Genomic DNA, 49312 nt, shown 5'->3' with positions numbered 1-49312 from the left:
GCACTGGCACCCCATCCCCTGGGGTGCCAGTGCCCTCCGGCCCGCCCTTCCATATCCTGACAGAGGATCACTTTATATTCATAGAAAGTGGGAGGGTAGAGTCGTATGTTAGAAGCTGCCACTTTTTTCATCTTTTATCCATTTTGTGAATGCAGCATCTTAGATTTTTTCTGAGCAAACAGGTGAGAGGGAGATTGTGTGGGGCTGGCCGCTGGAGGGATGGCTGTGTTCCGAGGACGATTCCGCAGGAGTGATTAGAGAGTCTTGGGCAAAACCGGGATTCCCGCAGGAGATTTTTTCGGCAGTCCAGGCCGAAAAAAAGTGAGAATGGACAGAGAATGCATCTAAAGCATTCTCTGCCCATACGAACGGTGCTCCGGAGGGAATGCCGGTTTTGTCTTAGACTCTCTTCGCGACGGAGGTGTCCCCGGAACACAGCCATCCCTCCAGCGGCCAGCCCCACACAATCTCCCTCTCATCGTCCGTCTGCGACAATCTCGGTTTTAACAGTCAAACCTCAAATCACAAAACAATATCCTCTAACTTCCTCTTCGGCACATAATGCACATCATTATCATCCCTATAATACTTTGTATTCCCATCGGTCACCTCGGTAATGATGACTGTCTCGTCAGGTTTGCCAAGGGCAACTACGAGCATGGGAATGAGGGATTCAGGGAGGCTGAGGGCGGCGGAAAGTTTTTCGGGGCTGAAGTTGCCGATCATGCATCCGCCCAGGCCTTTTTCAGCTGCGGCAAGAAGTATTGTCTGCGCAGTGATTCCCACATCTTTCTGGAACAGGGTCAGAGATTCGTGAATCTGAGTATCCTGACAGATGACAAGGTAAGCGGCCGGCTCTTTGCCGGGATGGGGGAGTTTGAGATGAGGGAGTGCGGCCGCCCATTTTACAAGGGGATGGATCCGGGCTACGGTGTCTTCCTGGTATGCCAGATAATATTTCAGGGGCTGAATGTTTACACTGGCCGGGGTGTATCGGGCGCAGTCCACCAGATCCAGCAGTTCTTCCTCTGTTATTTTCCTGGAGGGATCGTACCCGCGGTAGCTTCGGTTTTGCTTCACTAAATCTTTGAACATAAAATAGCCTCCTTCTTTTTATTTTCAGCATAAGACAAAGTTAAATATTTGTCAATGAACATAGAAAAATTGGAAATTTAACAGGAGAATAATCCGTCCGGATTGCACAAATACTATCTATGTGAGGTGATAGTATGATAGACAATGAAGAACTCCCCATCGGCTTTACCATGGAACTGGCCATGCATTCAGACGCTCTTGTGCGATTCTCAAATATGAATAAGGAAGAGCAGGAAAATATTATAGACGGGGCAAAACAGATAAAAAGCAGAAATGAAATGAGACATTACGTGGAGAATATATTTTAAATCTCCCAAACAGCCAATGAGAGAACAAAAAAGGTTCTTCCATTGGCTGTTTTTTATTGCATATAAGAAAGTTCTCCGGGAAGAGGAGCGCAGAGGCGGGATATTTATTTAACAAAAAAGAGAAAAAAGCTATAAAATGTGAAAAAATAATCAATAATGGAAAGCTATAAAAATATAGACAAAAATATTCTGTTAAATTCATTAAAATCTAATAAAATCACGAAAAATATCAAAATAAAATTGACAGGTTCAAGGACTGATGATATAGTGAAGGCAAATCAAAACTGGTTGGACCAGTAAACCAATTATACCAGTTAAAAGAAAGGAGGAGTATGGGGTTGGCAGTTAAGGTGGAGAAGGAAAGGTGCAAGGGATGCCAGTACTGTATCAAGGCATGTCCCAAGGATGCAGTTTCCCTGTCCGGCGAAAGAAACAGCCAGGGGATCGAGTACATAAGTGTAGACCTGGATAAATGTGTCGGATGCGGAACCTGCTATACGGTTTGCCCGGATTTGGTATTTACTATCAGTTAACGGAGGAGGTTAAAAGTATTGGGAAAGGTATTGATGAAAGGAAATGAGGCTCTGGCAGAGGCTGCCGTAAGAGCCGGATGCAGATTATACTGCGGGTATCCGATAACACCCCAGACAGAGTTAATGGAATATCTGTCGGGGCGCCTGCCGGAAGTTGGGGGACAGTTTGTGCAGGCAGAATCAGAGGTTTCGGCGATCTCTATGCTGTATGGGGCGGCAAGTACCGGCTATCGCGTGATTACGGCTTCATCGGGACCGGGATTCAGTCTGAAGCAGGAAGGGATTTCCTATATGGCATCCCAGAACCTGCCCGGAGTGATAGTGGATGTATGTCGTTATGGAAGCGGCCTGGGTCTTATCTGCCCGGGACAGGGAGATTATTTTCAGGCCACCAAAGGGGGCGGCCACGGAGATTACCGTCTGCCTGTGTACGCACCACATACGCTTCAGGAATGTGTGGATCTGGTGACACTGGCATTTGAAAAGGCGGAAGAGTATTTAACTCCGGTAATTCTTCTTACAGACGGAGCCCTGGGACAGATGATGGAAGGCGTGGAACTGCCTGAAATGCAGCCGGTGGATCCGGATAAGCCCTGGGCACTGAAAGGGAAAGGAGAGGGGGAGTACCGGTTCCTGATTACAGATGCCTACGGCGGGCCGGCCTATGACGAGGGACTGCGAAAAAAATACAAGCAGATAGAAGACAGAGAACAGAGATGGGAAGCCATAGAGACTGGGGATGCAGACATCATACTGGTTGCCTACGGAACATCAGCCAGAATCTGTAAGCGTGCGGTTAAAATGGGAAGGGCACAGGGGATCCGTCTGGGCCTGATCCGGCCGGTGACTCTGTGGCCGTTCCCTTTCCAGGCATTCAGGCAGGTGAGAGATACCGCACAGGCATTCCTTTCTGTGGAGATGAGCGCCATTGGCCAGATGGTAGAAGATGTGGCCCTTGCCGTGAAGGGCAAAGCACCGGTACATGTCTATACGGCCGGAATGGTTCCGCCGAAAGAACAGAGGATCCTGACCATGGCCAGGGAGATTCTGGATGGAAAATTAGAGGAGGTGTTCTGATGGGAAAGGAATATAAAGGGCCGGATTGCATCAAGGGATCATCCGGATACTGTGCAGGCTGCGGGCACGGCATTATCAACCGTCTCATCGGCGAGGTACTGGAAGAGATGGGACTGGAAAAAAAGACAATTATATCTCTGGCAGTAGGGTGCTCCTGCATCATGGGAGATTACGTAGAGGTAGATAAGATTCAGGCTCCCCACGGGAGGGCGCCGGCCACCGCAACAGGGATCAAGAGGATGCGGCCGGATAACCTGGTTCTGACGTACCAGGGGGACGGAGATATCGCTTCCATCGGCTGTGCGGAAATCATCCATGCAGCTGCCCGGAATGAGAAGATTACAACTATATTTGTCAATAACGGCGTATACGGAATGACAGGGGGCCAGATGGCGCCTACTACCCTTCCCAATCAGGTGACGGCCACCTCACCCAGAGGAAGAGATACCAGTCTTACTGGAATGCCTGTAAAACTGTCGGAGATGATTGCCGTGCTGCCGGTTGCCTATGTGGCCAGAGGCTCTGTACATAATCCGGCATCCATCAAAAAGACAAAAAGCTATATCAAAAAGGCAATCCAGGCACAGGTAGACAAAGAAGGCTTCTCTATGGTGGAGGTTCTGGCTCCCTGTCCCACCAACTGGCATCTGAGTCCTCTGGCATCCATGGAAAGAATCGAACAGGAAGTAATCCCCTACTACACACCGGGGGAACTGGTCAAAAAGGAGGGAGTCTGATATGCATGAGATTTTATTTGCCGGTTTTGGGGGACAGGGCGTTCTCGCAGCCGGAGTCATATTGGCCAATGCGGCGCTGCGGGCGGACCTGTACACGACCTGGCTGCCGGCCTACGGAGGAACCATGCGGGGAGGCACAGCCAACTGCTCGGTAAAGATAGCAGAGGAGGAGATCGCCAGTCCCTATATTGATGAACCGGATATTCTGGTGGTTTTTAACGAGCCGTCCCTGAAGAAATTTGAGTCCCAGGTGAAGCCGGGGGGATCTATCTTTGTAAACAGCTCTCTGATTCACAGGGAGGTGGAGCGGGACGACGTAACTGTGGTAAAGGCACCTGTCACTGAGCTGGCCGCCGCACTGGGAAATGCCAGGGCCGCCAATGTCTTTATGACGGGGGTACTTTTATCTCAGATTCCTCTGGTATCTGCTGAGGCCGCCTGCCTGTCCCTGGAAGAATACTTTAAGCCTAAGGGAGAAAAGATGATCGACTTTAATAAAAAGGCACTTCTGGAAGGATATAGACAGAAGGAGAAAGTGGAGGTGGACGTATGAATCTGAAAAGTCTTCTCCGCCCTGGTTCTGTAGCAGTTATCGGCGCCAGTGAAAAACTGGGGTTTGGGAGAGATGCCTCAGAGAATCTTATGAAGGGGGATCTGGGAGATCAGATCTATCTGGTAAATCCCAAAAGAGAGGAGATTCTGGGTAGGAAGTGCTACAAAAGCATTGCAGAAATTGGAAAGCCGGTGGAACTGGCGGTGATCTGTACGCCTATGTCAACAGTCAATGGGCTTTTGAGAGAGGCGGCTGCCTGCGGAACGAAGGCAGCGGTGGTCTATGCCAGCGGCTACAGTGAGGCAGGAGAAGAAGGAAAGGCGGCGCAAAAGGAACTGGCAGAGGTGGCGAAGGCCTGTGATCTGGCAGTGTGCGGACCGAACTGCGGAGGCTTTATCAATAACCGGGACGGAGTATTTGCCTTCGGGCTTTTAATGCCGGAGAGGCGAAAGGCGGGAAATATCGGGCTGGTTTCCCAGAGCGGACAGGTATGTTCTCTTCTGGCAAGTGTTCCGTATCTGAACTTTTCCTATGCCATATCCAGCGGCAACAATGCAGTGGCAGGGGTGGAGGATTATCTGGAATTTCTGGTGGAGGATGATGCTACAAAGGTAATCGCCGTATACCTGGAGGGAGTCAGACAACCGGAGCGGTTTGTGAGAATCCTGGGGGATGCGGCCAGGAAGAGGAAACCCATTATTGCCTTAAAAGTAGGCGCTTCGGAGAAGGCAAGGCAGACAACCACTGCCCACACAGGAAGCCTGGCCGGCTCCGACGGTACATTCAATGCACTCTTCAAAAAGTATGGGGTCATCCGTGTGGATGACATGGAGGATTTGGTAAATACCTGCCTGGTGTTTAGCACACTGGAAAAGCCTCTGAAGAACAAGAATCTGGCTATCATGAATGTCTCCGGAGGGGAGGCCGCCATATCAGCAGATGTGTCACAGCTGCAGGGGGCAAGCCTTGCCAATCTGTCGGAGGATACCCTGAGACAGATTAAGGAAATGCTTCCCGGGTACGCCACACCCAACAACCCTTTGGATATGACGGCAACCCTTGTATTTGAGATTAATAAATACAAATCCGCGGTGAAACTCATGATGGAAGATGAGAATGTAGGGGTAATAGCCATGGGACATAATCCTCCGGAAAAGATACCCGAGAGAGACCGGGAGGTTGACTTTGGCTTTGCAGCGGCTCTGGCAGAAATTAACCGGGAGACAGAAAAGCCCATTGTGATTCTGCCGGGTATGTCCAGAAAAAGAGATCCGGAATTGAGAGAGTTTTACGGAGAACATCATATTCCTATTCTGGACAGCCCGAAGTACGGTCTCAGCGCTCTGCGCCGTTATGGAGAATTCTGTATGTATTCCCCGGATGACCGGACGCTTATACCGGCGGTACCTCCACAGAACAGAGACACAAAGAGCTGTATTCTCTCAGAGCATGAAAGTAAACTTCTCCTTAAAGACAGCGGGATTCCGGTTCCGGATGAGATTGTTGTGACAGCTGCCGGCGAAATCCCCCGGGCGGCAGAAAAACTGGGATATCCTCTGGTAATGAAAATTGATTCTCCGGATATTCCTCATAAAACCGATATGGGAGGAGTAAAACTGGGAATCACAGATGAGAAAGAAGCCATTGCCGCTTTTGAAGAAATTATGACAAATGCACGGATCCATAAACCCCAGGCACGAATCCGGGGAGTGCTCATGCAGCAGATGCTTCCCAAAGGAACGGAGATGATCCTGGGAATTAACCGGGATCCTCAATTCGGGCCAATGGTGCTGGCCGGTCTGGGAGGAATCTATACAGAGGTATTTCAGGATGCTGCTCTCTATCCCGCGCCTTTGAATAGGAAGGAGGCAATGGAGATGATACAGTCGCTGAAATCCTATGCCATTCTGAAGGGGTACCGTGGGAGCCGTCCGCTGGATACAGAGGCACTGGCAGATATGATTGTAAAATTGGGGGACTTGGCCGTGGAACACTGCGGCGATCTGAAGGAGTTGGATATGAATCCGGTATTTCTCTATGAAAAGGGCGTGTATGCCGCGGACGCATTAATTGTGAAAGGGTAAAAAACAATTTGGGAGGTTTTGTATTATGAGAGATCCATATGTAGTAATTGAATGGTCTGACAGAAAAAGCGAGGCAAAGGGCTGGCTGGTGATTGACAGCATTCGGGATGAGTTCGCTGCCGGGGGGCTGCGGATGAATGTAACTGTAAACCGGGAAGAAGTGGAGCGCCTGGCACAGGTAATGTCTTACAAATATGTGGCAGCGGAAGCGGAGATTGGCGGTGCAAAGGGCGGTATCATCTACGATTATCACAAAGAGGATGCTCTGGAAGTTATGGAACGTTATCTGGAGGCAATGAAACCCTACCTGGAGAACGGCATTACCGTGGGAGCGGATCTGGGAACCAGGGCAGAGGATGTAAGAAGGATAAAGCAGAAACTGGGAATTCAGGAGAAGGAACCAAAAACTATCCGGGAGAATCCGGACTTGGCAGCCAGATCCCAGGAAGTCATTCCACAGATATTGAATGAGACCGTTGAGGGACTGGATATGGACCGGTTCGTAACCGGATACGGAGTGGCAGTGGCAGCTGACGAAGGATGGAAGCTGACCTGCGGGACTCCGGGTGCCACTGTGGCCATTCAGGGATTTGGAAGCGTGGGAGGAAGCGCTGCCCTGTGGCTGGAAAAGCTGGGATATAAAGTGGTTGCCATAGCAGATATTAAAGGGATGTACTACAATGAAGAGGGGCTGGACATCCGGGATTTGCTGGATGCCAGAAACAAACTGGGAGAAGTGGATTTGGATAAAATGAAGAGCCGATGCCAGGTGAGAGACCGTGATGCATGGCTGGATCTGGACGTGGATATACTTATTCCGGCCGCAGTGGAGGATGTGATCACCAGGGAGGCAGCTGAGACGCTGAAGGCAGGTCTGATTGTGGAGGGCGCCAATATTCCCACTACCCCGGAGGCAGATGAAGTAATCAAACAGAGGGGGATTCATCTGGTTCCTGACTTTATTGCCAACCTGGGTTCTGTGTGCTTCTTTAATTCCATAGAGAGCCGCAAATGTGAGCCTACCCCTCAGGGTGTTATGGACCGGCTGGAGGATGTGATAAGAAGAGATGTGCAGAAGACCTTCGCCTATGCGTCAGAGCATAAGATATATGCCAGAGACGCGGCATGGATTCTTTTTAAGCCGGAAATGTAAATGGAGAAAGCCCCTGATGCTGAAAGGAGTTAAATAGATGGAGAATAAAGGGAAAAAGATGAGTCCTCTGGACGTTACGTTAATGGCGGTAGGAGCCATTATCGGTGCTGGTGTGTTCAGTATGACCGGCGTAGCCGTTGGCGCGGCAGGGCCGGGGGTGCCTATAGCGTTTTTGATTGCAGGAGCTGCGGCTATGATGGTGTGTCTTCCCTTCATGGTTATCTCTTCTGCTATCCCGGTGAGAGGAGGGCAGTATCTATATGTGGCCCGTTTCCTCTCCCCGGTTCTGGGATTCCTGCTGGTCTGGAATCTGGTCTTTGAAATATTTTATGTGAGTGTGCTGGGAATTTCCGCGGGACAGTATCTGCCTAACATCATACCAGGTCTTTCCCCGCGGCTGGCAGGGACCATCGTAGTAATAGGGATTGTGACAGCCTGTTTGTTTAACATCCGTACCTCGGCTAAGATACAAAACTTTATGGTGATTCTGGTGCTCATTGCCCTGGGACTGTTTATTGTCCTGGGAATCCCCCACATCAAACATATCTCACTGCCGAAAATGGTTGCCGGCTCCAGTTTTTCAGGAATTATCCTGGCAGTCAGCTACGTGAGAAGTTCAGCGTACGGGGCCGTAGGAGTGGTGGATCTTGCCGGGGAAGTTGAACATCCCCAGAAGACAGTGCCAAGCGCCATTGCCACGTCTACCATAGGCGTTTCGGTTCTGTATGCAGTAGTTGCCTTTATCGCGGTAGGCGTAGTGCCCTGGGAGGAGATGATCCAACAACCTCTGTCTTACGCGGCTAAAAGTTATATGCCTGTGTGGATCTTCAGCTTCTTTGTGATCGGAGGCGCACTGTTTGCTATCCTGACAACACTACTTTCTATGATTATGTCCTACAGCCGTGCTATCTGGGCGGCGGCAGATGACGGCCTTTTTCCAAAATGGCTTCAGTCAACCAACCGTTTCGGAATTCCCTATAAAATCATCCTGATTATGGGAGCCATCGGCCTTCTGCCGGTTGTGCTGGATCTGCCCCTGGACTATGTGTTTGCCGTGATGAACGCTCCGGGCATGATGCTGGGCCTTCTTGCCACCGTGCCGGTGCTGATTGCCCCGAGAAAATTAGAGGGCAAGTTTGAACACGCATGGTTCAGGATGCCGAAATGGATCATCTGGACTCTGGTGCTGGGAAATATCGCGCTGACCCTTGTGCTCAGCTTCAGTCTGTTTACTACGTTGGATCTGAAAACGATTCTGGGGATTCTCCTGTTCTACGGAGGAGGGATTGTATACTTTTTCCTCAGGGTAAGCTTGCTGAAAAAGAGAGGGGTGGATCTTATAACTCAGATGAAAACCTATGATCCTTCCTGGCTGAAGGAGAACTAAGGGACTGCCGTTTCCGGATCTGTTTTAAGCCGGGAACGGCAGTATTGCCGTATCTGTTCCTGCCCAAAATAAATTGGAAGCTGTGCAAATGGGAGCCTGTTATGCTATAATAAAAACATTAATGTAAAATTTATTTTGAACGTTAGGGAGAAGGTATCATGAAACAACAGCATACGGCAGTCAAACCAGTGCATAAAGAATTGCTGCACGCGAAAATTGCAGATGCAATAATGGAATATATAAAAGTGAACCAGCTTTCGGAAGGTGATAAACTGCCATCCGAGCGTATTTTGGCGGAGCAGTTTGTCACCAGCCGGAATTCCGTGAGAGAGGCCCTCCGGGTGCTGGAGCGGGACAATATTATTGAAGTGCGGCCCGGGAGCGGCGCCTTTGTACGGGCCCATGAGGAGTCAGTCTCCTTTTATTTGAAGCTGTGGAAGGTAAATTATATTGAAATCCTGGAGATTTTGGAGATTCTGGAAGGGAATATGGTCAAAAAAATCTGCGGAAAACTCTCCCGGGAACAGATTCGTCCTCTGGAGGAATACCTGCAGCAGATGGAGCAAAACGCGGAGAAAACAGGTACATTTCTCCATGAAACGGATATATTATTCCACCAAACCATGAGAAGCTATTCCAAGAATCAGACGCTGATTCAGCTGATTGATGAACTGATTCAGTCGCTGCACTCCTATTGGAAGAACCTGAAAGGGGAGGATGCCCAATGGATCTCCACCCTGCCGTACCACCGGAAGCTGGTGGAGGCTATCAGGGACGGAGAACTGAGAGAGGCACAGGGTGCTTTGAAAAAAATCTGTGACATTGACAAGGATATTACGGAATATCTGCAGGAATCTAATGGAAAATAGCACAATGGAGGGGCTTTCTCTACAGCCGCTCCTTTTTTGCGTCTTCAGACAGGAACGGCATTTCTGAATATATCCTTAAGATTCCCCGGTCCCATTGACATCTCTCTTGTCCCCGTGCTATATTTCAAGTGTACTAATTAGAATAGTACACTTGATACACTTACTTGAAAAGAAAGAAGGAGCCTCTATGATAGTGATTGATTACCAGAATCGAAAACCAATCTACGAACAGATTGTAGAGCGGTTTGAGCTGTTGATTGTAAGGGGAATCCTGGAGCCGGATACGCAGATACCTTCGGTGCGTTCTCTGGCCATGGAATTGTCAATCAACCCGAATACCATTCAGAAGGCCTATGCTGTCCTGGAGCAGGAGGGGTTTATTTACGCTGTGAAAGGAAAGGGGAATTTTGTTTCCGGAGATAAGAAGCTGCTGATCGAACGGAGAAAGACGACGTTTTTCCTGGATTTGCGCAATCTTCTAAGAGAAGGGATGGACATGGGAGTGTCCAGAGACGAGTGCGTAAATGAGGTGGAGCATATATACGAGGAGGGGATATTGTGATACGGGCAGAAGGAATTCGGAAAACATTCGGCTGCAGAAAAGCCATTAATAATATTACGGTAACCATTCAGGAGGGAAATATTTTTGGACTGGTGGGCACCAACGGGGCGGGCAAAAGCACCTTCCTGCGCATCCTCAGCGGTGTACTAAAACCAGAGGCTGGTACCGTCACCATTGATGAACTGCCGGTATTTGAAAATGAGAAGGCCAAGGCAAAGATTTGCTTTCTGTCAGATACTGCCTACTTTTTTCCGGGGGCAACACCCAAATCCATGGCACATTATTACGGGATTGTCTATCCGGAATTTGATAAGAAAAGATTTGATGAACTGCTGAACAAATTCGGCATGGAGCAGGAAGCCAAGATCAATACCTTTTCCAAAGGGATGAAAAAGCAGGTTTCGGTGCTTCTGGGGATATGCACCAATACCCAGTACCTTTTCTGTGATGAGACCTTTGACGGGTTAGACCCGGTGATGCGTCAGGCGGTAAAGAGCATCTTTGCGTCTGAGATCCTGAACCGGAACTTTACCCCTGTGATTGCCTCCCACAATCTGAGAGAGCTGGAAGACATCTGTGACCACGTGGGACTGCTGCACCAGGGAGGAATTCTTTTGTCCAGGGATCTGGAGGATATGAAATTCCATATCCAGAAGATTCAGTGTGTTATCCAGAACCCGGTTCTGGAGGAGGAACTTCTGCGGGAACTGGATGTGATGCAGCATGAAAAGAGAGGGTCTCTTTTGACCATCATCGCCAGGGGAACCAAGGAGGAGATTATGGAGAGAGTAGATAGTAAGTATCCGGTGTTCGGAGAAGTGCTTCCTCTTTCTCTGGAGGAGATTTTTATCAGTGAAACGGAGGTAGCGGGATATGACATCAAAAATCTCATTTGCTAAATTATTAAGAGAAGATATGAAGCGCAGAAGCTGGCTGCTGGCTCTGTGTACCGTAGCGTTCTTTCTGCTGGGACCGGTGATCTGTCTGATGAATCTGGAAAGCCAGTTCAGAAGAGTGCGGCTGGATATGGGACAATACACGCTGAAAGATGTGAAAGAGTGGTTTCTGGGATTTGTGGGATTTAACAATGGACTCTTGATGGCTGCTGTCTGCATCTGCGCTGTGCTGTGCGCTGTTACCGGATATCAGTATCTTCATTCCAGAACGAAAGTGGATTTGTTTCACAGCATACCGGTAAAGAGGGAAAAGTTTTTCCTGGTACAGTACGTCTCAGGCATCCTGTTCTTCCTGATTCCGTATGTTCTCTGCATGGTGCTGTGTCTCCTTATCGGGGCCTTTCAGGGGGTGGTAACTGCCAGACATGTGCTGTACTGTACCGGAAGCATAGGACTGGGTATCCTGTATTTCCTCATGATTTACCATGTGGCCATACTGGCTATGATGCTCACCGGCAAGCTGCTGGTGGGGATTCTGGGGACTGCCGTATTCTGCGGGGCAGGTACGGCTCTAAGTATGCTGCAGACCAGGCTCTTCCAAAGCTTTTACGATACTTACTTTACCACGGTCAGTGAAACGGGTACGGCCATACGGTCAGCCCTGTCTCCCATAGAAGGATATTTCTATGCCGCGGGCCGCCTGGGAACTAAGGGAAAGTTTCCGGGAGTATTTTTATTGGCAGCGCTGATGATTGCCATTCTTTTGCTGGCGCTGGATCTCTGGCTGTATAAAAGAAGGGCTTCAGAGGCGGCAGAGTCTGCTATGGCATTCTCCAAGACAGAAGGGATTGTCAAGGTATGTATGATTGTGCCCGCCTCCCTCTGGGCAGGGCTTTTGATGGGCAGCTTCAACACCTATGACAGCAGTGTGAACATAGGGTGGTTTATCTTCGGGGTCCTGGTTTCCCTGATCCTCCTGCACACCATCGTGGAATTCATCTACCATATGGATTTCAGGGAGATCCTGAGAAAAAAATGGTCTCTGCTGGCAGCGGCAGTGCTGGCCTTTGGGTGTTCCGCAGTATTTTTCTTTGACCTTACAGGCTATGACAGCTACCTTCCCAGGGAGGACAAGATTGACGGAATGTCCGTCTATACCAGCAATTTCAACGGACGCTTCAGCTATCCCTATGATTCAGAGCTCAGCTACAATACGGGCAGTGAACAGAGAATACTGGATCAGGTTAAGGTAAAGGACTTCCAGATGATATATGATCTGGCACAGGAAGGGGTAAAGAATAAAAATCTGAGAAAAGAAGTATACGCCATGGAGGAGTCCCGCATTGCCGTGTCACGGGCAAAGCTGGGAGAAACAAGCAGCGAGGAACAGTACGATAATGTGTTTATTAAATATCACCTGAAAAGCGGCAGGGATGTTTACCGCAGGTATTTTGTAAAATATGAAAGCTCTGAGAAGTGTATAGAGCAGCTGTGCAATAATAAGGAGTATAAGGAAAGTCTCTTTCCGATTAATTATGTGAAGGAAGAAAATGTAACCAAGTGTACGCTGGCGGACCGGTACCAGAGAGAGACCATACTGAAGCTGACGGATGAAGAGAAGGCCAGACTGATCCGTACATTCCGGGAGGAACAAAACAATGCTTCCTACGAGACAATGACCCAGGGACCAATTGCAGGAGTATTGTCTATGGAGGTAAAGGAGGATGAGTACAGTACCTCCATGTACCAGTACAGCATCAGCCCGGGATACACGGATACCATAGCCCTTTTGCGGGAGTTCGGAAATGAAATGGACGAACAGTGGAAGCCTGAATATGCAGAGAGCATTCAGATTACCAATTACTATGAGTCTGGAACCAATACCCCGCCCACGGCCTCTTTCACAGAGAAAGAGGACATCGCAGAGATTCTGGGTGCATTGACCTGGGGAGGGGAATATGGTCCGGTGAAAGAGGGCACAGATTATTCTGTAGAAGTGGATGTAACCTGGAGTATTGACGGGGCCAGATCAAACGGAGTCTACTACTTTACAGAAGGAAAGATACCTGAGTGCGTGATCCGGGCATTTGAATAGCTTGGCTTTATTCTTCAAATTCAATATCCGGGAGGAGTTCAAAGTAAAAGTCCTGATATTCTTTGGCCAGCTCCCGGATAATCAATGACTGCAGGGCCTGGAATCTCCGTATGGAGACCAGGTCTTTTTCAAATGTGATATACACGCTGATCCAGAGCTTTCTTCCGGTGCGGACAATATCATAATAGAGCTGATGATAGCCGTGCTGTTCCAGAATGGGAGTGACGATCTGCTTCACAGACTCAACCGTTTCTTCCTCCGGCGCCAGCAAAAAGAGGTCTCTAAGACCGGTGATAATGGCCCGGATGGGAGTGGGCAGCATAAAAACTGACAGTACGATAGCAATCACCTGATCCAGATAGGGGGTAAAGGCCACAAACCAGTCAGCGGTCAGAAATGCAGGGAGAAAAAAGGCCAGGGACATTCCCAGGGATGCGCAGGCATCGATTTTCCACTCCTGGATTTCCATGTCTACCAGCCGTGAAGAGAGAGAACGGTTTCTTTTGTTGAGCAGGACGATTATGATTACGCTCAGTACTGTGGCAAACAGCTCAAAATAAGCGATTTGCCCGAATGCCACATGACGTCCTCCGTGAAGAGCGATCTCCACATTGTTCATAATGAGCCCGATGGTTACTGCCACCATCATAAAGCCCTTAATGACCACAAAAAGGGACTCAAGCTGAAGATATCCAAAGGGATGCTTTTCGTTGGAAGGACGGTAGAGCAGCGGGATCAGGCTGATGGAAATGAGGATCATAAAAAGCTCTACCCCGTCATACACCGCATCCAGCAATACCGCCTGGGAGCGGGTCACAAAGGCCATTATGACTTCCAGAGCCACAAAAAGAATCCCTCCGGTGAGGGAGATGTTCATCGCCCGTTTTTCTGTTTTTATTTGTCGTTTCGGAGCATGCATACTTTCACCTCTATTTTTTCCTTAAAATAATTATACAGGCTGGCAATTTTTACAGCAACCTTGTTTCTGCAAAAAAACAGATTGTACTATTGTACTAATACTAAAATATTAAAAATCTTGACAAATACATGCACTGTATTTACAATTATAAGTGACAACCTGAATAGCTTATGAAATATAAAAGGGGAATCCCTTTTATGGGAACAGGAGGAGAAAGTGATGAACAAAAAAGCGAAGGGCAAGGGACTGCTGCAGGTGCCAGGGATTATTCTGATTATCTTAGGGGCATTTACGCTGGTGAGCGGCGTAATATCTGTCTTTACGGCAAGGATGGCCGCATCGGACGGAGGAGCTCTGATTGAGAGTATGAATGCCATAGCCAAATCCCAGGGAATCAATTATACCTATACGGCACAGGGACTGATGGTTGCGGCCATTATGGCACTGGCCATCGGAGCCATATTCTTAGCAGGCGGTATCATCGGCGTGGCAAATTGCAACAAACCCCACAAAGCCCAGATATGCTTTATCACGGGAATTATCATGATTGTGGTAGTTCTTGCACAGGCTATTTATCAGGCCATGAACGGCAGCTTCGGAATTCTGGGTACTATTATAAACCTGATTCTGCCCGTCTTGTACCTGATAGGGGCAAATAAAAATAAGCAGATGCTGGAACTTTTGGAGACGACTTCTGCCGGCATCTCAGAGGAAGTACAGGAGTAAAAATATGAAGTTACCTGCATATGAGCACAAAGCGCAGTATTATGAGACGGATCAGATGGGGATCATTCACCACTCCAACTATATCCGGTGGTTTGAGGAAGCCAGGGTATCTTTGATGGAGCAGATGGGAGTAGGATATGACCGCATGGAGGCTGAGGGAATCATGAGCCCTGTGCTTGCGGTTACTTGTGAATACAAATCTATGACCAGATTCGGTGAAACCGTGGATATTCATACGGAGATTACAAAGTACGACGGAATCCGTCTGGAGCTCTCTTATGAAATTATGGATCATACCACCTGTGAGCTTCGGTGCAGAGCGAGCAGCAGACACTGTTTCATGGAAAAAGATGGAGGAAACCTGGTGTCTCTGAAAAAAAGCAGGCCAAAATTCCATACATTATTTATGAAGGCAATTGCAGAAGCAGAATAATGCCCCGGGGGTTACAGACCCCGGGGTGTTTTTTTGCCGTCAGACGGACGGCGGCAGCAAAGCAAATATATGCTATCTACTTGACAAGCTCCCGCCAGGTAGAGTAGAATTTATCATAGCAAAATAGTAGGAAAAGAATCCCGGCCGTACAAGTAAAAACAGCCGGGGGAGGTAAGAAATGAAGATATCAGCGAAAGGAAGATATGCTCTGCGTCTGATGATTGATCTGGCAGAGCATAACAGCGGAGAGTATATTCCTCTGAAGGAGATCTCCAGGCGTCAGGAGATTTCCGTCAAATATCTGGAGCAGATTGTTGTAATCCTTGGCAAGGCCGGTTATCTGCGAAGCACCAGAGGGCCTCAGGGGGGATATATGCTGGCAAAGGATCCCGGACAATATACGGCGGGAGATATCCTTCGGCTTATCGAGGGAAAACTGGCACCAGTTGCCTGTCTGGAAGATGAGACAAACCAATGCCTCAGACAGGAAACGTGTGCAACTCTTAAATTCTGGGAGGGTCTGTACCGGGTAATCAACGAGTACGTGGATTCTGTGACGCTGCAGGAACTGGCAGAGGAGCATAGGAAGTCGGGGGCATTGGATTTTATAATATAATAGAGTACGGAGTGTAAGCAAAGTGAAATTGTATCTTGATTTTGACAAAAAAAAGGAATTATGCAGTTTGGGAAAAGCGCTGTCCTCAGAGGTGAGGATAGAGATCCTGAAACTGCTGGAACAGCAGTCTCTCAATGTAAATGAGATTGCTGAAAAGCTGGAGATTCCCGCATCCTCCGCGGCGATGAACGTAAGAGTTCTGGAGGAAGCCGGGTTGATTCGCACAGAGCTTAGACCGGGGGTAAGAGGCTCCATGAAAATCTGCAGTAAGCAGTGCGGAGAAGTGAAGATCCTGCTGAAGGAGACCGGTACGGACGCACAGGTAGAGGTGATTAGCATGCCTGTGGGCAATTATGTGGACTACGAAGTATCCCCCACCTGCGGGATGGTAAATGACACGGACTATATTGACGGGGAGGATGAGCCCAGGTGCTTTTATAATCCTCTGCGCACCACAGCCCAGCTGATTTGGTTCGGGGCAGGATACGTAGAGTACCGTTTTTCCAACGCGGGAGTGCAGAAAAAGGAACTGAAGATGGCGGAGCTGTCAGTGGAGCTGTGTTCAGAGACGGCAGATTATGATCTGGACTGTCCTTCGGACATTACCCTATGGCTGAACGGCATTGATGCGGGAACTTATAACTGTCCCAGTGACTTTGGAGGGAGAAGGGGAAAGCTGAATCCGGATTGGTGGGAGGACAAAAATACTCAGTTTGGTGTTCTGAAAACCTGGAGGATCGATGAGACGGGAACCTATCTGGACGATGTAAAGGTCAGTGACTGCAGCATTGAAGAGTACAGGATGACAGAGACTCCTTATATCTCTGTGAGGATAGGTATAAAAAAAGAGGCAGAGCATATCGGAGGGGTTAATATTTTCGGCAGCCATTACGGAGATCACCCCCAGGATATCCTTTTAAAACTGCACTACTAAACACAGGAAATTTCGTTATTTTCACGGCACGGTTTTGCTTTACTTTTCAATCTCATATGGTATAATTGGGTTGAAAAGAACAAGAAAAGTGTTTTAAAACAATATAATTATTCTGTAATAAGAGAAAGGAATGGGACTATGCAGGAAAAACTGATGGAGAAATTCAAGGAGCTATACCAGGACGGAGGGGACATCCGCACCTATTTTTCACCGGGGAGAGTAAATCTTATCGGGGAACATACGGATTATAACGGAGGTCATGTATTTCCCTGCGCTCTTACCATTGGAACCTACGGGATTGCCAGAATGCGTGAAGACAGGAAGCTGCGCTTCTACTCTATGAACTTTGAAGCTCTGGGCGTTGTGGAAAGCAGCCTGGAGGATCTGGTGTATCAGGAAGAGGCAAACTGGACCAACTTTCCCAAGGGGGTGATCTGGGCTTTCCGGGAACACGGGTATGAGGTTCCAAAGGGTATGGATCTCCTTCTTTTCGGCAATATTCCCAACGGTTCCGGCCTTTCTTCCTCCGCGTCTGTGGAGGTTCTCACGGGTGTGATTTTAAAAGATATGTTTGGGTTTGAGGATGTGAGTATGGTTGACATTGCCCTGTACGGACAGTATGGAGAGAATAAATTCAATGGGATGAACTGCGGGATTATGGATCAGTTTGCCATCGCTATGGGCAAGAAGGATCACGCTATCTTTCTGGATACCAGCACACTGAACTACGAGTATGCCCCAATCAGGCTGGAGGATGCCAAGATTGTGATTGCGGCCAGCAATAAAAAGAGAAGGCTTACAGATTCCAAATACAATGAGCGCCGAAGCGAATGCGAAACTGCCCTGGCCCAGATTCAGGAGGTGGCAGATATCCAGTCTCTGGGAGAACTGGATGAGGTTCAGTTCGAAAAAGTAAAAGGCGCAGTCTTTGATCCTGTGAAGGCAAAGAGAGCAAAGCATGCGGTCTGTGAAAATCAGAGGACGGTGAGGGCTGTGGAAGCCTTAAAGTCCAATGATCTGGAGACCTTCGGGGAGCTGATGAATGAGTCCCATATATCCCTGAGGGATGATTATGAGGTTACCGGTCCGGAGCTGGATACATTGGTGGAAGCAGCCTGGCAGCAGCCCGGAGTTATCGGATCCCGCATGACAGGGGCTGGGTTCGGCGGCTGTACCGTAAGCATCGTGAAAAATGAGGCAGTGGATGCGTTTATTGAAAATGTGGGGAGCATATATCAAGAAAAGATAGGCTATGGGGCTGATTTTTATGTGGTAGAGATCGGTGAGGGAGCCCGCAGATTATCTTAATGGGGAAAGGTGAGAGAATGAGTCTGAATCAGAATATAAAAAGGTTAGTACAGTACGGTATTGAGACAGGAATTCTTCCGGCCTGCGAGAAGATATATGCGGCCAATCTTCTACTGGATTTGTTCCGTGAGGACGAATATCAGGAGCCGGAGGAAGACTGCAGCGGGGCAGACCTGGAAGAGATCCTGGGAGCTCTTCTGGATGAGGCAGTAAAGCGGGGAATCATCGAGGACAGCATCGGATACCGGGATCTCTTTGACACGAAGATTATGAACTGTCTGCTGCCCAGGCCGGCGCAGGTACAGGCAGAGTTTTTTGAAAAATATGAGGATTCTCCGGAAGCTGCCACAGAGTATTTTTATAAATTCAGCCAGGACAGTGATTATATCCGGAGATACCGAATCAAAAAGGATCGGAAATGGAAGGTGGAGAGTCCATACGGCCAGATTGATATTACCATCAATCTTTCAAAGCCGGAAAAGGATCCAAAGGCCATTGCCGCTGCGCTGAATGCCAGACAGAGCGCTTACCCCAAATGCCAGCTGTGTGCGGAAAACGAAGGATATGCGGGGAGACTGAATCACCCTGCAAGGGAGAACCACAGAATCATACCGATTACCATAAACGGCAGCCGGTGGGGGTTACAGTATTCCCCTTACGTTTATTACAACGAACACTGTATCGTATTTAACTTTGCACATATTCCCATGAAGATAGACAGATCTGCTTTTGTAAAGCTGTTTGACTTTGTGAAGCTCTTCCCCCACTATTTTCTGGGATCCAATGCGGATCTTCCCATTGTAGGGGGATCTATCCTGAGTCATGACCATTTCCAGGGAGGACACTACACCTTTGCCATGGCAAAAGCCCCTATAGAACGGCGGGTGACGATTCCGGGATATGAGGATGTGGAGGCAGGTATTGTAAAATGGCCCTTGTCGGTGCTTCGGATCCGCTGTGAGGATGAAAAACGGCTGATTGATCTGGCTTCCCACATATTGGAGATCTGGAGAGGATATACAGATGAGGCTGCATTTGTCTATGCCGAGACAGGCGGAGTCCCCCATAACACCATCACGCCTATAGCAAGAAAGGTGGGGAATCTGTTTGAATTGGATCTGACCCTCAGAAATAATATCACCACAGATGAGCATCCCCTTGGAGTGTATCATCCCCATGCCCAGTACCACCACATCAAGAAGGAGAACATCGGCCTTATTGAAGTTATGGGACTGGCGGTTCTCCCGGCAAGGCTGAAAGGGGAGATGGAGCTTCTGGCGGGATACATACTGGAGGGAAGAGATCCCGCGGAGCATGAGGACTTAGAGAAACATGCAGCGTGGGTAAAGGAATTCCTTCCCCGATATGAGTCTGTAACGGAGGATAATGTGATGGAGATCCTTCAGGAAGAAATCGGACAGGTATTTGTAAAGGTACTGGAGGATGCAGGGGTTTACAAGTGCACTCCAAAGGGCCGGGAAGCGTTTATGCGGTTTATAGAGACACTGTAGCCAGGCCGTACAGATTCACAATATCCTGATTTCTGCATAGAATGAAAGGACCATATGTGAATCAAAAGGAAACGAGTATGCGCCAATCCAGAAATTATATGTTCAGCGATGTCCTTCTTGGCACTCCGGATGCGGTTGCCAAGGTAAAGGGAGATGAAAACCACAGAGGCCTGGTGGGATATGTGTATTTTTACGGAAGTGCCGGTGGCTCCCTGGTACTGGCCGAGATCGAGGGCCTGCCCTATGAAGATCAGAGATGTCCCAATGGAATCTTTGGATTTCATATTCACGAGGGTCATTCCTGCTCAGGAACCCCTGAGGATCCCTTTGCAGACACGAAAAACCACTGGAATCCGGAGGGGTGTGAGCATCCGGAGCATGCGGGGGATATGCCCTCTCTGTTCGGGAACCGGGGATTTGCCTGGATGATGTTCTATACGGATCGGTTTTATCCGGAGGAGGTTGTGGGCAAGACCGTTGTGATACATGACATGCCGGATGATTTCCGTACTCAGCCCTCGGGAGATTCCGGGATGAAGATTGCGTGCGGAGAAATTATTTAATTAACTGTGGAATCCCATTGGAAATAAAAGCCAAAAGCTGCCTGGAAAGTATCGGAACTGCCAGGAGAGCTTTTGGCTTTTGGTTTATCGGTAACCCAAAAGCATGGAATGCTACCCAAAGGCAGTACAATCCTATAATGGGAGATGCTATGATTGATAGAGAATAATTTTTTACTAGCAAAGGAGAAAAGGGTATGAGGATGAAAAAAGGGATTGCGTCCGTATTGGCAGTTGTGTGCAGTTTAAGTATTACTGCGACAGTTTTTGCAGGTACTGGGGAAACTGTTCCTGTTCAGTCTGAAATTACTGAGAAGGCAGAGCAAAAGGACCAGGAAAAAGAGAAGCAGAATACAGAAGGGAATACTGTAAAAAAAGAGGAAAGTACTGCGAAACCCGGACAAAAGGAGAACAAGGAGAAAGATAAAGGAAAAACCCCGGATAAAAGCAAAACAGAGGATAAATCTTCAGAGGAAACAGGTAAAAAGGAGGAAGGCGTACCAGGGGATAGCAAGAACGATGAAACAAATACAGAAGATATAAAAAAGAATGAGAAAACAGACGAGGAAAAGAAAAAAGAGTCTGTAAAGGAAACAGAAAATGAGAAAAAACTGCCGGACAGCACCCAGTCAGAAGAAAAAGCAAATGTCCCGGCAGCAAAAGGTATAGCGGCTATGCCTAAGGCTGTGCCGGCGAATGTGGATGTTCCTCAGGCAAAAGCAGGAAACAGTAATACGGAAATATTAACGAGTATGACTTCCGGGTTAAGCTGGGCAGGGAGCGGTACAAAGGACGATCCCAAGTCCCCCATTTACCCGAATGAATATTATAAGAGAACAAGCAGGAACGTGCTGGTCGTTCAGGCAGTAGACAGCGGTGCTAAAGTAAATGATCAGGATCAGCAGATTTCTCTTCCCCTGTCTTATGGGACAAATATCTGTGAATTCTATGTCCGGGCTTCTGACGGGACAACGGTGGCCTATTATTCCATGGAAGTGTACAGAAATAAAGCCGGCCAGAATGACTGGCCAAGGGATCTGGGGGTTGAAGCACCCAGTGCACCCGGGGCATCGGACGGCAAGATTCTTTATCTGAAGAGCGATGTTTTGTATGATTACAGAATAGCAAAAGGGGAGTGGAAATCTGTACCGGCGGGAAGCACGGAGATCCCCAATCTGGCTTCAGGATCTTATGAGGTAAGATTTGCTGAGACAGATACCCAGCAGGCCGGTTATAATGTGGCAAGGGTATATATTTACGAGAGAGAAGAGTATAACATTAGTGTGGATGACGGACTTCCGGATGAAATAAAAAATTCCATTGAGATACCGGACAAGGCAGCCTACGGCTCTTCCGTAACCTTGAAGATACCGTTTACATCCCGGAAGCTGGTGACTGAAGTCGGATATAAGATAACAGCCGGAGGCACTTTTGGAGGAACCCTCACAGGATTTGACTATTTTGAAGGGAATACGTATGTGCTGGTATTTACCATGCCGAAAAACAACGTACATATAGACGAGATTATTGTGGACGAGGCAGGAAACTGGCATACCATAACCAAACAAGATGGCGGGGTATACCGATTTATACAGATGGACGCTACCGTGCAGACCCCCGGGGACATGATGACAAAAAAGGATGTAAAATATTTCAGACACGGTACCCAGGCAGAGATTTCACTGACCTCATACTCAGATCCCCAGTCTTATGAGGTAACCTCTTTTGAGGTCAAAGACAGTAAGGGCAATGTGGTGGCACGGTCTGCTGACGGAAGCAAAATTTCTGTGACTGCAGAGGATGATCTGACAGTCGTCCCCGGAATCACAGTGCATTATGCAGATCTGACAGAACTCAATAAGCTTCTGGCGCAGGCGCCCACCCAGGAGGAATTGAGTCTGTATACAGACGACACGGCTAAGGAGATGGCGGATTGTCTGGCTCTTGTGCCTAATATGTCAGATGTACTGGTCTCCAGTCAATGGCTGGTGGATGACTTTGCAGCGAGGGTACAGAAGGCATTGAATGCTCTTGTTTACAGAGATGTGGATTATACGAAGCTTCAGGAAAGCCTGGACCGTATTCCGAAAGACACAGGAGATTTTACGGAAGAAACTGTAAATAAAATGAACAAGCTGGCTGAAGAGGCGAGAGACGCCATTGGCAGTAAGTGGGATATCCGCCGGCAGGGCGATGTGGACAATCTGACGGAGGCATTAAACGCCGCAATTGATGGCTTGACCATGCGTCCGGTGGATTACAGCAAAGTGGAGGCAGCAAAAAAGAAGGTACCGAAGGACTTGAGTGTTTATACGGATGATTCCGTGAAGAAGCTTAGAAAGGCACTGGATGCTGTTGTGGAAGGCCTTGACTTTACCCATCAGGAAGAGGTGGACAAGATGGCGGCGGATATAGAGACTGCTGTCAAAGCGCTGGTCAAAAAGAAAGCAGAAGATCCAAATAAAAAGAAACCTGTTACGGAACCCAAAAAAGATACAAAATCTGATGATAAGAAAAATACAAAAAGCCCCAAGACAAAGGATGAGGCCCCTGTTCTTCCTCTGACGATCCTGTGCGCAGGCACTGGTCTGGCGGCACTTATCATCAGACGCAGGAGAAAGAGCAAAAAGGCATAAAGAAGAGGTTTTATTCCATCCAATATGTGATATAATGTGCATGAGCGAGGTAGCAATGTTGTTATAAATGATACTAAAGGATGGAAGATGTATGGAAGTAAAACGTGTAGATGATTCTTTGACAGAGCAGACGTATCTGCTGATGCCAAAGCACAGCAATGGATATGGAAGGCTGTTTGGAGGAAAGCTGGTAGAGTGGATCGATGAGATGGCGGGGATTGTATCCCGCCGCCACTGCCAGACAGAGACCACTACAGCCTGTATTGACAATCTGAACTTTAAGGCCAGCGCCAAGACAGGGGATATGCTGGTGCTTCGGGGAAAGATGACGTATGTGGGAAGAACCTCCATGGAGGTCCGGGTGGATACCTATGTGGAGGATTTAAACGGACTTCGGAAGATGATTAACCGGGCATATCTTGTTATGGTGTCTGTGGACGAGAACAATAACCCTATACCGGTTCCAGGCCTTGTAATCGAGACAGAGTCTCAGAAGGCTGAGTGGGAGAGCGGTATGAAGCGTTACGCACTCAGAAAGCAGAGAAGAAAAGAAGGATATTAATATTGAATTTATGCCGGAGGCTGAAACAGGGCAAGGTCCGGAGGAAAAAAGGAAGCATATACAAAGAAGAGAAACAGGGCAGCCAGGAGAGCGCAGGAGATCCACTCTCCCCTCTCTGTTCCTTTTCTCTGGAACGGGGAGTTCGTAAGCAGGCGCAGACTGAGAAAACAGGAAAGCCCTGCAGAGATGAGAAATACGGCAATGTCGGCTGCCAGATAGTTTTTGCCCAGGATACCTGTATAGGTATAAAAAAGAATTGGGATGGCGCATAGTCCGGCAAGGAGACTTAACAGGTGCGCGGTGAAAAAGCGTGGATATGTGTTTCTGAGCAGAAGTCTTTCTACAAAAAGAAAGACGAGATAAGGGAAAAATAACAGCTTCAGATGCTCCCAGGTGGATTCATTAACTGGTGAGATAAAGGCAGCCAGGGGGTTTTGGCCTGAATATTCGTATAAAAAGTGCAGAAGGCTTCCCGCTGCGGCCACAAACAGAAAGCCGGCCCAGTGAAGATACTTGATTTTCCGGTGCATAGGTCTCTCCTCTTTCCTCAAAATAATACAGAGCTAAGTGAACAATAAAAGGTTCTACCTGATAATTTATGCAGTTTTTTGGGCTTTATCCTAAAAAACAGCAAAGGACAGGTGGAACTTTTTTCTATTACAGGGTATACTTAAGGGAAAAGAGTGCCAAAAGGAGAGTGTCAGAATGAATCCAGCATATAAAAAGCTTATGAAATGTTATGACTGTTTTCAGAAGAAAATAAATTTTAAGCCCCGGGCAGCACTGGTTCTGGGCTCTGGGCTGGGAGATTACGCGGAAACGATTCAAATTGCAGATACACTGGACTACAAAGAGATAGAAGGATTTCCGGTCTCCACAATTCCGGGACACAGAGGCAGGTTTGTCTTTGGATATGTGGGAGAGGTGCCTGTAGTGATTATGCAGGGAAGAGTCCACTATTATGAAGGATATCCCATTGAGGATGTGGTGCTGCCGGTCCGTCTGATGAAGCTTATGGGGGCAGAACTTCTGTTTCTCACCAATGCGGCAGGGGGTGTCAATTCTGGGTTTCAGGCAGGAGATTTTATGATGATCACAGATCACATCTCAAATTTTGTTCCCTCCCCGCTGATAGGGGAAAATATCCCCGAGCTTGGGGAGCGGTTCAGTGATATGAGCCAGGTATATGACAGGGAGCTTCAGGAAATCATAGAACATACGGCGGCAGAACAGCAGATCCCACTGCAGAAAGGCGTGTACATCCAGCTTACAGGCCCTAATTTTGAGACCCCTCACGAGGTGAAAATGTGCCGGATTCTGGGAGCGGATGCTGTAGGAATGAGCACTGCCTGCGAGGCCATGGCGGCTAACCATATGGGCATGAAAATCTGCGGGATTTCCTGCATTACCAATCTGGGATGCGGGATGACGGACCAGCCTCTCAGCCATCTGGAGGTCCAGGAAATCGCGGACAAGGCTGCCCCCATGTTTAAAAAGCTGGTTACGGAAAGTATTTTGGCTATGAATAAAATTTTGTAGAAGAAAAGAGTGTATCAGAAAATAAAACCAGACAGATTATAGGAGAACTTATGAGTGAAAAAATTTTACTAATTGACGGACACAGTATACTGAACAGGGCTTTTTACGGCCTGCCGGATCTTACCAACGCGGAGGGGCTGCACACCAATGCCATCTACGGCTTTTTAACCATATTATTTAAGACACTGGAAGAGGAGAATGCCCAGTATCTGACCGTTGCCTTTGATGAACACGCACCTACTTTCCGGCACAATATGTATGAGGCTTACAAAGGGACGAGAAAGCCTATGCCCCAGGAACTGAGGGAGCAGGTTCCCATTATCAGGGATGTCCTGGAGGCTATGGGAGTAACGATTGTCTCCAGGGAGGGCTACGAGGCAGATGATATCCTTGGCACTCTGGCCAGAAAGGGAGAGGCGGCAGGTATGGATGTCACCGTGCTTTCAGGAGACCGGGATCTGCTGCAGCTGGCAACGGAGCACGTGAAAATCCGGATTCCCAAGACCAGAGGGGGCAAGACAACCGTAGAGGACTATGACGACAGGGGGGTGCTGGAGGCTTATCAGCTGACGCCGCCCCAGATCATTGAGCTAAAGGCCCTTATGGGTGATTCTTCCGACAACATACCGGGTATACCGGGGGTAGGGGAAAAAACAGCCACTAAGATTCTGCTGGAGTATGGGACCATTGAAAATGCCTATGCCCATGTGGAAGAAGTCAAGCCCAACAAGGCAAAGGAATCCTTAAAGGAACACTACGACCTGGCTAAGCTGAGCAAGGAACTGGCAACCATCTGTACAGACTGTCCCCTGGATTACAGCTTTGAGGAGGCCAGACTGAAGGATTTGTTTACCCAGGAGGCCTATGAATGGTTTAAGGAATTAGAGTTCAAAAACCTTTTAAACCGCTTTGAGAGTCCCTCATCTAAAAATCAGGCAGAGGAGCATTTTCAGAGGATTACCGATCTCTCACAGGCAGATGCCTTTTTGTCTAAGGCAAAAAAAGCTGACCGGGCCGGAGTGCACCTTCTTCTGGAGAAGGGAGAGGTTTTGGGTCTTGGAGTGGCCCTGGGAGAAACGGAGAAGACAGAAGCAGCATTTTTCCCTGTGGAGGGATTTCTCACAGAAAGATATCTTCTGGAACAGCTGGAAGGGATCTGCAGGGGGGCTGGGCAGACAGCTTCTCTGAATGTGAAGGAGATGCTCAGTAAGATACAGATTGAAGAACACACCAGGATGTTCGACGGAGGAATCGCCGCCTACCTTCTGAATCCTCTGAAATCCGCCTATACCTACGACGATATTGCCAAGGAGTACCTTGGACTTATGGTGCCTGCCCGGGAAGATTTGCTGGGAAAAGTTTCCTATAAAAAAGGGCTGGAGGAGAAAGAAGAGGAAGTGACTGTGAGCTGCTGCTACATGGCGTATGTGGCGCTGGCCGGTATAGAGCCTTTGACAAAAGCTCTGGAGGAGACAGGGATGCTTTCCCTTTTCCGCGAGATGGAGATGCCTCTGTTATTCACACTTCATGACATGGAAGCAGCAGGGATCCAGGTGGAAGGGGAGGAACTGAAGGAGTACGGAAGCCGTCTGGAGGTCAGGATCAAAGAGCTGGAGAGTATTATTTACCAGAAAGCGGGGGAGGAATTCAATATCAATTCTCCCAAACAGCTGGGGGTTATCCTTTTTGAGAAGATGCAGCTTCCCGGGGGGAAGAAGACGAAGACCGGCTATTCCACGGCTGCTGATGTCCTGGACAAACTGGCGCCGGATCACTCTGTGGTTGCGGATATTCTGGAGTACCGCCAGCTGACTAAGCTAAAGTCCACCTATGCGGACGGGCTGGCAAATTATATTGGTGAGGATGGAAGGATCCACTCGAATTTTAACCAGACGATAACGGCAACGGGGCGCATCAGCAGCACAGAGCCCAATCTTCAGAATATTCCGGTGCGCATGGAGCTTGGGCGCCTGATTCGAAAGGTATTTGTGCCCAGGGAGGGCTGTATCTTTCTGGACGCAGACTATTCCCAGATTGAGCTGCGGGTGCTGGCCCATATGTCCGGGGATGAAAAACTGATACAGGCTTACAGCGAAGCCCAGGATATTCACCGCATGACAGCCTCTCAGGTCTTTCACGTACCCTTTGACCAGGTGACGGATCTTCAGAGACGCAATGCCAAGGCAGTGAACTTTGGAATCGTATACGGCATCAGTTCCTTTGGCCTGAGTCAGGACCTGAGTATTACGAGAAAAGAAGCTGCCCAGTATATAGAGAATTATTTTGAGACGTACCCCAAAATCAAAGGGTTTCTGGATGGCCTGGTAAAGCAGGGAAAGGAGCAGGGGTATGTGACCACCCTGTTCGGAAGAAGGCGTCCGGTTCCGGAGCTTAAGTCCAGTAATTTTATGCAGAGATCCTTTGGGGAGCGGGTGGCCATGAATGCGCCTATTCAGGGAACTGCCGCGGATATTATAAAGATTGCTATGATTCGGGTCAATGAGGCCCTTAAGGAGAGAAAACTGAGGACAAGGCTGGTTCTGCAGGTTCACGATGAACTCCTTTTGGAAGTGTATGAGGAAGAACTGGAGGAGGTGTCCCGTATCCTGGAAAAGGAAATGAAGCAGGCTGCGGACCTGGCAGTGTCTCTGGAGATAGATATGCATACCGGAAGAAACTGGTATGAGGCCAAATAGGGACGTGAAATAAAGGTAGAATTCCGCTGTAACTTATGATAAAATGCTTTCGTGGGTGTCCGAAACCGGGAAGGGTGGGGCACCCCGGCAGGAGGAGGAAGCGTATGAGAGTGATTGGAATCTCCGGAGGCGTGGGCTCCGGAAAAAGTTCCGTGCTGAACTATATTGAAGAGAATTATGACGCCAGAGTGGTGCAGGCAGATGAAGTGGGGTATCTCCTGATGCTTCCCGGCGGTGACTGCTATCAGGAAGTAATTGAGCTGTTCGGAGAGTGGATTGTGATGGAAGACGGCACTCTGGACAGAATGAAGATTGCAGAGATTGTATTTCAGAAAAGAGAGATGCTGGACCGGCTGGATGGTATTATCCACCCGGCGGTGAAGGAATACATAAAAAGGGAAGTGGCCAGGGCAAGAAAAGAAGATGTGCCTTACTTTTTTATAGAGGCAGCTCTGCTGATAGAGGAAAAATACGATGAAATCTACGATGAGCTCTGGGTGGTATACTGTGAGCCTCAGGTGCGCAGAGAGCGCCTGCGGAATGACCGGGGGTATACAGATCAGAGAATCGACGAGATTCTGGCCAATCAGCTCAGCGATGATGAATATGAAGCTGCCGCAGACTTTGTACTTTACAACAGCGAGGATGTGGAGCATACCCATTTACAAATCGACCGAAGGATGAGAAAATATGAAACTATGTAGTATAGCCAGCGGCAGCAGCGGGAACTGTATCTGTGTAGGCAGTGACAAAACTACCCTGCTGGTAGATGTGGGCATCAGCAAGAAAAAAGTAGAGGAAGGGCTCAACACCATTGATATGACAGGGCGGGATGTGAACGGGATTCTGGTTACCCATGAGCACTCGGACCATATCAAGGGACTTGGAGTATTTGTACGGAAGTATGAAGTGCCTGTGTACGCTACGCCGGGAACCATTGAAGAGATTAAAAGATGCAGTTCCCTGGGAAAACTGCCGGAAGGCATTTTCCGTCCCATTGAGGCGGATGAGAATTTTGAGATAGAGGATTTGAAGGTAGAGCCGTTTACTATTTCCCATGATGCAGCCCAGCCTGTGGGATATAGGATCCGCCATCAGGACAAGTCTGTGGGGATTGCCACGGACCTGGGAAAATACACGGACTATATTGTGGAAAAGCTGGCCGGATCGGATGTGCTGCTTTTGGAGGCAAATCATGATGTGAATATGCTTCAGGTGGGGCCGTATCCCTACTATCTGAAACGGAGGATACTGGGAGAGCGGGGACATCTGTCCAACGAGCTGGCCGGGCGGCTTCTGTGTGAGCTGCTCCACGACAACCTGAAGTCTGTGATGCTGGGACATCTGAGCAAAGAGAATAACTACGAGAAACTGGCTTATGAAACTGTATGCGCGGAGGTGACCATGGGGGATAATCCTTATCACTCCAAAGATTTCCCCATACAGGTGGCACACAGGGAACAGGCATCAGAAATGATCTGCTTTTAAAGCTTTCATACATAGGAGGATGTGAAAAAATGAAAAAAACCATTATTACTGTAGTAGGAAAAGATACGGTTGGAATTATTGCAAAAGTATGTACGTACCTTGCGGAAAATCAGGTAAATATTCTGGACATCTCCCAGACAATTCTGGATGGATTTTTTAATATGATGATGATTACAGACGCGACCAAATCTCCCAAAGAGATCGGGGAGATGGGAAAAGAACTGGAAAAGGTGGGAGAAGAGATCGGTGTTATGATTCGCTGCCAGCATGAGGATATTTTTAACAAAATGCACCGGATCTGAGACGGAAGATGCAGGATTGACAAAGGAAGGATAAGTACATGATTAATATATTTGAAGTACATGAAACCAACAAGATGATCGAACAGGAGAATCTGGATGTACGTACCATTACACTTGGCATCAGCCTTCTGGACTGTATCGATTCCAGTCTGGAGGAGGTAAACCGGAAGGTGTATGAGAAAATCTCCCGTTTGGCCAGAAATCTGGTAAGCACAGGGGATGAGATTGAAAAAGAATACGGGATTCCCATTGTAAATAAAAGAATTTCCATCACCCCGATCTCCCTTGTGGGGGCCGCCGCCTGCAAAACGCCGGAGGATTTTGTGACACTTGCGCAGACGCTGGATCAAGTGGCAAAAGAGGTGGGAGTGAATTTTATCGGGGGATACTCTGCTCTGGTGTCCAAAGGGATGACTCCTGCTGACGAGATGCTCATCCGGTCTATTCCAAAGGCCCTTTCAGTGACAGAGCGGGTATGCAGTTCCGTGAACCTGGGCTCCACCAAGACAGGAATCAATATGGATGCGGTTAAGCTTATGGGTGAGATTATCCTGGAAACCGCAGAGTATACCAAAGAGCAGGACTCCCTGGGATGCGCCAAGCTGGTGGTATTCTGCAATGCACCGGATGACAATCCCTTTATGGCAGGGGCATTCCACGGCGTCACAGAGGCAGATGCCATCATCAATGTAGGCGTCAGCGGACCTGGGGTTGTGAAGACCGCACTGGAAGCTGTGCGGGGAAAAGACTTTGAGGTGCTGTGTGAGACAATTAAGAAAACCGCTTTTAAGGTCACGAGAGTAGGTCAGCTGGTAGCTCAGGAAGCATCCAGAAAGATGGGGATACCATTTGGCATCATCGATCTGTCTCTGGCGCCGACTCCGGCTGTGGGGGACAGCGTGGCAGAGATTCTTCAGGAAATCGGCCTGGAATACGCCGGGGCACCGGGAACCACAGCAGCCCTGGCCCTTCTTAATGACCAGGTAAAAAAAGGCGGGGTAATGGCATCCTCCTATGTAGGAGGCTTAAGCGGGGCATTTATTCCCGTAAGCGAGGACCAGGGCATGATCGATGCAGTGCTGGCCAATGCCCTCACCCTGGAAAAATTGGAGGCAATGACCTGCGTTTGCTCCGTAGGGCTGGATATGATAGCCATACCGGGAGATACTAAGGCATCTACCATATCCGGGATTATAGCAGATGAGTGTGCCATTGGTATGGTGAATCAGAAGACTACAGCAGTAAGGCTGATCCCTGTGATTGGGAAAACCGTGGGTGATACCGTGGAATTCGGGGGTCTGCTGGGATATGCACCAGTTATGCCGGTAAACCAGTATTCCTGCGAAGCCTTTGTAAACCGGGGAGGAAGAATCCCGGCGCCCATACACAGCTTTAAAAATTAAAATACAAAAGGGGACAGGGCAGTCTGAAAATGGGACACCCTTCTTCTATTTTGGGACGTGTTCCTCGCAGAAGGAACACGTCCCCTTTTTTCCTTTTTAACTTCCTGAATGGGCATAAATCCTGCGTATTTGGTAGATTTTAAACCTTTTCTATCATGATATAATAAATCTATATAGGTATAAGACAGGAGGAAAAGAAGACATGAGAGGGAAAAGAAAAATGCGTTTTCTGGCCATGCTGATGGCGGTGATCATTGGCGTTACATCACTGTCTGACTCAGTTTTGGCAGCCTTCAGCAGTACGGCGCAGGAAGCTGACGCCAGGGATACGCTGAAGAAGCTGGAAGAAGGTCAGGAGATTGATGCCCAGGATGCCAAATATATATTGGAACATTTGGGTTTATTTAACGAGGACGGATCCGCAATTACATCAAAAATTGTTATGGATCAAAAGGAATATTCTCTGGAGGAGATTAAGGAGTATCTGCAGGGAGATTCTGTGGATCTTAAGAAGAAGGTGTCTGTGGACGGCACGGAGCTGACCCTGGAAAATGTCCAGACTATGCTCCGGATTGAGGAAGAGCTGTCTAAGTATCAGGAGACATATTTCCCGGAACATACGGGGGAGTATACACCGGAGATGGAGGCTACTATCTCTTCTCTTTTGATGCAGCTAAACGAGGGAAAGCTTTCCATCAAATCTAAAAATGAAGCCAAAGTGATTAACCGTAATATGAAGCTTACAGTGGATGAGTCTGCGTCGGCGAATCCTGGGGAGGAACTTACCGTCAATGTAACCATTCCTGAGGCGGTCAGCCATACGATTTATGTGGACTACAGGACCATGGACGGTCTGGCAAAAGCAGGGACGGATTATAAGGAAAAGAAAGGGGTTTTGCGTATTCCCGCAGGGGAGACTGCCGCATCCCTAAAGATTCCTACTATGAATACCATTCAGGATACTAAGGAAGAGACCTGGTGGAACGGAGAAAAAAGTTTCTATGTGGAATTTACAAACGTAACTGGTGCGGCTTTTGCGGACGGCAAGAGTTTTCAGTATACCCGGGCCGGGATCAAGGGAAATCTGGGGGATGCAGACAGTGCTGCCTGGAAGACAACAACCTATACCACAGAGAATCCCAATTATGATCCGGATATTCCCATATCACCCAAATATCTGGTCTACTATGGATTCTATGTACCCCAGCAATATGCAAAAATAATTAATTTTCTGAAAGGAAAGATGGAAGGCGGAAATAATGCCGGTCAGATGTTTCTGGATTTGGGAACATTGAGTGAGGATAAGACATCTTTGAAGGAGACATGGGGAAGCCTCAGTGGTTTTCAATATGGATCGTCGGAAGAAGATTTTGTGGCAGATCTGGCAGATTCAGGACTGCCGGAATATTTGAAAAACGGGGGATATAAAAAGGAAGTAGGGGCACAGGCCACTATGCGGTACGTGTCGCTGGACTCCATTACCCCCATATGTAAGCCTGTAACCGGGACAAAGGCAACCGTAAGACCGGCGGAAACCGACAAGACCTATTATGAGGGGTCAATGATCCCCTGCATCTTACAGACAGAGGGAAATGTGCCTCTGGGCGGGCCGGTTACTATTCTGGACGACGGCAGTCTGCGTACAGACGACGGCAGAAGATTTGGTGACAGCTTTTCTTGCCTGCTCACAGCAGAACAGTATGAAAAAGTAACTTCTATGTGCAAGGATAAGCAAACCTCTCAGCCGAACTTTGACCGGGCGGATTACAGTTGGTCCCAGGAACCCGGCTTGGGAGCAGAGGAGATGGGCAAAGGAACAATATCCTTTCAAGGCTTCGATACTGCCAATAATAAAATAGATGCAGCAGCCCCTAAGTATGTGCAGGACTATATCACAGGAATTTCTGTGGACAAGCAGTCTTATGATCCAGGTGCGGCAGGGGAACAGACCGTTACCGTAACTGTTACATACGACAATAACACACCCAATGACGACTGGCTGTGGAACGACTATGCCAATGACTTCAATAAAGACGGAAAGGAGTCCATTGATCGTCTGAAAGTAAGCCTGGACGGCGGAGCTACCTTATATCAGCTTACCCCCTCACTGGATGATAAAAATGATCCGGTGAAGGATGGAAAGCTTACGGCTCAGATCCCCCTTCCGTATAATACAGGGGGAGAGGAGCGGACTTACCGGGCCGAACTATTTTTGATGCCCGGGGCGGACGCAATAACAGATCCTCCAATCACCGGTGTAAAGACCGACTATTCCTGCCTGATGGGGGACAACCATCTTGCAGAGTTCAAGGTAAAGCCCGTCACGCTTATCAAAGAGGGGGAACTGGAGCTGGGAGAACTCCCCGACGGCAATGTGCTGTATATGGTCCAGGAAGAAGCAACTCAGCTTACCTGCAATGTGACCACTGAGAACCCCACGTTTCCCGGTGTAGAGTGGACCAGCAGCAATGAAGAAGTGGCTCTTATTAACCGCACCACCGGAGTGATTACTCCAAAGGCAGAGGGTGAGGTACAGTTTACAGCAACTGCCTACAATCGGAAGGCCGCACCGGCGGTATCTATAGAGACTCCTGTGATGACTGTGGTGAATGACGGTCCCCCTGCCATTGCAGTGCCAAAAGGCATGAATATTGTACATGCCAGAAAGAACAGTAAGGCTGCCATTTACTGGATGAGCAATCTGAACGGGAAAGAAAACAATCAGATCTATACTGTAGATTTATATGAGGGGGACTATACGGATAAAGCTGCTCCGCTTCCCGAAAAAGACAAGATTATTAAGAGCTATGAATTTACAGAAACGGTAACCGGAGAGATTGAAGAGAATGTTCTCACCAAAGTTTCTAAGGATGGACTTCCCACTTACACGTTTGTAGTACATACACCGAGTCCGGACAACCCTGAAAAGGTGCTGACAGGAAGAGGCGGCATCATAGTAGCTCCCATTCCCGCATCTGTGCGCCTGACTGCGCCTGAAAGTCTCTATGTGGTAGATAAAGAGACCGAAAGTTTTCCGGTGTCATGGACCCTTGCGGACACAGAAGAGGACTATGAGTTCCAGCTCTCCGTAAAGAAAAACGGTGAGGAGATGAAAACTGTAACGGAGGGTACTTCCACCTCCTTTTCCATTGATGCAGTGGGAAAACAGGATCTGAAGGATGTCTACACTGTGACTGCGAAGGTGCGCAACAAAGGAACCGAAAATGATCTTTGGTCCACAGATTCCTATATGGTGCAGGCTTACCGGGATGGAGCCTTTGCCTTTGACGTAGAAGGCGAAAAAGTGGAAGACGGCGGGACTGTTACTATTAATAACGAGGATCGGATCGCTGTTTTGAAGAAGTATGACGGAGACTGGACAGATGCGGACAGCGATGCCATTGTAAATATGAACCGTGAGATCTCATTGGATAAAAGTGTGAAGATTCTGGACGGCAATATCTGGAATATGGCTGCAGACCGCTTTGCATGGTCCTCCGGGGACAGTTCTGTGATGCCTCTGTACCGGAAGGACAGCAACGGTTATACAAACGTGGAAAAGCTGGCCAGCCCTTACCAGGCGCCGGATCGGGAATTTATGATGTCCGGAAAGCAGGACGGAACAGCGACCGTTAAGGCTGTGCACAGCCGTACCGGCAGGGAGATCCAGCTGACGGCTGAGCTTACCACCCTGAAAGATAAACTGTATCTGTTCCAATTTACTCCCATGCAGGAGACCACCTTTACCTACGTAAGGAAAGACGGCAAAACCGTTACGCTTCATACGAATGACAAGGGACAGGCAGCGGTGTATGATCCGGATGGGATTCAAAATCCTGTGGAGGCCCGTTCCGGTTCCGAAAAGACTACACTGTATCTGGGAACAACGCAGGCGGATACTCTGGTTTCTTCTGAGAAAGATAAAGGGCGGAATGAGCTATATCCGGTCAACTACATCACCCTGGATGAGGCAGCGCATGTAAAACTGTATCTGAAGGATGAAAAGGGAGATCCCTATACGGGAAAAATTACCTATACCGGTGGTCTCTATAAAAATGGCAAATATTGTCCTCTTGTGCAAAACGGCGGTACAGATAACCGCCTGGAAGCAACTCTGGGGAAAGACGGAGAGCTGGAACTCTTCTACGATGTTTCCAAGTTCTACAGCGAGGATGAGGATCCTCATACCCAGCTGATTGCAGGGGATTATCTGAAGTTTGTCTACGACATCCGTACATCCGGGGATACCTATCTTCCCCAGATACTTACCGTGGACAGCTATTCCAAGGCGAGACAAGCCAGCTTTGGCGACAGCATTATTAATCTGAAAAAGAACACAGATACTTCTAAGAAAGCCTATATTTCTGCCCAGGCGGTAGCCTATCCTAAAAACGGGTCTATAAGCATTCTGGACAGAAAGGATGCCATCGGCTGCTCCACCCAGTATCCGAGTGTCTCTCTGGAGACAGAGATGCTTTGCTGGGGGCTTGATACAGCTTCTGACTTCCAATGCTCGTTGATTGATGAGGAGCAGAAAAAGATGGGGCGTCAGGAATATAAAGTAGAGAAATACCCATTTACGGACTTTATTGTGGCATCTAATACCACACCTATTGATGAGAATGCGGGAATTGCCCAGGGCAGTTCCAAACGTCTCACGGCCCAGCTGTATCAGGAAGGAAAAATGGTAAGATCGGTTCCCCTTTCCTTCCAGGTGACTAATATGATCGGCATTGATGTAACCCAGGAAAAACAGTTTAAGCCGTTTACCGTAGATGTCAACCTGAAGCAGGGAACTGCGGGAAATGCGTCCTCTCAGGGCGGAGAAGTAGCCAGCAAAGGACTTTCAAAGTTCAACACAGGGCTGGATACCCCATTCTTTAAACTGACGGTGACGCCAACGGTAGATCCATTCGTATTCCATGCATTTGCAGGGTATGATATCGACCTTCTGGGAATGGATACGGATATGGTCATGAATCCTGTGGACTGCGATACCACAGGGGCCAATGCCTCTGCCTTTGTGGCAGCTATTATGGGGGACGGCAGTACCTTAAAAGACCGTTTCCAGAATAAGATGAACAAAACTATGAGCAAGCCGGGAGACACTGACTTTGGCGGCAGGGCAGCTGGCTACATGGCAGGCGACATTATTTATAACACAGAGACGCATTCTTTTGAATTCGTGGTCACGGACAGCGGTTTTACCCTGGGCGGTAAGCTTGGTTACCACTGGACCTTTAATTCTGTAGTGGGATTTGTTCCGATTACAGCAGAATTCGCTCTGGGGGCGGCCATAGAGCTGGATTATAAGGCCATGGGAGCTTATTCAGAGGAAACTAACAAATTTGGATCAGATATTCTAACCACACTCAGGGTAAATGCTTACCTGCGGGCATTTGCAGGATTTGGCTTTGATGTAGCCATTGTGGCACTTAAGATAGGTATGTTCGGGCAGATTAACATGGAACACTACAGTCAGTTCCTGAGCCGGACCTACCGGAAGACGGATAAGCAGCTTCAGGGCCACAGAACAGAACTAACCGGCATCATAGGAATTGAATTTATACTGAAGGTATTCTTTATCAAATACAGGAAGACGCTGGCTTCCACGAACCTTCCCTCACTGACTTTCTACAACGGCAGATGGGATGAGATCCAAAATTGGATCGCGCAGTCCGGGCTTCCTGACTGGGGAGGCAATATTACGCCGAAAGCGATGATGCTGTCAGAAGACGGCGCATTGACAGAGGTGGCAAATTCCATTAGTTTGGAGGACAGAAGCTACCTGAACCGGGCAGCCCCTTTCTCCCTGGAAGATAACCACGCTTCTGCGGATATCCTTCAGGCACCGACGTATCCCTACGGTTATCCTCTGGTTACCAGGGACGGTGAACTCACGGTTGCGCTGAGTGACCAGGGCTCTTCGGATCTGAACGAGACCAGGGTGTACTGGTCTTCCGGTTCTGTTGCCCCCTCTCAGGAGATTCCTGTGGAATGGAAAGCAGAAGAAGAGACCGATACGTCTGATCTTGAGATCCTTATGCCGAATTATCAGGGCAGTGCAGATGAGTCAAATAGCAAAGATGCCAAGACAGGCAGTGCCGTAAAGACGCCGGACTCGAATGTGTCTCTTTCAGGAACCGGCAGCTTTGCAGTCGCTGCATGGGAGAAATTGAGAGGTCCTGTCACTATGGACCAGGAGGGAGAATATTCCAGCAAAGAGGCCTCCCTGGCAGCCTCCCAGATGATGAATGACACGGAAATCGTAGCTTCTGTCTATGATGGAAGCAAATGGACGTCCACTCGTCTGACCAATAATAAAAATGCAGATATGGCTCCTCAGGCGGCAGTCAACGGCAGCAATGCTGTGGTAATCTACCGGAGTATGGCCAGTTCCAATCTGGACGATCCTCTCAGCAATGATGTTATGGACGAACTGTGGTACAGCCGCTACAGCGGGGGAACCTGGTCCGAACCGGCGCCTTTATACCGGGAAACGAACGGAACCATCAGTGCCCTTGAGGCAGTAATGGACGGGGATGGAAACACCGGAATCACCTTCACTGTAAAACGGGACGATATATCTTCAGAGGAGGAAGTAAGCGATACCTTCTTCATGGGGCTCAACGCGGATGATACGATTACGGATTCCGTCCGCCTTACACTGGGAGAGGGAACCAATGAAAATGCGAAGATTACGACTGCCAGGATCGACGGCAGAAACCAGTTTATCACGGCATGGTATCAGAATCAGTATGACGAGGATCTGGACTCTGCTATAGGCGATATCTGTTTTAAAGTGCTTGACAGCAACGGAGTGGTGAAAACCGATTTCCCGGACAGTCTGAGCAGGATGAATACAAACAGCGACATGGCCATCGGCAGCAAGTTCGAATTTGTAAAGACAACAGGGGATTCTCTGAAAGATACAGGACTTGCCTGGGCAGCTTCTGATATCACGCCGAGAGAAGATTCTCTGGAAGAAGTAGAAAAAGATCTGCTGTATGTATCCATGTTTAAGGATACCGAGAACGGTATCGTTATGACTCCGGGAGCTGTTGCGGCAGATCCGGGAGACTATACCTCTGTGGACAGCTTTACTGTGTGGACAAAGGACGGCAGAACCCTGGAGAGTATGCTTTTAGGAACCTACTATGATTCTTCCAATGCCTCTCTGGCAACGGTTTACGAGGGACAGCCGGTGAATACGGCGGAAGACACGTCCCTTCTCATGAAAGGAAGCACCTCTCTGGGCAACAGTATTACGGTGGACCATGTGAGCTTTGAAAATGAGGCCCTGCGGAAGGGAACTCTGCTGCCTCTCTCCTTCTATGTTGTAAACGGCGGGTGCGAGACAGTACAGAAAATAAAAGTCACAGCAGGGGACACAGTTCTGGCAGAACAGAAGGTATCTCTCCTGCCCGGCAATGATATGATAATCAACGGAAGCTATCCGGTGCCTGCGGAGGAAGGGGCTAATATTGCTGATCTGGAATATAAGCTAACAGCCACCTTTGAAAACGGAAGCGAAAGTACAGAAGGTACGGTGGTTCTTGGCACTCCGGATGCGGGTATTACGGCAAATGACGTAAATATCCTGAAGGAGCAGGAGGAACAGAGGGAATTCCAGCTGCAGTTCTACAATGACAGCGCCAATGCCCTGGCTAAGACGGGCTATAACGTAAAACTGGGATTCTATAAGAGCAGCGGGGCTGATGTGGCAGCTGATGTGAAACTGCTGTCTGAAGCCAAAGAGACACAGGAACCCATGGGAACTGGTGTGTATCAGCTGACACCGGAACAAGTGGCTCTCATGGACAAAGACGGATTAAGCATGAACTTCTCCTATCAGCTGACTGAGGCTGATACCCTTCCTCTGAACCTATACGCAAAAGTATGGCTGGAGGATGAGAATGGGGATCAGGTAATGGACAGAAACGTACTCAACAATGACAAAGTAATCAAGTTCCAGGATTTGGTGGATAAAAACAATGGAAACCAATTCCTGGTAGAAAATGATGTCAGTGTACAGGGAGATACTGCCCAGGCAACTGTGACGGTGAAGAATCTGGCCAGAACAAGAGCAGAGAATCTGAATATTTTGTCCGGCTTATACGATGAGTCCGGGAAACTTCTAGAGACGAAGTATCTGGCTGAGGCTCAGGATGAACTTCTGAATCTGGACGAGGAAGGCGTGGGAACGAAGGTACTCACCTTTGAACAGCCGGGAGCTTTTGTGCGTTCCACTGTACTTCATCAGAATTTTGACAAGGCAGATGCCTCCCTTCAGAGTCTGACAGCAGATGAGGTAACCTTTGAAACTGCATTTGACCCGGATAGCCAGGAGTACAAGGGAAAGGCGGAAAATCTTACCAATACAGTGATCACAGCAATAGGCAGCCATCCGGAAGCCGCAGTCACCATCAACGGCCAGTCTGCTCAGAACGGCACACTACAGGTGCCTCTCACTTTTGGGGAGAACATTATTACGGTGGAGGTTACTCCGGCAGAAGAAGGAATGAGTCCGAGAACTTATAAACTGATCATTTATAACGAAGAGGTAAAAAGCACAGGGTATCTGACACTGCAGCGGACAGGCGATCAGCCGGAGATCCAGTGGTATGGAACACCCGTAAGCTACAAAATAGGACTGCCGGAAGGGATAGAAGATAAAGGATTTGTCTCTTACCGGTTTACCACAGACAGCGGCAAGACCTGGAGTGAAGAACTTTCCTGGAAAGAGGGAAAAGACAACCTGATTGAGATTACAGGAGAGGGAGTCTATGACAATCAGATCTCCGTACGGCTGTTCAGAGAAGACGGAAGTTATCTGGAGAGCTCGCCAGTCTCTGTCAAATTGGATCTGACACCGCCTGTGATTACAGAGGTAACCTATGAAAAATTAGACGCAGATGGCAGTGTAATACCTGAGGGAACAAAGGATGCCAACTGGAACGGGGATCTGAGAATACTGGTACACACCAGCGATACACTCTCCGGAATCAAAAAAGTGATGGGTGTGATGGAAGAGGAACCGAAGACAGAGTACACGGCGCAAATGCAGGAAGAAGGAATCTACTCCTTTACTGTGTCTCCGTCCTACCGGGGAAATATCCTTCTGACGTCGGAAGATGAGGCAGGCAACACAGTTAAGAACTCTGTGAGGGTTAATGTTGACAACAAAGTGCCGGTAGGCCTGCTCTTTGAGACAAAAGTAAGCGAGACAGAACCCACAGCCGATCCGGTAACCGTAGAAATCAAGACCATTCATCCGGATATGGCTGCGGACAGCATTGAGTATTCCATAGGGGATGAAGAACATTGGAAGGATTATAAAGAACCTCTGGTGATTGAAGAGAATACGGTAATCTTCTACCGGGCAAAAGATACCTCAGGCAATCAGACAGAGACACAGACTTTGACCATCGCCAACATTGATAAAAACCGGCCGATCCTGAAACTGACCATATCCGGAGATCCGGAAGGCTGGAACGCAGGAGATGTAATGGTGACAGCAGCCAATGAAGGAAAGATACTGGGTGAGCCAGAGTTCTATTACCGTGAAAAAGACGGAACAAAGGATAGCGGCCAGTGGAAACAGATAGAGGCTGACGAAGAGAAGACATATCGGGTTGCCTTCACAGAAGAGGGAGAGAAGACCTGGGAATTCAAGGCAGTCTCCCCTGCAGGCATCGAAAGTGAAATCAAGGACGCAGTGATCCGCATCGACCGTACCTTGCCGGAAGGTGTACTGAAGATCGGCACTGAGAGCTGGGATAAACTTCAGGCTAAGAGCGGTAAAACCATACAGCGGGGCAGCAATCCATCCATGAGAATCACCTCCAGGGACGAACTCTCAGGCATCAGAAGCGTAGAATACGCAGTAAGCTCCCAGAGAATTACAGACGTATCCAAGATGGGCGAAGCAGAAGGCTTTACCTGGAAAGCATACCGGTCTTCTGCTGATGTACCGCTGAACAAAGACAAAGTAACCATAGTATACGCCAGAATCACAGATAAGGCAGGAAATGTTACCTATCTCTCCTCCGACGATTACAAATATGTAAAATCAACAAATGTAATTTCAAAAATAAAAGATGTACTCACTGGCAGCATTGCTACCGGGGATGCAGCACCGATTGCACTCTTTGTCATACTGCTGCTGGCAGCAGCAGGGGGGATTATTGTGCTGATTGTAAGACGAAAGAGAAAGGCGTAAGTACTTAAACTGAATTGGGGACGTGTTCCTTCTGCGAGGAACACGTCCCCAATTTTATTTTTGTTAAAATTTTAACTTGACAAAAATGGTTAGAATGATCTAACCTATACCTGGGAATACTAAATGTTATGTTAAATTGCAATGAGGAGGTTGTATGTATGAGAATTTTATTTTTTGATACGAAAACTTATGACAGGGAATCTTTTAATAAACAGCTGGAACATTATCCGGGGATTACCATTGATTATTTAAAGGCGGATCTGGCTCCCAAGACGGCTCCCCTGGCTAAGGGATATGATGCTGTCTGCGCATTTGTAAGTTCTGATGTGGGATCCGAGACCATGGATGCCCTCCATGAGGCGGGAATCAGTCTTGTTTTGATGCGCTGTGCCGGATATAACAATGTAGATCTGGATAAGGCGAGGGAATATGGCATTCAGGTGATGCGTGTGCCCGGATATTCTCCGGAAGCTGTGGCGGAGCATGCCATGGCGCTGGCACTCACCGCCAACCGCAGGATTCATAAGGCGTATGTAAAGGTGAGGGAAAATGACTTCAGCCTGGGCGGTCTGATGGGCTTCAACTTCTATCAGAAAACGGCGGGAATCGTGGGAACTGGTAAGATTGGGGCAGCTATGGCAAAGATTTGCCGCGGATTCGGTATGAAGGTCATTGCTTATGACGTGTATCAGAATCCAGAGCTGGATTTTGCAGAGTATGTTACTCTGGATGAATTGCTTTCCAGAAGCGATCTGATTTCTCTTCACTGCCCTCTCATGGACAGCACCTATCATTTGATTAACCGTGAGACCATTGCCAAGATGAAGGATGGGGTGATTCTGGTCAATACCTCCAGAGGCGGTCTGGTCAAGACAGCGGATTTGATTGAGGGCATCCGGGCGCGGAAGTTCTTCGGGGTCGGACTGGATGTATATGAGGAAGAGACCAATAATGTATTCGAAGATCGTTCTGACGAGATTCTGGAGCATTCCACAACGGCACGGCTTTTGTCCTTTCCTAATGTTATGATTACTTCCCACCAGGGATTCTTTACTCAGGAAGCCCTGGCAGCTATTTCCGGCACAACTCTGGACAATGCGGTTGCATTTGATGAGGGAAGGGAAAATGGAAATGAAGTAAAAGGGTAAGTAAGCCCTAAGCCAGCAGAACGCCCCGGGTCAGCTCATGGCTGAATTCCCGATGGAATTTGGAGACCAGTATGCTTTCATATAAATTGGAAGCAAAAACTTCTTTTTGAAATAACCGGTATGCCTGGGGAGTGAGAAGCTCTTTTGCGGCAGCAGGGCGGGAAATCACAGGAATCCGCCCTGCTTTTTTTATTTCAGCAAGAAGAGGTGCAGCCTCCCTGCGAAATCCCAGGATACGGGCGTAAGGCGTCTGCTGAGGGATATCCTCCGGGCTGAGCTCCAAAAGAATGTGCAGCAGGGCCCTGCTGATCCTGGTGTAGGTCAGCTCTTTTGTTTTAAGAACCTCCGTAAAATAGGAAAAGCTGTCGCATTGATTCTGCCGGTTGATTATACGTCTGGCCAGATCCTCGGACACATCCTGAAAGCGCAGGAGACTTTTTTTGCTGCCCCCGGAAGATTCCAGAAGCAGCTTATAGCGAAGAAGAGAAGAAAAATCGTCCTCTGTCACCGGACCGTTTGTCCCAAGGACATTGGAAAATATTTCAAAGGAGGCAGGCGGCATATGACACTCCAGTACAGAGAGATTTTCACCGGTCTCTATTGCTCTGCGGATAGCGCTTGCAGAGCTAAAATTTGCTCCCAGTTCCCGGTCATGATATCCGCAGTCTTTTCGCTGTATGGTCAGGGGGCATATGGGACTGTCCAGGGCCGCCAAAGCCTTGCAGTACTCCACCCCAAGGATATTGTTGGGGGAGGAGAGGAGCGCCAGGCTTTGGCGTGGCTCTTCTCCCTGTTCAGTGAGGAAGGCTTCCAGTGCTTCCTGGCGGGCGGCAGGAAAAGATTTCCCGGTTTTTAGGCTTTCTTTTAACGCCAGGGAGTAAGAGGCGGGTTCCTCCCAAAGCAGTGCAGCCGTTTTCTGAAACGGCAGAATCTCTCCGGATTCACTGCCGAAGCACAGACAATCCACGACTCCCAGGCTGTCCAAAAGTGTTACGGCCCCCCGGGCGAAATATTCAGCGCTTCCGGTGGCATAGCAGACAGGAAGCTCAAGCACCAGGTCTCCGCCGCATTTCAGGGCCATTCTAGTGCGGGTATATTTGTCAAGAACAGCGGGCACCCCTCTCTGCACATAATCTCCGCTCATGACAATAATGACATAATCAGCCCCTGTGAGACGACGGGCTTGTTCCATATGATAGGCATGGCCGTTGTGAAATGGATTATATTCTGTGATCAGAGCTACTGTTTTCATAGACGCGCAGGTCTCCCCTCTAAAATTATGGTATCTTTTATTTGACTGCATTATACGCAGAACCGAAATAAAAATCAAGAGAAATAAGAAGTCTGCCGCCTTTTAGAGTGTATGAAATCGGAAATCCCAGGTAATAATCCATGTATTGAATTAAATACAATTTTGCCGTCTTTAGGGGAATGAAAACCTTGTGCCTGTAAATAAAAGGTTGTATAATTATGATATGTGAGGCTTTCCAGGGAATTGGTAGCTTCCGAAATCAGGAAGAAAAGGTGAAAACCAGCAGAAGAAAGGAGTCAAAAAAATCATGGGATTTATTGACGTAATTAAAGAAAGAGCAAAATCAAATAAGAAAACAATTGTACTTCCGGAGACCGAAGACCGCCGAACATATGAGGCAACAGCTCAGATTCTAAAAGAAGGAATTGCCAACGTAGTTCTTGTAGGAAGTGAAGAAGAAGTAAAAAAAGGAAGCGAAGGTTTGGATATCAGCGGGGCTGTTATCGTTGACCCGGCAACTTCTGATAAAACAGCCGGTTACATAGACAAGCTGGTAGAATTAAGACAGAAAAAAGGCATGACACCGGAGCAGGCTAAGGAAATCCTGTTAAACCAGTATTTATACTACGGTGTTATGATGGTAAAAATGGGCGACGCAGACGGAATGGTATCCGGTGCCTGCCACTCAACAGCAGATACCTTAAGACCCTGTCTCCAGATTCTGAAGACAAAACCCGGTACTAAATTAGTATCTGCATTCTTCTTAATGGCAGTGCCTGACTGCGAATATGGTGCAAACGGTACTTTCGTATTTGCAGATTCCGGTCTGAACCAGAACTCGAATCCGGAAGAACTGGCAGCTATTGCAGCATCTTCTGCAGAATCCTTCCAGTTATTAGTTCAGGAAGAACCAGTTGTTGCTATGTTATCCCACTCCACCATGGGCAGTGCAAAGCATGCTGACGTAGATAAAGTAGTGGAAGCTACCAAGATTGCAAAAGAACAGAATCCGGAACTGAAGTTAGACGGCGAATTCCAGCTGGATGCTGCCATTGTTCCAAGCGTGGGACAGTCAAAAGCTCCCAACAGCCCGGTAGCCGGAAAAGCTAACGTGCTGATTTTCCCGGATTTGGACGCAGGTAACATCGGATACAAATTAGTACAGAGACTTGCAAAAGCAGAAGCTTACGGACCTGTGACACAGGGTATCGCAAAACCGGTAAACGACTTATCCAGAGGATGCTCTGCTGAGGATATCGTTGGTGTTGTTGCCATTACTGCTGTACAGTGCCAGGCTGAGTAAGGAATAATAAATCTACGGAGGAAATTAGAAAATGAATGTATTAGTAATCAACTGCGGAAGCTCTTCCCTGAAATTCCAGTTAATCAATTCCGATACAGAGGCAGTGCTTGCCAAAGGCCTCTGCGAAAGAATCGGTATCGACGGCCGCCTGGTGTACCAGCCGGCAGACGGTGAAAAAGAAGTGACAGAAGCTGCTATGCCTACACACAAACAGGCCATTCAGATGGTCCTGGACGCTCTGATGAATGAGAAGACAGGTGTGATCAAGAGCCTGACAGAGGTAGATGCTGTAGGTCACCGTATTGTACACGGGGGCGAGAAGTTTGCTTCCTCTGTGGTTATCGACGGCGAGGTTTTACAGGCAGTAGAAGAGTGCAATGATCTGGCTCCTCTTCACAATCCTGCAAACTTAATCGGTATCCGCGCATGCCAGGAACTTATGCCGAACACACCAATGGTAGGTGTATTTGACACAGCCTTCCATCAGACAATGCCTGAAAAAGCATATTTGTACGGGCTTCCCCGCAAATATTATGAGCAGTATGGGGTGAGAAGATATGGATTCCACGGAACCTCCCACAGCTTTGTATCCAAGAGAGCAGCAGAGTTCCTGGGCAAAAAGGCAGAAGATCTGAAGATCATTGTCTGCCATTTAGGCAACGGCGCTTCCGTATCCGCAGTAGATCACGGCAAATGCGTGGACACTTCCATGGGACTTACTCCTCTGGAAGGTCTGATTATGGGTACACGTTCCGGTGATCTGGATCCGGCGATCCTTGAGTTTATCAGCAAAAAAGAAAATCTGACGCTGTCAGAGGTTATGAATGTATTGAATAAAGAATCCGGTATGTTAGGCTTATCCGGCGGAATCTCCAGTGACTGCCGCGACATCCAGGAAGCTGCAGACGCAGGCAATAAAGCGGCCATCAGCACCCTGGAAGCTTACTGCTACCGTGTTAAAAAATACATCGGCGCATACGCTGCAGCCATGAACGGTGTGGATGTAATTGCATTCACAGCAGGACTGGGAGAGAACGCAGCTGAGATCCGCAAAGGTGTGTGCGAAGGCCTGGAATACCTGGGCGTGGAATTCGACAAAGAGGCGAACAACTGCAGAGGTGTTGAGAGAGTTCTCACCAAAGAATCCTCCAAAGTTACGGTAGTATCCATTCCTACCAACGAAGAACTTGCCATCTGCAGGGAGACAGTTGGGCTGGTAAAATAAGAATACGTATGTTCTGACTAAAAAAGACAAGGGAGAATGCACAATACCAGTGTATCTCCCTTTCTCTATTTCTTCCTCTCAAACCGGCGTTTTTGAAACCTATTTGGCTCTGTTACCCGGAACATATCTAGCGGATTTTCTTCATAAATTTCCTCTTAAGACAGATACACCAGACTGCGGAGAGCAGAAGCGAAATAAGAAGAAACCGAAAGCTGCTGTCTCTCATCCCTCTGCCCATCCAGAAGGAGGGAAGAAAAGAGGCCAGGCAGGCATATGGCCCTCTCACAAAATAGGGGACTGCAATCCCCAGTGTCATCAGTGATGACAGCTTTGTCACAGCCATGCCCTCCAGCTTATTAGAGGACAGAGAGACAATGAGCATACCAATGATTAGCCCCTGGGCAGAACCCGCAGCTGACAGCAAAAGAAGCATTGCCGGGGGTAGTTTGGAAAGCTGGAACAGGGGCAGGAGTATGCAGGTAATGAAAAAGGCAAGGGCTGACGGAATTCCCAGGCGGGCGGTAAGGTAGCCGCATTTGCCCAGAGGGGTAATAAAGAGATATCCGGCAATGCGGTCATCTGTCTCCTCCAGTACCACCATGGCGGCCACAAAGCAGTACATAGTGGGAGAGAGAACAGAAAAGAAAAGATCAAAAATGCCGTAATAAAAGGTGGGAATAAAGGACAGAGCCGGAATTCCCAGCCGAAAAAACAGTCCGCACAGAATAGGGGCAAAGCAGGCGGCAAACAGCATCATATCTCCCCGGATGGCCAGCAGCATCTGCAGAAACCCTGTTTTTATTGCTCTCATAATTTGACACCTCCCAGAGTCTGAAACATTTTCAGCGTACTTTTCATTCCCACCCAAAACAAAAGGATGATGATCAGAAGTAATAATAATATGCCGGGGATGACAGCGCTGGTATTTCCCATCAGCAGCTGTATTCCCACAGAGACAGGATAATAGCGGAGTACATCCGGACCAATTCCGAAGAAATAAAGCAGAGCCGGCACAAAACACACCATCTCTATGGGTACGGTGTACAGCAAAAACTGATTCAGGCTGGAGATATGTGCAGCGGCAATGATCCCCAAAAGTGTAAAAACTGCAGACAGCAGTCCGGTGCCGGCGGCAATAAGAGGAATGTGCTCCATCCCCATACTCAGAGCAAGAATCAGGGCCACAATGACCGAGAGTACTCCCAGGGAAATTATTTTGGAAATTATGTATTCCCGGACGGTTACCGGTGATACTGCCAGGGCATTTACTACACGCTGGCTTTTTTCCAGAAGAATAACGGCTCCCATAAAGAACAGCCCCATAGCAGCCGGATCGGAGAAAATCAGTATAACCGCAGTTCCGGTACGCCAGGCCGGGGGCAGAGCGCCCAGCAGTACAAGGTACAGCACGGTCAGTATGGCGTAAATCATATAGATACCGTATTTGATCTGGAAACAAATGTCCCAGAAAATCAGATGCAGCAGTCTCATACCAGTGTCCTCCCTGTGATATCCATGAAAATGTCATTGAGTGTAGGCTCGCTGCTGTGTATGGACAGAAGCCGGTTCTCTTTTATGAGGGAAAGAAGAAGAGCATCCCCGGAGACTTGCTGCAGGGGGCAGGTAATGGTGCGCTCTCCCTTATCATAATAGGTATAGGTGATTCTGGCTGCGCCTCTGGACATGATCAGATTGTGGGGGCTGTCCAGAGCACAGAGCCTTCCATTTACGATAAAGGCTACTCGGTCACAGAGTTCCGCAGCATCCTGCATATTATGTGTAGTCAGAACTACCGTTTTGCCTCTTTCTTTTTCTCCAAGAATCAGGTCTTTCATCAGGCGGCTGTTCGTGGGGTCCAGTCCGCTGGTGGGCTCATCCAGAAACAGTACCTCCGGATCGTGGAGCAGGGATTTGATAAACGTAAGCCGGGATTTCATACCTTTGGAGAATTCGGATACCCGTTTGTCTCCGTCCCGCTCCAGACCTACAGTTTCCAGCAGCTCGTCGGCAGAGCGGGGCTGCTTTCGGTAGAGAGAGGCAAAAAATTGCAGATTCTGTCTGGCAGTCAGCTTTTCATATAAAGTCGGAAATTCAAAATCCACACCGATGGTTTCGTAAAACCGGCCTGTATGGCGGCGGCATTCCATCCCGCCGATGGATGCGGAACCCTTATAGCTGGTAATCATACCGATCAGTATTTTCTGAAGTGTTGTTTTCCCCGCCCCTGAGGGACCCAGGAAGCCAAAGATTTCTCCCTGTTTAACCGAAAAAGTCATATCTGTGATAAAGGGAGTTCTGGTGTAGCTGAAAGACAGCTGTTTTACTTCTATCATTTGAAAAATACCTCCATACTATCTGACTAAAATAATATATATAGTCAAAATAAAATTAATGTTATGTCCGGCAAATCAAGACTGCCGGACGGGTTACTGTAACAGCTGGATAGCCAGACCCCGAAGCAGAAGCTTCAGAGCTTCGTCATAATGTTTGTCCTCCAATTCCTCCTTGTGGAGAGTGGCAAAGAAAAGTTCACGGAATGCCGCGCTGTATACGGCTGTATCCTTGTCAGAGTCCACAGCCAGAGCTGAGAATAGTCTCTCTACAATGGAATGGTCCTGATTCAGGTGTTCTTCCAGGACATCCCTGGGGAGTCTGCGAGCCAGAAGCTCCACTTCGTCGGAATGAATCATTTTTAGGATAGGCATCTTCTCCGCTGTCTTAAAAAATTGGAAGAATACATCTGCAAGTGCCTCGGGAGTAAGTCTTTCCCGGTTCAGACCGGAGACTGTATCCAGAAGCTGTGTCTCTAACTTGTGGTGCAGTTCCAGAATTACCTGAAAAAATAAGAGTTCTTTGGATGGGAAGAAGAGATAAAAGGTTCCTTTAGGGATCTTAACCCTTCCCACAAGCTCATCTACAGTAGTGCGGCGAATCCCATATTGGTCCAGACATTTGGCGGCCTCCTCCTTTAGACGGCGGACAATGTAAGCCTTTTCTTCATCGGAGTAACGTTTTGGCATAATAGCCTCCTTTTTGACTAAAAAAGTTTGTACAGTCATTATAAGCCTGGGATCATTCGTTGTCAACCGGCTGTGTTATCCGGTGTTGTTAACTTGTGATAATGTCACCTTAGGATTCACTTATGAAAATGTCACTTTTGTGGAACCTATAATAGTATGA

General features: G+C 48.3%; 40 protein-coding genes. 32 read left to right on the top strand and 8 right to left on the bottom strand.

What is annotated here, in order from left to right:
- Positions 1–522: 522 nt before the first annotated feature.
- Positions 523–1095 (bottom strand): nitroreductase family protein, encoded by a 573-nt coding sequence (locus GKG41_RS19670; protein ID WP_154261538.1) that lies wholly within the window; start codon positions 1093–1095, stop codon positions 523–525.
- Positions 1096–1229: 134 nt separating this feature from the next.
- Between GKG41_RS19670 and GKG41_RS23215 the strand changes: the two genes are divergently transcribed.
- From GKG41_RS23215 to GKG41_RS19615, 12 genes are all read left to right on the top strand, one after another.
- Entirely contained in the window at positions 1230–1403 is a 174-nt protein-coding gene (locus GKG41_RS23215) for a hypothetical protein (protein WP_173015661.1), read from the top strand.
- Positions 1404–1741: 338 nt separating this feature from the next.
- Positions 1742–1936 carry a 4Fe-4S binding protein gene (locus tag GKG41_RS19665; protein WP_226903571.1) on the top strand — a complete coding sequence of 65 codons (195 nt, stop codon included), beginning with the start codon at positions 1742–1744 and terminating at the stop codon, positions 1934–1936.
- 18 nt (positions 1937–1954) lie between these two features.
- Positions 1955–3013 carry a 3-methyl-2-oxobutanoate dehydrogenase subunit VorB gene (vorB, locus tag GKG41_RS19660; RefSeq protein WP_226903570.1) on the top strand — a complete coding sequence of 353 codons (1059 nt, stop codon included), beginning with the start codon at positions 1955–1957 and terminating at the stop codon, positions 3011–3013.
- Positions 3013–3750, top strand: coding sequence for a thiamine pyrophosphate-dependent enzyme (locus GKG41_RS19655; RefSeq protein WP_154261536.1), 738 nt, complete (start codon positions 3013–3015; stop codon positions 3748–3750). The genes vorB and GKG41_RS19655 overlap by 1 nt, the downstream gene beginning before the upstream one ends.
- A 1-nt stretch (position 3751) precedes the next feature.
- The gene (locus GKG41_RS19650) at positions 3752–4303 is read left to right on the top strand and encodes a 2-oxoacid:acceptor oxidoreductase family protein (RefSeq protein ID WP_154261535.1); all 552 of its coding nucleotides are present in this window, start codon (positions 3752–3754) and stop codon (positions 4301–4303) included.
- A complete protein-coding gene (locus GKG41_RS19645) occupies positions 4300–6387 on the top strand; it encodes an acetate--CoA ligase family protein (protein WP_154261534.1) in 2088 nt (695 codons plus the stop codon). Before GKG41_RS19650 ends, GKG41_RS19645 begins: the two co-directional genes overlap by 4 nt.
- Before the next feature lie 25 nt (positions 6388–6412).
- Complete coding sequence (locus GKG41_RS19640; protein WP_154261533.1) at positions 6413–7540, top strand: Glu/Leu/Phe/Val dehydrogenase dimerization domain-containing protein; 1128 nt, start codon at positions 6413–6415, stop codon at positions 7538–7540.
- A gap of 37 nt (positions 7541–7577) precedes the next feature.
- Positions 7578–8927, top strand: coding sequence for an APC family permease (locus GKG41_RS19635; RefSeq protein ID WP_154261532.1), 1350 nt, complete (start codon positions 7578–7580; stop codon positions 8925–8927).
- A gap of 158 nt (positions 8928–9085) precedes the next feature.
- Complete coding sequence (locus GKG41_RS19630) at positions 9086–9796, top strand: FCD domain-containing protein (protein ID WP_154261531.1); 711 nt, start codon at positions 9086–9088, stop codon at positions 9794–9796.
- Positions 9797–9983: 187 nt separating this feature from the next.
- A complete protein-coding gene (locus GKG41_RS19625; protein ID WP_154261530.1) occupies positions 9984–10358 on the top strand; it encodes a GntR family transcriptional regulator in 375 nt (124 codons plus the stop codon).
- On the top strand, positions 10355–11257 hold the full coding sequence (locus tag GKG41_RS19620; RefSeq protein ID WP_226903569.1) for an ABC transporter ATP-binding protein: 903 nt from the start codon (positions 10355–10357) through the stop codon (positions 11255–11257). The genes GKG41_RS19625 and GKG41_RS19620 overlap by 4 nt, the downstream gene beginning before the upstream one ends.
- Positions 11232–13349 carry a DUF6449 domain-containing protein gene (locus tag GKG41_RS19615; RefSeq protein WP_154261529.1) on the top strand — a complete coding sequence of 706 codons (2118 nt, stop codon included), beginning with the start codon at positions 11232–11234 and terminating at the stop codon, positions 13347–13349. The genes GKG41_RS19620 and GKG41_RS19615 overlap by 26 nt, the downstream gene beginning before the upstream one ends.
- A 7-nt stretch (positions 13350–13356) precedes the next feature.
- On the opposite strand, the gene GKG41_RS19610 is transcribed toward GKG41_RS19615, so the two are convergent.
- A complete protein-coding gene (locus GKG41_RS19610) occupies positions 13357–14268 on the bottom strand; it encodes a cation transporter (protein WP_154261528.1) in 912 nt (303 codons plus the stop codon).
- A gap of 219 nt (positions 14269–14487) precedes the next feature.
- On the opposite strand from GKG41_RS19610, the gene GKG41_RS19605 reads away from it, so the two are divergent.
- The 10 genes from GKG41_RS19605 to GKG41_RS19560 all read left to right on the top strand — a co-directional run bounded on the left by GKG41_RS19605 (position 14488) and on the right by GKG41_RS19560 (position 23554).
- The gene (locus GKG41_RS19605; protein ID WP_154261527.1) at positions 14488–14994 is read left to right on the top strand and encodes a hypothetical protein; all 507 of its coding nucleotides are present in this window, start codon (positions 14488–14490) and stop codon (positions 14992–14994) included.
- Positions 14995–14998: 4 nt separating this feature from the next.
- Complete coding sequence (locus tag GKG41_RS19600; RefSeq protein ID WP_154261526.1) at positions 14999–15427, top strand: acyl-CoA thioesterase; 429 nt, start codon at positions 14999–15001, stop codon at positions 15425–15427.
- A gap of 178 nt (positions 15428–15605) precedes the next feature.
- On the top strand, positions 15606–16043 hold the full coding sequence (locus GKG41_RS19595) for an Rrf2 family transcriptional regulator (protein ID WP_154261525.1): 438 nt from the start codon (positions 15606–15608) through the stop codon (positions 16041–16043).
- Positions 16044–16065: 22 nt separating this feature from the next.
- A complete protein-coding gene (locus GKG41_RS19590; protein ID WP_226903568.1) occupies positions 16066–16977 on the top strand; it encodes a helix-turn-helix domain-containing protein in 912 nt (303 codons plus the stop codon).
- A 138-nt stretch (positions 16978–17115) separates the two neighbouring features.
- Positions 17116–18285, top strand: a complete 1170-nt coding sequence (locus GKG41_RS19585) for a galactokinase (protein WP_154261524.1) — start codon at positions 17116–17118, stop codon at positions 18283–18285.
- 17 nt (positions 18286–18302) lie between these two features.
- Complete coding sequence (locus GKG41_RS19580) at positions 18303–19796, top strand: UDP-glucose--hexose-1-phosphate uridylyltransferase (RefSeq protein WP_154261523.1); 1494 nt, start codon at positions 18303–18305, stop codon at positions 19794–19796.
- Positions 19797–19873: 77 nt separating this feature from the next.
- The gene (locus tag GKG41_RS19575) at positions 19874–20359 is read left to right on the top strand and encodes a superoxide dismutase family protein (RefSeq protein WP_226903567.1); all 486 of its coding nucleotides are present in this window, start codon (positions 19874–19876) and stop codon (positions 20357–20359) included.
- Complete coding sequence (locus GKG41_RS19570) at positions 20341–20526, top strand: hypothetical protein (RefSeq protein WP_154261522.1); 186 nt, start codon at positions 20341–20343, stop codon at positions 20524–20526. The genes GKG41_RS19575 and GKG41_RS19570 overlap by 19 nt, the downstream gene beginning before the upstream one ends.
- A gap of 27 nt (positions 20527–20553) precedes the next feature.
- Positions 20554–22992 (top strand): hypothetical protein, encoded by a 2439-nt coding sequence (locus GKG41_RS19565; RefSeq protein WP_154261521.1) that lies wholly within the window; start codon positions 20554–20556, stop codon positions 22990–22992.
- Between the two features lie 91 nt (positions 22993–23083).
- Entirely contained in the window at positions 23084–23554 is a 471-nt protein-coding gene (locus GKG41_RS19560) for an acyl-CoA thioesterase (protein WP_154261520.1), read from the top strand.
- 8 nt (positions 23555–23562) lie between these two features.
- Here GKG41_RS19560 and GKG41_RS19555 read toward each other — a convergent pair whose 3' ends face one another.
- The gene (locus GKG41_RS19555) at positions 23563–24084 is read right to left on the bottom strand and encodes a DUF6512 family protein (protein WP_154261519.1); all 522 of its coding nucleotides are present in this window, start codon (positions 24082–24084) and stop codon (positions 23563–23565) included.
- Positions 24085–24259: 175 nt separating this feature from the next.
- Between GKG41_RS19555 and GKG41_RS19550 the strand changes: the two genes are divergently transcribed.
- From GKG41_RS19550 to GKG41_RS19515, 8 genes are all read left to right on the top strand, one after another.
- Complete coding sequence (locus tag GKG41_RS19550) at positions 24260–25093, top strand: purine-nucleoside phosphorylase (protein ID WP_154261518.1); 834 nt, start codon at positions 24260–24262, stop codon at positions 25091–25093.
- A 50-nt stretch (positions 25094–25143) separates the two neighbouring features.
- Positions 25144–27789, top strand: a complete 2646-nt coding sequence (polA, locus tag GKG41_RS19545; RefSeq protein WP_154261517.1) for a DNA polymerase I — start codon at positions 25144–25146, stop codon at positions 27787–27789.
- Between the two features lie 104 nt (positions 27790–27893).
- Positions 27894–28493 (top strand): dephospho-CoA kinase, encoded by a 600-nt coding sequence (gene coaE, locus GKG41_RS19540; RefSeq protein WP_154261516.1) that lies wholly within the window; start codon positions 27894–27896, stop codon positions 28491–28493.
- Positions 28480–29277 (top strand): MBL fold metallo-hydrolase, encoded by a 798-nt coding sequence (locus GKG41_RS19535; protein ID WP_154261515.1) that lies wholly within the window; start codon positions 28480–28482, stop codon positions 29275–29277. Before coaE ends, GKG41_RS19535 begins: the two co-directional genes overlap by 14 nt.
- Positions 29278–29306: 29 nt before the next feature.
- The gene (locus GKG41_RS19530) at positions 29307–29579 is read left to right on the top strand and encodes an ACT domain-containing protein (protein WP_072852192.1); all 273 of its coding nucleotides are present in this window, start codon (positions 29307–29309) and stop codon (positions 29577–29579) included.
- Positions 29580–29617: 38 nt separating this feature from the next.
- Positions 29618–30982, top strand: coding sequence for a PFL family protein (locus tag GKG41_RS19525; protein ID WP_154261514.1), 1365 nt, complete (start codon positions 29618–29620; stop codon positions 30980–30982).
- A gap of 202 nt (positions 30983–31184) precedes the next feature.
- Positions 31185–41204: a Calx-beta domain-containing protein gene (locus GKG41_RS19520; protein WP_154261513.1), complete on the top strand. Its 10020-nt coding sequence runs from the start codon at positions 31185–31187 to the stop codon at positions 41202–41204.
- A gap of 158 nt (positions 41205–41362) precedes the next feature.
- A complete protein-coding gene (locus tag GKG41_RS19515) occupies positions 41363–42352 on the top strand; it encodes a 2-hydroxyacid dehydrogenase (protein ID WP_154261512.1) in 990 nt (329 codons plus the stop codon).
- Positions 42353–42359: 7 nt separating this feature from the next.
- Here the strand turns inward: GKG41_RS19515 and GKG41_RS19510 are convergent, their stop codons facing one another.
- On the bottom strand, positions 42360–43604 hold the full coding sequence (locus GKG41_RS19510; RefSeq protein WP_154261511.1) for a nucleotidyltransferase: 1245 nt from the start codon (positions 43602–43604) through the stop codon (positions 42360–42362).
- Between the two features lie 307 nt (positions 43605–43911).
- On the opposite strand from GKG41_RS19510, the gene pta reads away from it, so the two are divergent.
- The gene (gene pta, locus GKG41_RS19505; RefSeq protein WP_154261510.1) at positions 43912–44907 is read left to right on the top strand and encodes a phosphate acetyltransferase; all 996 of its coding nucleotides are present in this window, start codon (positions 43912–43914) and stop codon (positions 44905–44907) included.
- Positions 44908–44938: 31 nt separating this feature from the next.
- Positions 44939–46132, top strand: a complete 1194-nt coding sequence (locus tag GKG41_RS19500; RefSeq protein WP_154261509.1) for an acetate kinase — start codon at positions 44939–44941, stop codon at positions 46130–46132.
- Between the two features lie 127 nt (positions 46133–46259).
- On the opposite strand, the gene GKG41_RS19495 is transcribed toward GKG41_RS19500, so the two are convergent.
- From GKG41_RS19495 to GKG41_RS19480, 4 genes are all read right to left on the bottom strand, one after another.
- The gene (locus GKG41_RS19495; protein ID WP_154261508.1) at positions 46260–46943 is read right to left on the bottom strand and encodes an ABC transporter permease; all 684 of its coding nucleotides are present in this window, start codon (positions 46941–46943) and stop codon (positions 46260–46262) included.
- Positions 46940–47623: an ABC transporter permease gene (locus tag GKG41_RS19490; protein ID WP_154261507.1), complete on the bottom strand. Its 684-nt coding sequence runs from the start codon at positions 47621–47623 to the stop codon at positions 46940–46942. Before GKG41_RS19490 ends, GKG41_RS19495 begins: the two co-directional genes overlap by 4 nt.
- Positions 47620–48465, bottom strand: a complete 846-nt coding sequence (locus GKG41_RS19485; protein ID WP_154261506.1) for an ABC transporter ATP-binding protein — start codon at positions 48463–48465, stop codon at positions 47620–47622. Before GKG41_RS19485 ends, GKG41_RS19490 begins: the two co-directional genes overlap by 4 nt.
- Before the next feature lie 93 nt (positions 48466–48558).
- Complete coding sequence (locus GKG41_RS19480) at positions 48559–49152, bottom strand: TetR/AcrR family transcriptional regulator (RefSeq protein WP_154261505.1); 594 nt, start codon at positions 49150–49152, stop codon at positions 48559–48561.
- Between the last annotated feature and the right edge of the window lie 160 nt (positions 49153–49312).

The organism is Lactonifactor sp. BIOML-A5, assembly GCF_009677585.1.
Taxonomy (GTDB): Bacteria; Bacillota; Clostridia; order Lachnospirales; family Lachnospiraceae; genus Lactonifactor.
The sequence above is the reverse complement of the archived record's forward strand: the minus strand, read 5'-3'. Positions and strand labels throughout refer to the sequence as shown.

Coding starts and splice junctions, on each gene's coding strand:
- GKG41_RS19490 (WP_154261507.1), bottom strand. CDS start 47,623: ATGAGACTGCTGCATCTGATTTTCTGGGACATTTGTTTCCAGATCAAA.
- GKG41_RS19555 (WP_154261519.1), bottom strand. CDS start 24,084: ATGCACCGGAAAATCAAGTATCTTCACTGGGCCGGCTTTCTGTTTGTG.
- GKG41_RS19560 (WP_154261520.1), top strand. CDS start 23,084: ATGGAAGTAAAACGTGTAGATGATTCTTTGACAGAGCAGACGTATCTG.
- polA (WP_154261517.1), top strand. CDS start 25,144: ATGAGTGAAAAAATTTTACTAATTGACGGACACAGTATACTGAACAGG.
- GKG41_RS19530 (WP_072852192.1), top strand. CDS start 29,307: ATGAAAAAAACCATTATTACTGTAGTAGGAAAAGATACGGTTGGAATT.
- GKG41_RS19535 (WP_154261515.1), top strand. CDS start 28,480: ATGAAACTATGTAGTATAGCCAGCGGCAGCAGCGGGAACTGTATCTGT.
- GKG41_RS19495 (WP_154261508.1), bottom strand. CDS start 46,943: ATGAGAGCAATAAAAACAGGGTTTCTGCAGATGCTGCTGGCCATCCGG.
- GKG41_RS19595 (WP_154261525.1), top strand. CDS start 15,606: ATGAAGATATCAGCGAAAGGAAGATATGCTCTGCGTCTGATGATTGAT.
- GKG41_RS19525 (WP_154261514.1), top strand. CDS start 29,618: ATGATTAATATATTTGAAGTACATGAAACCAACAAGATGATCGAACAG.
- GKG41_RS19520 (WP_154261513.1), top strand. CDS start 31,185: ATGAGAGGGAAAAGAAAAATGCGTTTTCTGGCCATGCTGATGGCGGTG.
- GKG41_RS19510 (WP_154261511.1), bottom strand. CDS start 43,604: ATGAAAACAGTAGCTCTGATCACAGAATATAATCCATTTCACAACGGC.
- pta (WP_154261510.1), top strand. CDS start 43,912: ATGGGATTTATTGACGTAATTAAAGAAAGAGCAAAATCAAATAAGAAA.
- GKG41_RS19625 (WP_154261530.1), top strand. CDS start 9,984: ATGATAGTGATTGATTACCAGAATCGAAAACCAATCTACGAACAGATT.
- GKG41_RS19580 (WP_154261523.1), top strand. CDS start 18,303: ATGAGTCTGAATCAGAATATAAAAAGGTTAGTACAGTACGGTATTGAG.
- GKG41_RS19655 (WP_154261536.1), top strand. CDS start 3,013: ATGGGAAAGGAATATAAAGGGCCGGATTGCATCAAGGGATCATCCGGA.
- GKG41_RS23215 (WP_173015661.1), top strand. CDS start 1,230: ATGATAGACAATGAAGAACTCCCCATCGGCTTTACCATGGAACTGGCC.
- GKG41_RS19480 (WP_154261505.1), bottom strand. CDS start 49,152: ATGCCAAAACGTTACTCCGATGAAGAAAAGGCTTACATTGTCCGCCGT.
- GKG41_RS19585 (WP_154261524.1), top strand. CDS start 17,116: ATGCAGGAAAAACTGATGGAGAAATTCAAGGAGCTATACCAGGACGGA.
- GKG41_RS19670 (WP_154261538.1), bottom strand. CDS start 1,095: ATGTTCAAAGATTTAGTGAAGCAAAACCGAAGCTACCGCGGGTACGAT.
- GKG41_RS19630 (WP_154261531.1), top strand. CDS start 9,086: ATGAAACAACAGCATACGGCAGTCAAACCAGTGCATAAAGAATTGCTG.
- GKG41_RS19500 (WP_154261509.1), top strand. CDS start 44,939: ATGAATGTATTAGTAATCAACTGCGGAAGCTCTTCCCTGAAATTCCAG.
- GKG41_RS19610 (WP_154261528.1), bottom strand. CDS start 14,268: ATGCATGCTCCGAAACGACAAATAAAAACAGAAAAACGGGCGATGAAC.
- GKG41_RS19485 (WP_154261506.1), bottom strand. CDS start 48,465: ATGATAGAAGTAAAACAGCTGTCTTTCAGCTACACCAGAACTCCCTTT.
- GKG41_RS19565 (WP_154261521.1), top strand. CDS start 20,554: ATGAGGATGAAAAAAGGGATTGCGTCCGTATTGGCAGTTGTGTGCAGT.
- GKG41_RS19640 (WP_154261533.1), top strand. CDS start 6,413: ATGAGAGATCCATATGTAGTAATTGAATGGTCTGACAGAAAAAGCGAG.
- GKG41_RS19600 (WP_154261526.1), top strand. CDS start 14,999: ATGAAGTTACCTGCATATGAGCACAAAGCGCAGTATTATGAGACGGAT.
- GKG41_RS19515 (WP_154261512.1), top strand. CDS start 41,363: ATGAGAATTTTATTTTTTGATACGAAAACTTATGACAGGGAATCTTTT.
- GKG41_RS19615 (WP_154261529.1), top strand. CDS start 11,232: ATGACATCAAAAATCTCATTTGCTAAATTATTAAGAGAAGATATGAAG.
- GKG41_RS19650 (WP_154261535.1), top strand. CDS start 3,752: ATGCATGAGATTTTATTTGCCGGTTTTGGGGGACAGGGCGTTCTCGCA.
- GKG41_RS19605 (WP_154261527.1), top strand. CDS start 14,488: ATGAACAAAAAAGCGAAGGGCAAGGGACTGCTGCAGGTGCCAGGGATT.
- coaE (WP_154261516.1), top strand. CDS start 27,894: ATGAGAGTGATTGGAATCTCCGGAGGCGTGGGCTCCGGAAAAAGTTCC.
- GKG41_RS19575 (WP_226903567.1), top strand. CDS start 19,874: ATGCGCCAATCCAGAAATTATATGTTCAGCGATGTCCTTCTTGGCACT.
- GKG41_RS19635 (WP_154261532.1), top strand. CDS start 7,578: ATGGAGAATAAAGGGAAAAAGATGAGTCCTCTGGACGTTACGTTAATG.
- GKG41_RS19550 (WP_154261518.1), top strand. CDS start 24,260: ATGAATCCAGCATATAAAAAGCTTATGAAATGTTATGACTGTTTTCAG.
- GKG41_RS19645 (WP_154261534.1), top strand. CDS start 4,300: ATGAATCTGAAAAGTCTTCTCCGCCCTGGTTCTGTAGCAGTTATCGGC.